Source organism: Oryzomonas rubra (assembly GCF_008369015.1).
GTDB lineage: Bacteria > Desulfobacterota > Desulfuromonadia > Geobacterales > Pseudopelobacteraceae > Oryzomonas > Oryzomonas japonica.
The window spans coordinates 573,924-626,131 of sequence record NZ_SRSD01000001.1; the positions used below are offsets into that span (position 1 = coordinate 573,924).

Genomic DNA, 52,208 nt, shown 5'->3' on the forward strand with positions numbered 1-52,208 from the left:
TTTCTTCGGAGCAGCAGCCTTAAGGTCTTTCAAAGGTTTGCCTGCGGAGAACTTGCCAACGGTCTTGGCCGGAATCTTGAGAGCCTTGCCGGTCTGGGGGTTCCGTCCGGTACGAGCTTTTCGCGTGACCGCACTGAAGGTACCGAAGCCGATCAAGGTGACTTTTTCGCCGCTCCTGAGTGCTGCGGTTGTAGCATCGATGAACCCCTTGAGGGCCTTTTCAGCCTGCGTCTTGGTGATTCCTGCCGCCTCTGCGATCTTTACTGCCAGCTCTGCCTTGGTCATTGTGCTCTCCTTTCGAGCTCTATGAATTAGCCTCCATTACGAAGGCATCTGTACATGAATCAGAGCATTGCTTCTTGTAGATCAGACTAGATTCTTGCGACGACCACTCTCAGGTTTACCTGCTACTTCTTGCTATTTTTCATACACATATCACAAACCCTTTGCAAATTGCCAATAAAAATGCGGCTTGGCGACGACCTACGCATATAATTTGCTGGTATACAATGGTGCAGGTAGTGTAAACACCGGGCACAGATCCCCGGAGCGCCCTGGCCGTATCGAGCGAACATATTGATTTTGCTATTGACTTTGCCATGGAATTGTAGTAATTCTTCCAAGAAACAAAGAAGGATCGCTACCAATAGGGTTAGCTTACCAAGCTAGCCCTTTTTCATTGTACCGGCCGCAAACCGCCTGGGCGTCTCCTTACCGGACGCTTCTTGAAAGGATTCGCACCCGTGCGCATCACCCTTGTCTCGCTTCATCCCGCCCCTTCCCCCCAGGCGATTCCCCTGGCCAACGCCTTTTTAAAAGGCTTTGCGGCCGAAACAGGCGCAGAAATACGCTTGGAGGACTTTTTTGTCGGCGACGACGCCCTCGCGTGTGCCCACAACCTGGCGGAACGGCAGCCTGCAGCCATCGGTTTTTCCCTGTATGTGTGGAACCGAGCCGCCTGCCTGGCAATCGCGGCCGAGGTGCGCCGCCGCATGCCCCGGGTGCTGCTCTTCGCCGGCGGGCCGGAGGTGACCGCCGACCCGCACGGTGTGCTTGACGGGTCTTCCCTGGACCTGGTCATCGTGGGTGAAGGGGAAAAACCTTTTGCGACCCTCTGCACGCGACTGGCCGGCAACGCCCCCCTGGAGGGCATCCCCGGCATACTGCTGCCAGGGGCGGCGACGCCCTTTACCCCCGCCGCCCCCTTGGCCGATCTGGACGTCATCCCCTCCCCTTACCTGGAGGGCTTTCTGGATTACGGCCGTTATCCGGGCATCCTGTGGCAGCTTTCCCGTGGATGCGGCTTTACCTGCGATTTTTGTTTCGACTCCCGGGGCCAGCACGGCGTACGGCGTTTTTCCCTGGAGCGGATCGAATCCGAACTGCGCCATTTTGCCAAGGGCGGGGTATCCCAGGTCTTTGTGCTCGATTCCACGTTCAACCAGGACTTGAAAAGGGCCAAGGCCATCCTGAGGCTGATCAAAAGGATCGCGCCCGGCATCCACTTCCACTTCGAAGTCCGCAGCGAGTTCATCGACCGGGAACTGGCCAACCTCTTCTCCCAAATCACCTGTTCGCTGCAGATCGGCCTGCAAAGCGCCGACAGCCATGTCCTGCGGGGGGTTGGGCGTTCCTTTCGGCCCGACGACTTTGTCGCACGGATCAGCCTGCTCAACGAAAGCGGCGCCACCTTCGGCTTCGACCTCATCTACGGCCTGCCCGGCGACACCCTGGCGGGTTTCCGCCGCAGCCTGGACTTTGCCCTGGCGCTCTACCCCAACCACCTGGACATCTTCCCCCTGGCGGTGCTGCCCGGCACCCCCCTCGCCGAACGGAGCGCCGCCATCGGCCTCAACCACCTGCCCCAGCCGCCCTACACCCTGCTCTCCTCCCCCACGATCTCGGCCGGCGACATGACCGTGGCGCGGCGCCTGGCAACGGCCTGCGACATCTTCTACACCCGGGGCAAGGCCGTGGCCTGGTTCAATGAGGCCGTCAAAGCCCTCAAAACATCCCCCAGCGATTTTCTGAACCTGTTTTCCCAATGGCTGCTGACCGTGCAAGATGCGCAGATCAGTGAAAGCGATCTGGACGACCAGACGGTCTGGCAACTCCAACGGGACTTTCTGGGCAGCGCATTCGGCAAACCGGGCCTGAAACGGCTTCTGCCCGTGGTTCTCGACCTGGTGGATTACCACTACCACTATGCCGCCGCACTCCTGACCCCGCCGGAACAACCGCCGGGACGAAACAAGGACAAGGGCCGCCTCCTCCACATACCACTGCGGCTGGCAGGGTCGGTCCGCCTGGTGGAATTTCGCTACGAAATCCTGGAGATACTGGATGCCGGCGTGCCGGACATCCGACGCCTGGCCGACACCCTGGTCCCGGTCGGCTCCTTTGCCGCCATCTATCCGGGCCGCGACGGGGTCTGCACCGAGTCCCTGGCCGAGCCCTATTTCCGCCTTCTGGAGCGCCTGAACGGCACGGACCCGGCAGGGCGCATCGCTGCCGACCTGGAGCTTGAGGCCGACGAGGCAACGCATTTTCTTCTGTTTGCCCTGACCGAGGGGATCGTGCTGCGGAGCTGATGCCATGCCCCTCGCGCACCACGGCCGGGCAAACGCACGTCCGAGCCGGTTTGGAGGCCTCCGGCAGGGAATAAGCGTCCCATGAGCGAAAGAGGTTGCATTTTGACGGTCGTTTTAGTATATCTTTCATTTCCTTTTTGGAAATTCAGGGATTTCCGCGCGTAGAGCCCGGTATAGTCCCTTTCGGCTGAGAGGCAGACAAATTATTATGCTCGACAAGATCAAAATCTTTTCCGGCAATTCCAACCCCACCCTTGCCCTGAAAATTTGCGAGGCCCTCAAGATGCCGTTGGGGGCGGCCCGTGTCCGCAGATTTTCGGACGGCGAGGTCATGGTTGAAATCAACGAAAACGTTCGTGGCCGTGATGTCTATGTCATCCAGTCCACCTGTGCCCCGACCAACGACAACCTGATGGAACTGCTGGTCATGACCGACGCCCTCAAACGGGCCTCCGCCGCGACCATCACCGCCGTGGTCCCCTATTACGGATACGCCCGCCAGGATCGCAAGGCCGCGCCCCGTACCCCGATCACCGCCAAGCTGGTGGCCGACCTGATCACCACGGCCGGTATCGACCGGGTGGTAACGGTAGACCTGCACGCCGGCCAGATCCAGGGGTTCTTCGATATCCCGGTGGACAACCTCTATGCGGCACCCGTCATCCTCAATCACCTGAAAGGCCGCTTCGACGGCCAGCCGATCGTGATGGTAACCCCGGATGCGGGCGGCACCGAACGCGCCCGGGCTTTTGCCAAACGGCTGGAATGCTCACTGGCGGTGATCGATAAACGCCGCACCGGCCCCAACGTCGCCGAGGTCATGCACCTGATCGGCGATGTGCGCGGCAAGATCGCCATCATTCTGGACGACATGATCGACACCGCCGGCACACTGACCCAGGCGGCCAAGGCGCTCAAGGAGAACGGCGCCACTGCCGTCTATGCCTGCGCCACCCATGGCGTGCTCTCCGGTCCGGCCATCGAACGTATCAACAATTCGGAGATCTCCGAGGTCGTGTTGACCGACACCCTCCCCCTGGGAGACAAGGAAAACATGACAACGAAGATCACGATGCTGTCCGTGTCGGGGCTTCTGGCGGAGGCCATCCGCCGCATCCACGAGGATGAATCCGTCAGCTCGCTTTTTGTTTAGGAACATATTTTTATAATTGTACAGGGTGGGGTCCGCCCCATCACTACACGTGGAGGAACACTGTATGCAACAGAAACTGATGAACATCGAACTGAGATCGAAGACCGGCAAGGGCGTCAGCCGCCAGTTGAGAATTGCCGATATGGTCCCCGGCGTCGTGTACGGCAAGGGAATGGATCCTGTTGCGGTAAGCATCAAATATCGCGATCTTCAGGATGCCCTTGCAGGCGAAGGCGGCCAGAACAACCTGATCACCCTGGTGGGAGGCGGCAGCCTGGACCAGAGTATGGCCATCATTGCCGATATGCAGCGTGATGCGCTCAGAGGCACCTATCGCCACGTTGACCTCCACCGCATCAACATGAACGAAAAACTGCGCGTTACGGTCCCGGTCATCCTGAAGGGCACCGCCGCAGGGGTCAAGGAAGGCGGCCTGCTGGACCTGGCCCATCACGAACTGCACGTGGAATGTCTGCCGGGCAATATCCCCGACACCATCGAGATCGACATCACCAACCTGCAACTCAACCACTCGATCCACATCGGCGAGATTCCTCTCCCGGATGGGGTCAAACTGCTCGAAACCCCCAAGACCCCCGTGGTCAGCGTCCTCGGCAGGACCAAGGAAGAAGCGGAAGAAGATGCCGCAGCGGCTGCTGCCCCCGCCGAACCTGCCGCGTAACCGGATCAGTTTTATTCCATGAAGACTTTACTCATAGCGGGGCTGGGTAATCCCGGCCCCATGTACCAATGGACCCGCCACAATGCGGGTTTCCTTTTTTTGGATCGCCTGGCTCACCGGGAAAACCTCTCCATAACCCGCAAGTCCTTTTCCGGACTGGCGGGCGAATGGAGCCGCGGCGACGACCGCCTGATCCTGCTCAAGCCGCAGACCTTCATGAACCTCTCAGGAAAGTCGGTCATGCAAGCGCTCCAGTTTTACAAACTCCCCCTGTCGAACCTGGTCGTGATCCATGACGAGCTCGACCTGCCGTTCGGAACAGCACGCTTCAAGCAAGGTGGCGGGCATGGCGGGCATAACGGCCTGCGTTCCATTATGGAACAACTCGGCAAGGGGGATTTCATCAGGCTGCGTATCGGCATCGGCAAACCGGTCCACGGGGATACGAGCAATTACGTTCTGGGGAACATCCCTCCGGACCAGATGGAGACCTTTCCCAAGATACTGGACGGCGGCCGGGACATGCTGGAGATGATGCTGGACGAGGGATTGCCCAAGGCCATGAGCATGTTCAACAATCGCAACTTCCTGGAAGGCTGAAATCACAACAGAACCTGCCACGGAGACACAGAGGTTCACAGAGAGAAGCACAAAAAGTGTTAATCGTTGCTTTTCGTTTGTAATAACTCTGGTTTTGGTTTTCTCTGAGTCTCCGTGTCTCTGTGGCAGAATCGACTTTTGAATAGTACTTTATTGAGGATGAAATCATGGGTTTTAACTGCGGTATCGTCGGGCTGCCCAACGTGGGCAAGTCCACCATCTTCAACGCACTGACCTCGGCCGGCGCCGAATCGGCCAACTACCCCTTCTGCACCATCGACCCCAACGTGGGGATCGTACAGGTGCCCGACCCGCGTATGGATCAGCTCTCGGCCATTGTCAAACCGCAGAAGATCCAGCCCACCACCATCGAGTTCGTGGACATCGCCGGCCTGGTCAAGGGGGCCAGTTCGGGAGAGGGACTTGGCAACCAGTTCCTGGGCCATATCCGCAGCGTGGACGCCATCGTCCATGTGGTGCGCTGTTTTGACGACGATAATGTGGTGCATGTGAGCGGCCGCGTCTCGCCGGCCGACGACATCGAAGTGATCAACACCGAACTGGCCCTGGCCGATCTGGACACGGTGGACAAGAAGATCCTGCGGGCCGACAAAATGGCGCGCAGCGGCGACAAGAAGGCCAAGGACGAGGTCGCCTTCTACCAGCGGGTCCGGGCTTTGCTGGAACAGGTCAAAAGGCTCCGCGGCGTGGCGGAAAACGAGGATGAGCGGCTCTGGCTGCGGGACCTGCACCTCTTGACCGACAAACCGGTCCTGTATGTGGCTAACGTGGCCGAGGACGACCTGGGCGGCGAGCACCCCTTTGTGGCTCAGGTACGGGAGATTGCCACGGCGGAAGGCGCCGGGGCGGTGGTGATCTGCGGCAAGCTCGAAGCCGAGATATCGGAGCTGGAGGGCGAGGAAAAACAGGCGTTCCTCCACGACATGGGGCTGGCGGAAGCGGGCCTGGACCGCCTGATCCGCAGCGGCTACGAACTGCTGGGGCTGATCACCTATTTCACCGCCGGCGTCAAGGAAGTGCGGGCCTGGACCATCGTCAACGGCACCAAGGCTCCCCAAGCTGCCGGTGTGATCCATTCCGACTTTGAAAAGGGTTTTATCCGGGCCGAGGTGATCGCCTATGCCGACTTCATCTCGTGCAACGGCGAGGCCGGGGCCAAGGAAAAGGGGCTCATGCGCCTGGAAGGCAAGGAGTACGTGGTAAAGGACGGGGATGTGATGCATTTCCGCTTCAACGTTTAAGGGGTTGTTGAAAAACAGCCATCTCGCCGCCGTCCTCGAAAGCCCTTTTGTGACTGAGGCCTTTGGCCTCACCCTTCGGGCGCCTTCGCGGTCCAATTTCACGAGTGAAATTGTGCGGTGTAGCGCTGCTACGCCTCCGCAGGGCCTTCTGCGGGTGCGACGATCTGACTATTTTTGAACAACCCGGGGGGTTCAATAGCCTGTTAAAAGGTTTAGTTGAGGTTGCTACGATGACACACGACACCCGGATACTCCTGATTGACGACGACGACTCGGGGCGCGAGGCCCTGGAACTGCTCCTTAAATCGGTCGGGTACAGCATTGCCTCGGCAGCCACCGGTGAAGCGGCCCTCGAACTCATGGCCCAGGAGCCGTTCAAACTTATCGTCTCCGACCTGTTCCTGCCGGACAAAAGCGGGTTCGACATCCTGCAGAGCGCCCGCACCATCTCCCCTTCCACCGAGGTCATCGTCATCACCGGTCATGCCTCCGCCGAAACAGCGGTGCGGGCCATGAAGGAAGGTGCCTGCGACTACATAACCAAACCGGTCAATTTCGACGAACTGAAACTGGTCATCGGCAAAGCCCTGGAGAAGCAGCAACTCCTCTCCGAAAATATCTACCTGCGCAAGCAACTCCAGAAGCGTTTCGAGTTCAGCAACATCATCGGCAGTTCCCCGGCAATGACCCTGGTCTTCGAACGGATGACCCGCATCGTCAAGACCGACTCGACCGTATTGATCAGCGGGGAATCGGGCACCGGCAAGGAGCTGGTGGCCCGGGCCCTCCATTACAACGGCAACCGCCGGGACAAACCGTTCATTGCCGTCAACTGCAGCGCCATACCGGAGACCCTGCTGGAGAGCGAACTGTTCGGTCATGTGCGCGGCGCCTTCACCGGCGCCATCAAGGACAAGGCCGGAAAATTCGAGGCAGCCAATCACGGGACCATCTTCCTGGACGAGATCGGGACCATGCCCCAGCACCTGCAAACCAAGCTGCTGCGCGTCATCCAGGAGCAGGAACTGGAACGGGTCGGTTCAAACAAACCGGTCAAACTGGACGTGCGGATCATCTCGGCCACCAACCTGGACCTGGAGCAGCAGGTCCGCCAGAACAAGTTTCGCGAAGACCTCTTCTACCGCCTCAATGTCATCCCCCTGCACCTCCCTCCCCTGCGGGAACGCCAGTCCGACATCATGGCGCTGGTGGAACATTTCCTGGCAAAATGCTGCCGGGTGATGTCGCGCACGCCCATGACCATCAACAAGCACGCCCTGGAGGCGTTGGAAGAGTATGCCTGGCCGGGCAACGTGCGGGAGCTGGAAAACATGGTGGAACGGCTGGTGGCCCTGACGGAGGGGGACGTTATCCGCTATGAAGACCTCCCCACAGGGATCAGCGGCCAGAGGATGGCATCGGGCGGACCGTACATCGAACTGACCGGTCAGGGGATCAACATGGTCGATTCCCTGACCACCATCGAAAAATCATTGATCTCGCAAGCCCTGGCCATGGCCGGGGGGGTGAAGGCAAAGGCAGCCACACTGCTCGGCATCAACCGGACAACCCTGGTCGAAAAGATGAAACGCCTCAGCATGTAGGGCTGCGGATCATCGCTGTCGGCAAACAACAGCGTACCGACGTTACGGTAACAGTATCGCCCGGCTATATGCGTTTTCCTTTCGGGACGATGTGTTTCAGTTTTTTTGAGCCATCATAATACGTTTGCTTGATGACCCCCCGCTTCTCTTTGAGATCCTTCTTAGAGGCTTCCTCCTCTATCAGGATTTCGGCTTCCCTTGTCAGCCCCTCGATTTTTTTCTCCTCTTTTTCATCAGTCTGAACTGTCATTTAGAACACCTCCTTGATTGACGTCCCTGCTATTTTCCGTCTGGATATGGTTAAAGGTATCTCTCGCCATTGCAATGTCAAGGCGGTGCTGAACGTTATCACGTCTCTTCAGCGGATCATGGGCAGGGGCGACGATGCGGGCCACACCAGCAGAATGCCGGATATGCGGCTTTGTTTTCACCGGGCGCGAACGGCTGCCACCGCCATCCACGTGCCCGACCTGCTGCAAGCTCCGCCATGCGCATCAGATGCCGATGCCAGCTATGGCGGCACCGCATTCGGGACAGGCCCCATTGCGAATCCTGTTGGTGCCTATGGAAAAACCGTAACGCTCGATCAGCAGTGTTGAACAGGAGGGGCACCGGGTGTTCTCACCGCCTTCGCCGGGCACGTTGCCTTCGTAAACATAGCGCAGCCCGGCGGCGCGGCCGATCTTCCGCGCCTTTCTCAAGGTATCCACGGGCGTTCGCGGACGGTCGGTCAACTGGTAGGTGGGGTAGAACTGGGTCACATGCCAAGGGGTGTCGACCCCAAGGTTGTCAACGATGAACGCTGCTATGCCCTTCAACTCGGCGTCAGAGTCGTTGAGCCCCGGGATAATCAGGGTGGTGAGTTCAATCCAGATCCCCTGGTTGCGATGCTCGATGATCGAGTCGAGGACTTCGGAGAGACGGGCATGGACAACGTCGCGGTAAAAACTTTCGGAGAAGCCCTTCAGGTCGATATTGACGGCATCCAGGTATGGCGTGATCATCGCCAGCGCCTCTTTGCTGATGTAGCCATTGGTGACGAAAATATTGCGCAGCCCTGCCTCCTTGGCGAGGCGGGCGGTGTCGTAGGCGAACTCGAAGAAGATGGTCGGCTCGGTATAGGTGTAGGAGATAGAACGGCAGTCGTTATTCCTGGCGCTCTGAACGATCTCCTGAGGGGTCAGCTCCACGCCCGGGATCGGTGCATCCCGCTCCACCTGGGAAATGGAGTAGTTCTGGCAGTGGCGGCAGCGGAAGTTGCACCCCACCGTTGCAATGGAATACGACCTGCTTCCCGGCATGACATGGAAGAGCGGTTTTTTTTCGATTGGATCAACATGCTCGGCGCAGAGTTTACCGTAGACCAAGCTGTACAGGGTACCACCCCGGTTTTCCCGGACCATGCAGATGCCCCGCGCCCCATCGGCGATCAGGCATCGGAAGCGGCAAAGGCCGCAGCGCACCCGGCTGTCTTCTTCCCGTTCATAAAACAGCGCTTCCTTCATGGTCTCCTCCTGTGCGTCCGGTGCCATTGCCATATTAAGTTGCTCTGGCTGAACGCTGACGGCAGATATCGCTCGTGCTGCAGCCCTGCCGTGCGTGATGATCTCCATGCAATCCACGTGGCCACGGGCGTTCTGCCCGGCACGTACGACTTGTTTTAACTATACTGCAAGAACACTGACACGCAATTGATCACGCAACGCAAGGCCTTCGGCATCATTATCATAAAATCAGTGCCCAATAATAGGTGCAATCCTGGAGTATTGACGCGTTTTCCAACGTATTTTGTGAATAGCCGCACACGCAGGAATTTAATTGTCTAGACTTGTGAGAACATACTTGCTATTTTGATAGATTGTTAAATTTCAACCTGTTTTCACGGAATTGCGAATCTGCGGCATCAGCGGATTACGCTGCATTTTGGTAGGAACGTAATGGTCTGCCGAAAATTATCACCCGGAATCACCTGAAAAATACCATTGGTCCTGTGATGCGACACCTTCCGTTCACGATAGGCCGTATCATGGAGCCCCAGGAGTTCAAGATGAAACGCAAAGCACTGGCCCTCCTCTCTGGCGGGCTTGATTCCACCCTTGCCGTCAAGCTGATGCTCGACCTGGGCATTGACGTGGAGGCCCTCAACTTTACCTCCCCCTTCTGCACCTGCACCGGCAAGAACGCCGGTTGCAAATCCGAGGCGGTCCGGGTGGCCGAGGAATTCCAGATCCCCATCAAGGTCATGAACAAGGGGCTCGACTACCTGGAGGTGGTCCGCAACCCGCGCCACGGTTACGGCAAGGGGATCAACCCCTGCATCGATTGCCGCATCTACCTGTTGCGCAAGGCCAAGGAATACATGACTGAGAGCGGTGCCGACTTCGTCTTCACCGGCGAGGTGCTCGGACAGAGGCCCATGAGCCAGCGCCGCGACGCCATGCGGGTGATCGAGCGGGAAAGCGGCCTGGAAGACCTGCTGCTGCGTCCGTTGTCGGCCCATTTCCTCCCTCCGACCCTCCCCGAACGGGAGGGCTGGATCGACCGGGAAAAACTCCTCGCCATCAGGGGGCGTTCCCGCAAGGATCAGATTCAGCTCGCCGACGAGATGGACGTGAGGAACTACCCCTGCCCCGCCGGCGGTTGCCTGTTGACCGAGCTTTCCTTCGTCCCCAAGGTCCAGGATATCTTCGACCACAGCGACGAACTCAACCTCCGGGATTGCCGTCTGCTCAAGATCGGCCGCCACTTCCGCATCGGGGCACGCACCAAGGTCATCATCGGACGCAACGAGGCGGATAACAATCTCCTGGAGAACGTGATGCAGACGGGCGAGACGGCCATTACCTGGATGGACGGCAATACGCCCGCAGGGGTCATCATCGGCGACCAGGACCCCGCCGGCATTGGGCTGGCAGCGCGCATCCTTTTGCGCTACACCAAGGCCGAGCAGACCGCCGCCTGCCGGGTCAAGGTCCGCTGCAACGGTGCCGAAGAAATCATCACCGTTGCGAACGACCTGAACGAGACAGCCGTCACCCCGTACCTGATAGCATAATCCCGGGACTCCACTACGGCCAAGCTACCATACTCCACAAGGGAGCATACCCATGAGCATCGTCAGGAAGTCACTCGCTATTCTCATCGTCCTTGCCGCAGCCAGTCAACTGGTCCCCTACGGGAAGGACCATACAAATCCGCCGGTGGTCAATGAACCGGCCTGGGACAGCCCCGCTACGCACAACCTCGTAAAACAGGCCTGTTTCGACTGCCACAGCAACGAAACCGTCTGGCCCTGGTATTCACGGATTGCCCCGGCCTCGTGGCTGGTTTATTACGATGTGGTCGAAGCGCGTAGGCACCTGAACTTTTCCCAGTGGCAGGGGGGCAAGGGAGAGAAACCCGATAGGGCAACCAGAGAGGTGGAGTCAGGGGACATGCCCCCGTTCCAGTACCGCATCGCCCACCCCCATGCCCGGCTGGACGACGCCTCGCGGAAGGCTTTGCTTCAAGGCTTGGCGGCGACCATGAAAGGGACGGCCAAACCCTGACTCTCAGCAACTATGTGACCCCAGAATAAACAAAAAACGCGCCCGGCAAACATGCCGGACGCGTTTTTTTATTCCCGTAATTCCCCAGCACTACCCCAGGCGCAACTCGTCCAGGGACAGCCGGTAGCCGGGCAGGAACTTTTCCAGAAAATAGCGCACCTCGGGCAGCGGGCTATTGGAGAGGGCCTCCAGATGCTCGGCCCCGGCCCGCCGGAATTCGAGATTGCCGGATTTATCCTCTTCGATGCACTTGGCCAAGGCGGCGATCTTGTCGGCAGCCTTGACCAGAACACGGTACTCCTCATCGCCTTCGAAAAAGAAGAGCGGCTCGTATTCCTTGGCCAGTTCGGGCGGCAGCATGGCCAGGAGCTTGCGGCGCGCCCGGTCTTCCAACTGGTGGAAAGAACGCTTGAAATTGGGGTTGAAGTGCTTGACCGGCGTGGGCATATCGCCGGTGAAGATCTCGCTGGCATCGTGGAAGATACCGAAGAGCGCGGCCCGGGACGGGTCCAGGACGCCGCCGAAATAGGTCTTGCGGATCATGGCCAGGGCATGGGCGATCACCGCCACATCCAGACTGTGCTCCTGGATATTCTCCGGCACGGTGTTGCGCATCAGGCCCCAACGGCTGATGTAGCGCATACGCGCCAGAAAGGCGAAGAAATCGTAGGTGCCGTCCTGCTTCTCTGCCTGCTGCATCTCTTAGCCCCGCTCGTACGGCTCGAAGAGCCGCTTGTATTCATCCAGCGCAAAACGGTCGGTCATGCCGGCGATATAATCGCAGACCACCCGTTCCAGGCCGAAACGATCGAACCGCGCCCGGTATTTGGGGGGCAGCAGGTTCGGAAAACGGATATAGGTCTCGAACAGCCGGGTGATGAAGATCTCCGACTTGACCCGCATCTTATCGACCTTGTAATGGCGGTAGAGGTGTTCGAACAGGAATCGCTTCAGCTCCATGTTCTGCACCGTGATACCGTCGCTGAAATGCACCAGAGGACGATTGACCCGCCGCAGGTCGTCCAGCGAAGCGATGGCGTACCGCTCCAGGTTGGCAACGACGGTGGCGCAGATATCGCCGATCAACAGGCCGATCAGGGCGCTGATGGTCTGGTACATCAGACGTTTGGTGTCGATAGCCGGGTATTTCCGACGGATCCCGTCGCTGGCTTGACGCCAGATATCCACATGTTCCAGCATCTCCAGGGTGATGTACCCGGACTTGAGGCCGTCGTCGATATCGTGGTTATTGTAGGCGATCTCGTCGGCATAGTTGATGATCTGGGCTTCCAGGGAGGGAACGACGCCGGGCAGGAACCCGGCCATGATCTCCGACGGGGCATCGTAGGGGCTGGAATGCTTGATGATCCCCTCACGCAGTTCCCAAGTCAGGTTCAGGCCGTTGAATTCGGGATAACGCTCCTCCAACTCATCCACCGTGCGGAAGGATTGCAGGTTATGTTCGAAGCCGCCGTGCCCGGCCATGAGCCGGTTCAGCACCTCCTCGCCGGTGTGCCCGAAGGGGGTATGCCCCAGGTCGTGGGCCAGGGCCAGCGCCTCGGTTAATTCCTCGTTCAGGTGCAGGCGGCGCGCGATGGCCCGGCCGATCTGGGACACCTCCAGGGAATGGGTCAGGCGGGTGCGGTAATAGTCCCCTTCGTGGTTGACGAACACCTGGGTCTTGTACTCCAGGCGCCGGAAGGCGGCGCAATGGATGATACGGTCCCGGTCCCGCTCGAAGGCCGGACGGTCGTCGCGAAACTCCTCGACATGCTTCCGGCCGCGCGACTGGGCGCTGGTACAGGCATAGCCGGCCAGATCGGTACGTTCGGTGGATACGAACATGGGGCTACCTCGTGGAAACGCCCCTGGGAACCCGGGGGCGTTTTGGTCACGGTAAAAACCATGACAATTAATGTCAAATTTGAAAAAAAAGGGGTTAGGCAAATTGCCTAACCCCTTGTTATTTTGGTGGAGCTGAACAGGATCGAACTGTCGACCTCTTGAATGCCATTCAAGCGCTCTCCCAACTGAGCTACAGCCCCAAAATAAAACATATTCAACTAGTTACGACCGCTACCCTTCCCCATCATTCCCTGATTGTGCGAAAATTGTGCGAATTGGTGTACTGCGGCAGTCCTATGATCATCTTGGTGGCGCCCCAAGATCGTCTGCATTAAATACAATAAAACGGCGCCCCCGTCAACATTTTTTTTGTGGGGGGCGCCGCTAAGAACACTTGAGTATGGGTATGATTAGATCTGGATCAGTTTGTCGACTTTTGCTGAGGCGCCGATCATCTGTTCGTCGCAGATATGCCCATAGCGTAGCGTACACCTGAGCGTTGTGTGCCCCAGGAATTTGGCAACGACCTGAAGCGGCTCAGTCCGGGCCACAAAGCTCGCAAAGGTGTGCCTCAGATCATGAAAGCGCACGCCGGAGGCGCTGGTAATGCCGGCGACATGCAGGGCATGTGCGAATGATTTTCGCACACTCGTTATCCGCTTACCCCGCCACGCAATCAGGTAATCATCGAGCGATACGCCCGCCTTACTCTGTTCCAGCAAATATCGGTACAGCGTGTCCGGAATTGGCAGGTCAAGCGGCTTTTTCGTCTTGTGGATGGTGATCGATATCATCTTATCCGAAACGTAGTGTATGTCTCTCCAACGCAGGTTCAGAACATCATATTGCCTGAGGCCGGTGTAGATGGCCACCAGCGCCGCGCCGAACAGGTGTTCACCAATATCCTTGCAGGCCACCAGCAGGGCTGTACACTGTTCCGGCGTCAGATATACTTTACGCTGGTATTGGGTCTCGTCAAACCGTTGAAATTTTCGCAGCACGGTCCTGGTATGCTCGCTAACCATCCTTTCGTCGCTACCAAACGATAACATGTGACTCAATGCCGACAGATACCTGTTGATTGTACTGCCTTTATCGCCTTTGGCCTCATGTTTCTGGACAAACCGCTCCAACTCAGTCTTGGTGATTTGGTTGGGTGTTCTACCGGCAAAATGCGATACGAGACCAGCTACCAGGTATCGCTTGCTATTCCAGCAGGCATCGTTCTCACAATGCTTTGAGAACGCTTTTGCCAGATCCTCGAACTTAACCCTCTTGGTTGGCAACGAGATATTACCCTGATTATCAGGATTACACAGGGCAGCCAACCGCTTCGACTGAAACTTCTTGGCACCCTTGACGGTGGTACAGTGAGCGCTTTCACGATATTCTCGCCCCTCGTACGTATAACGAATCCAGTATATGTCGCCTCGCTTAAAGATGCCCTTAACCTTGTCAGCCTGTTTGCGTCCCACAATACAACCTCCTATCAGTAGCGCGCCGGGCGTTTAGCTTTTCTTTCGATGTAAGTATCGAGATCCTTTTGGGCGAACAGTACCCGTTTGCCAATACGGCGGTGTGTGATTTCGTTGTTGTTGACCAGCCCCCACAACGTGCGGGGGCTGATACCCAAGTATTTGGCGGCAGCAGTTGTGCTATTAAGGCCATTGTCCACGCCAGTCGGAGTCTTATGCAGGTCAGCTGTCTCACGGATCTTTGCGACGACCCGATCCGCTACCATATCCGCGAACCTCTCAACCAGCATCAACACAAACCGCATGAAAGCGGCCAGGTTATTGCTCTGAATAACTGACTTGGATTCCATCTTGTAGCCCCCCAGCAGGATGTGTATACCCGGGTGCCGATCGCTAAATCGGCGTCAATTGATATGGGCATTAAAGCATATTCCCCAGGGGATATGGCGACATGTCAACTCAATAAAATCATACTGTTACAAAACGCGTCGGATTTTTTTGCATCATAAAGGGTATGATTTTAAAGAGGCGACACATGCCTTGATGGCACTTGGTGTTAGCGGTGGGATAAGTGCAGATTTTTCGAGTAGCCAGGTGTTTGGACGGCGGCAATGTGGTCACAACTGCACCCTTATAAGAAACTGCGTTTCTTATGGTCGCGTTTGGTTGCTGAATCACCACAAACTGCTGCTATTTGTTGATTTTGGACCGGAAACGGTCACAATTGCGCCCCCATAATGTCTTCGACATATAGCTGTCACTTTGAGCTCAGAACGGGAGCTCGTATTCGCGTGCCATCTCAAAAATCATGAGCCTGTAATGGCGAGCAGCGGATCTGATCGCCAGGGCATCGTCCCTGCTGAATACCCTGGCCAGCCGGTCCATCTCCAGTTGCTTGATTTTCAGGAGCAGAATTCTATCGGCGTCTGCCAGACCCGACCCTCTCAGCATATCGTATCGGTACAATGACATTCCATGATGAGATAATGCGACCGCATGGCTGGCGCCGTCCCTAATATCGATAAATTCGCGCACCAGGGCTATCCCATCTCCTCGGCGGTCTATGATCCACCATCCTTTGATGCCGTATGGCCGCCAACGGCGAATGAGATCATTTACTGCAAACGTCGCCCGATACTCGACTGCCAAATCCAGTTGTGTGAACCTGTGATACAGTGCCTCTGTGTCTGGCCAACCGGCCAACTCCTCGAGTGCGTTTATACCTATTTTTTCATGGTCGATTGTCCAGAATGCTTTCATATTGGCCCGTAATTCAGCTATCGCGGGCACATCATAGAACCGGAGCACCTTTTCGACTGGGTAGAACACAGCTACAATGTGTGATCTGCTTTTGAGCCAAGGCAACCTCCGCCTGCGATAGCTGACAATCGCTGCTTGCCCCTCGCCACTTGAGGTTACAACATCATGCCAGGCTAATTGAATTCCAAGCCACGGGCGCTCAGGCATGGTTGAGCGCCGATTCGTTGTTATGTGCCGTACTGTAGGCATCGCAGAACTGCCGGCAGCGTGTCGGCAGATTACGGGCCTGCGCCTTCATCATATTTAAAAGCCCCTGCTTTCTTTTCTCGATTAACAGGCACATGACAAAGAACGTTATGATACCTGTGGTGTCGACGGCGATGCCGAGCAAAGGCAGCCAAACGTACAGGGCGGTGCTCAGGACGATGACAGATGTTGTGGCATTGCGAATCCGCTGTTGAATCTGTTGCTGCTGTTCCACCAGGCCGGCTACCGCTTGCAAGGCTATATCATCAATCAGAACAAGGTAATCCTTGGCATTCGACTCAAATGCGGCCTGTTCGTTATGTTTGAACTTGTTGTCCATCAGCCGTTCGATCCAATCGAGTCGAGGATGCTGCACATTGATTTTAATATTCAGCGGATGCCACGAGATCACGGTTGCCCGTTGTCCTGGCACCTCCGCTGATGTCAGATCAAGCGTGATTTTTGCTGCATCAACATCCTGCCTGCGTCGCTTGATGATAGTTCCAAGTCGGTGGCTATTCATGGCTGCGTATCCCGTGGATTCGCACATGACGTACGGCCGCCACCGAATACAAAATCAGTACGGCAGATCCGATCGTTGTGGCGGCAGCATGTTGGTGGCCAAGTGACAGCCAATGAAGCGGTAGCATTGAAAACTCCGCTACCCAGCGGACCAAGTCATTATTCCGGTCAAGTAGCCCAACCATCAGTCCCCCCTTTCTATACCTGGTGCTATCGCTGCCTTGCGATACTGTATATAATATACACTAAATAGTGTATAATTTGAAAATAAAAAATCCTTTTGCTGCTGAAGATTAAAACAACGAGTCTATTGCTGATGCATTAATGAAAAGATACGTCGAGGCGAGGCGGCGCAGTGCCATTGCTTTTGAGCAATTTTCTCGGGTGGCCACCTTTTCGAGTGTGGCGACATCGTCATTGGTCAGATAGAGGTTGCAGCGCTCTGGGCGTGGGGTGTCGTCTTCGGCAACGAGTGGGATATCACAGCACTTGCGGATTGCCTGGCGCCCAATAGTAGAAACGGACAAACCGGCCTCTTGAAGGCGAGAGACCTGATCAGCCTGGGCCGTGGTCAGGTAAAGGTAAAAGCGGCTTTGTGGGTGCCTAAGTGATTTTTTCATACTATGATAGTATCCGTCACAGTGGACATCGAAGCAGATGGCCCGAGAGTCGCAGACCCTCAAAATAATCGGCGACCCGCTCCGCAAGTGGTGAGTGGCGCACCAACAATCCCATCTCAATATTCCTGTATTGCGCTGCATCGGTAAAGTTGGCAGAGGTTATCAGCGCTGCTCTGTGATCAACTACAACGCATTTGGCATGTAGGCTTGCCCTGTGCTCAGAAGACTCCGACAGCGCACGTGGGTCATAATACAACTCAGGAAGTTCTGGCCAGGGCCAGTGTTTTTGGTGAAAATCGAGAGCATACCGGTTCACCACCTCTGAATCCAGCGAGGTATCTCCGAAACGACGAGCAATATTCAGGCAGAACGTTACCTTGAGCTCAGGATTCTCCCTCATCCGTAACGCCAGCGGCTCGAACAGGCGCTCGCCGTTATACACGGCATATCCCACCAGAAGAACCTCTTTGCGAGCTTCCTGCACCAGCATCTGCATAGCTGCGGCTGTATCGCCGGTTGGCACGCCTGGGACGTCAGGCCCTGATAATACAGGTTCGAACAATCTGGCGAGGTCTGGTGCACGCTCACGTTCGTTGGTAATTGCGTCCAATAGCAGTGCGCATTGCGGCGCTCCCATGCCATTCGATACGAGCGTCTCGAGGCATGAAAGCACATCTACATCGCATCCGCACAACAACTGGTTGATGCTGGCCGCCGTCAAACCCATTGCAAGCTGGCCATCCCGAAAAGACGTGGCCAGAGCCCGCAGGTTGGCAGTAGAAAGCGCATGGAGCGCGTCAAGATTGAGTCTCATGTGAAGAACTCCGCACCCAAAGCTTCAACAGTGGCAACCAGCAAGGCGCGGTCGAGAAACTCGTTTCGCTGTTCGCAAGAAGTTTCCGATACCAGCATGCATCCATGGCAAGCGCTGCCGAGGAGAGGTTGAAGGTCATGCCGTGATGGTTCATGGTACGCGCACACCGGATCATTGGAACAGAGCAGCCCCATGTCAAGTGCACGGCGCATGTGACGCCGTATATCGCGGGCGGCCATGATCAAGCCACCGAGAGTCCCCTCGGAGTCGGTCGAGCCGGTATATATCAGAATGCCGTAATGGCCTGGCATGCTATAGATGCGTTCCCGCAATGACGATGCGGGATAGCCACATTCCAGGGAAATAGCGGTCATCAAGAGATGTGACAGGGAGTGGAGCAGATAATAGGGTAAACCGGGAAATTCGCGGTTGCTGCCAACATGTTCAGCCTTCCATGCGGCAAAACCGGCAGCAAGCTTTTCGCCGCGCGCCTTGACGGCAGGTTTATCAAGCCAGGTAGAAACGGCATCGGGATTGATTTGAATGAAAACACCCTCTCCACGATTCTCAATGGCTGGAAGCCAGGAAATACCGAGTGCCAGGGGGGCAGGCTCCACGTTCAACGACAGCTCGCCCTGGATATCCGGTCCGGCGGCCTCGAACCTGGTAAAACCGACCTGCGCCACTACCTCGCGCAACCGGTGGACAAGCACCACCCTTTGAATAACACCCATCCATGGGGCATTCCATGCAGCCTTCGGTAATGAACGCGCAAAGAAAATTCCTTCCGGCACATCCATGCCCATCTCATCTTTGGCTTCTGTCAACGCCTCAAACTCAACTTCCTTGATCGGTCGATCCTGCCCCGCACTGCCGGATCGCACGCGCCCGATGGCCGCATAAACGTCTTCATCGGCGATCCCTTCCAGACGCAGAGCCACGGTCGGCTTTTTACGATACCGGGCTAAATCATCCATAGACTCGACATCAGAAAGGAAGTCGTCCCACAGCACGCGTACTACATCATCGATAGGGCTATGTTTATCAGGTATGGAGATAACCGACATCAGCTGGGGGAAATAGGCGTTGCTTGCGCTTCGGATCAGGAGCCGATTGGGCAACCCGCAGCTCTCTTTGCTTCCTTGCCCAAGCCAAGGACGCGATCCATTGCAGTTACCAAGGGCATGTAGTTCGAGACGTGCCGCTTGGCTCATGGCGCGCTCTTCTCCGCAGTCGCAGGTAATCCAGACTTCAGCAAGATCGCCGGTGGTACCCCGCTCTTCCATCCAGAGATTGCGTGTACAGTTTACCCCGGTTCCATGCACGAACGCCTTCCAGTCTATATCGCCGACATGCCCTTTTGGGCAGGCCCTTACGAAGCGCACCGGCACAACAGAATGCCGCTTTTTGTCATCATCACGATAATAATTCCCGTCGATACTGTTGAGATGTACCAGGCGCCGGCGGCGGAAGTTGAATGGTGCCGGAGTAAACTCAGTATGCTGAACGATGAACCATTCGGGAAAGCGCCAAGCTACAACATCGGGATGAAAACCATGGGGTGCTTCCGAAGCCGGCGGGGGCAGAAGCAAAGTCAGATTGGGTGCCTTGACGATCTTCTTGAGCTTCTCCAGCAGCCGGGGCTCGTGGATCTCAATGTTGGGTATTGTATTCCGGTCATAGCTCCAAAACTCGAGACCGGCAATTATTGCAGATGTATCCGGCAGGTCGACCATGGCGCCAGGCCCGAAGGTGGTGACTAATTGGCTTGCGCGAAGCTGTCCGGAACTCATGGCTTGTTCCTCCAGTCGTTAAGATTACGGACGGTAATGTCCACGCTCGGTTCGACATCACGCATGGAGCGGTTTGCACGGAACTTACGCTGTTCTGGCCGCAGTGTTGGAAGATCAGGATTCAGCGGATCATACAGCAAGCGCCGGGCGGCACCCGCCTCCAGCTGATACTGCAGCTTTGTGCCTGTTTGCTGATATACATCAGCAATGGTAAACCAGGCATCCAGCAGGTCCCGACAACGGTGCAGGACTTGGTCTTTCAGACGCTGAGACTCGACAGCACCCAGCCGTGCGTCATGATTGGCCGCCCGCTCGGCGAATCGTTCGGCCCACTTCTCAAGTGTGCTTCGCTGTGTGAGTATCTGGCCTGCTCCCAACGGTGGCACCATAACTGGAGCGCCTTGGCGGCAGAGCGCGACAAGCGCTGCAGCAAGAGCCCGGTCAAGTGCCCGCGGAGAAAACGGCGTCACGCTGGTAGCCTCGACGGAGCGGTAAAATGTGGCGTGATAGGTGCCAAAGCGCTCGTAATGTGATCGGTCACGAGGCTTATGCACGTTCAGAAGGGTGATGACCAGGCCCGGCAACTCCGGGTTCCTGCCGACACGACTAGTGGTCTGGATGTACTCGGCACTGGTCTTTGGCTGTCCCAGAACGACCATTAATCCCAGGCGAAGGATGTCGAGGCCCACCGAAATCATGTTGGTCGCCAGTGCGACATCGACTCGATCTTTCTGCCAGAATGGCACAGAGAGGCGGCGTTTTGTTGAGGCGATATCATTAGTGGAGACCCGAGAGGTCAGCTCGAGAACATCGTAATGAATATCGCGGTTGACGAAAAGATCATCAACCGGGTCACGTCGTTTCCTGCGGGAATACTGAGCCACCCGTGTCCGTACCTCGTCCTCGATGATGCGCCGACTGCCGCCCAGTTCTCTCAGGCTGTTGAAGTAGCCCAGCAAGGTCATGTACGGGTCGGCCGGGTTAATGCGCTTGCCATGCCCACCCTCACGCTCATAGGCGGTCTGGGCCGCCGAAAGGACCGCGAGCGCAACACGCAGGAGAACAACCTTGAGACTGCGTCCCTGTGCGGCAACACCGATGTACATACGGGCCGGGGTTACGGTGGCAGATTCAGTGAAAGCAAAGAACGAATCGCGACGGTCAGGCCCCGGTGGCGGAAACACCGAGACATGGCTTCGTTCAAACAGGGCGCGTATTTGGGGTTGAGCTCTCCGCACGGTGGCGGTACTTGCGATTATTTTGGGCCGAATTGTCTTGTCATCTATCTGCCGACTGGCCAATGCATCGATGGCGGTTTCATAGACACCGGCAATGGTTCCCAACGGCCCGCTGATGAGGTGAAGCTCGTCCTGGATAATCAGGTCCGGCGGCGGTAAGTGACCTCCCAGCGAGCTACCGGTATCAGGAGGTTCGCAGGGGCCGTAGAAGCCGTTCTTGTCATATCGGTCAACCAGACCGAACAGTGTGCCGGCTTGCCCAGTCCAAGGAAGTGCGGCAAACTTGTCAACCGTGGCGATGATGAAGGCCGGCAGTCGACGATAAATCGGCTCATCGACCCCAACAATCGGTAAGGTTCGCTGGCCGCTGAAGTCACACAGATGGTTGACGCAATGCACGCGCAGGTTGAGAGGCCGCGTTTCGTCAGGAACCAAACGGAAGGAGGTGCCTTCGAACTTGGTTCCGCACCAAGGACATTCTTCAATTGGGATTGGTGCAGGACTCTTGCTACTGTTGGTCAGGAAACGGCGAGTCTTGGTGTAGGCCGTCTTGTCGTAACCGGCGCCATTGTCGCCACGGGATCCCATTCGATTGGGAGTTGCAGCCGAGCCGACCCACAGACCGATCTCGAAAGGCCACTCACCAAGATGCTGCAGGTCTTTCTCGCGTTCGAGCTCCAACGCACACATCAGGGCCGCCGCCCGGCCTAGCTGGTCAAGGGTGAGCAGGCGCAGGGTGTAGCGCATCAGTACGCTCATACCAGCCGAACGGATGCCGGGATGCCGCAGACGACGCAACACCATGGTAAATGCTGCCAACCCCAGGTATGCCTCGGTCTTGCCGCCGCCGGTCGGAAAGAAGAGCAGATCCACGACCTCACGGTCATGGTGCAAGGGATCGGAAATCCCCTTCAGGGTCATCAGGATGAATGCCAGCTGAAACGGCCGCCAGGCAGGTGGCTTGAGTGCTGCCGGGTCCTTCTTTTCGCGGGCAGCATCGCGATGACGTGCAGCGGCGGCCATTGCTCGGTTAGCTATGCGGAAGGCCTTGATGATGTCAGGGTCGTCCAACAGGGTTATACCGGCTTCGATACGTTGCGCGGCGATCTTGGCATTGCTGAAGAGCGCTGCGGCGGTTGTTGACTGAGGCGAGGAGAACCCTGCTGTTTTGCCCTGGTTGGCTGTAATCCAGGATTGATATTGTGTGACGAGAGGCATCAGCTTGGCGGCGGCATCGGCGCCATCCACAAGCGCACCCAACGTCTCCATGCCCAACTCCACATCTGGTATGGATGATGGCGCAACCCGCTCGACAGAAGCGTCAGGAATCCATATGGTCCTGACCGTTCGACAACTGCCATGTTCATTAGTCAAAAGCGTTGCCGACACCCCGTGCCCGACGGCATATTCGACAACATCGCGGTACTGCAGGTCAGCCACCTGCTCGTCCCACTCATCACCTGCCGTTCCACTCTGGCCCCCACGTGGATCGGAGCGGGGTACAAAGGGTTCAGGCGAAATAAGCGTCAGTATGGTCTGAAAGGCAAACGCCCGGTATCCGTGTTTTTCCTTTGGGATGCGCTCGTTCACGAGGAATGCCGACGCCGACCTGGTGCCGATAGGCAGATGGTGTGCGCCCGCTCCCTGCGCCGCAACGTCGCGCGAAGTGACGAGTATTTTGAGGCCTCCGCTGTTGGGGACGTCGAATTTCAGGGGGGGCTGTCCAGCCTGTGGCATTGCCAGTTGCACCGACTCCTCACGTGGGATACGCCGATATCCCTTGAGACGCTTCGCTGTCGTAGTATTAGGAGTGTTCGGCGGCGCAGACTCGGCGACCTCTGTTGGGATGGCCTCTGTCTCCTCTTCGGATGGTTCCTCATCTGCAGCACCTTCAAAGGTGTAATCGCCCCAGGAAACCTTGGCCTCAAGCGTGCCGACACCAGGCGCGACCAGCACGGTCAGCCCCATGGACGACGGCAGGAAGCTCTTACGCGCCGATGACTTTTCAGGTGTCCCGGCATCATCTAGCTCGCCGGCTTCGCCTGCGGCATCGATTTCTTCAACTGAAGTCGGATCGCAACGTTGTTCCTCAGGGGCATTTTTCGGCACCAGGAAGCCTGTCAGGTACCAGCGTGATGGGGGCTCGGGCAGGAGCTCGGCCGCAAAGGCGTGATCATTGTCAGGGCCTACAAGGTCGAGGCACAGAGCGTGTATGATTTCGGAGCGTATTTGTTCGGATGTTGAAGGCATTGCGACTTCTCTCCCTTTTCAATGAACCTGTTCAAGAAAAAAGCTTCGGTTCACATAATAAAAACTTCTTCTTGGGGACGTATTCAGTAAAAAGTTGCATTGTGAAAATCAGGTTGCCTCTATTATCCCCGCCACAAAACGCGATTCAAGCTGATTGTAAAGAAAATGAACCTGATTCTTTGCTCTAGTTACACCGACATAGAACAGTCGTCTTGCTTCCTGAAGTTGTTCCTCATCTCTTAAAGCATATCCATTTGGAAACTCTCCTTCTTCGAGCCCAACCATGATTACTGCTTGGAATTCCAGCCCTTTCGAACTATGCAAAGTTATGAGGTTGATCTGATCCGGACTCTTTCCTTGGTCTCCGAATATTTGCACCGTAAAGTCGGCAAGCCGCCCCCTAGCGACGCACTCCCTGGAAAGATTATCTATAATATCTCTTTCATCAGCTAGCGTTACCTCTTGAGCAATCATCTCATCCAGAAACGCTACGCGAATTGCTGTCAGCCATTCTTCCAGTCTAAGATTGCCATTGCGAAGACCAAATAAAGCGCTTATTACTGCTTTTTTTGCATGGATACGGTCAGTTTCATTAATTAATGATCGACGAAACAATCGCCACGCACTCATCAAATCTGACAATCTCACACTTCCAGTCTGCCAACCATCTGCACACCATTTCGCAACTTCCACTAGCCAACCTGAAAGCCGTGATTTTGGGATGGGAGAGCCATTGTCTAGACGAAAATAATTTAGACCAATAGCATCAGCTGCCCCTGCAATTGCATCACCTTCGTTTTTTGTCCGGTAAAGGAAAGCAATGACTCCTGGTCGCCAATCCGGATTAGCATTCAACAAAGGAGCAACGATTTCTTGCAAAGCATACTCAGCCTGTCCTCGAACGTTGACTCCTGTTTCATGGGGTGTAATCAATCCTTCACGGGCATCGTGAGCACGGTATTCAGGGGGATCGTTCAGCAAGGTCCTGGATGCTTCAATGATCCTGTTTGCACAGCGATAGTTCAAATGGAGCCGAATTGATTCGACATTCCGCATCTCGGCAAGCGCTCGCAGTAACCTTGGCTGTGCGCCTGTAAAGCCATAGATAGATTGGTCTGGGTCTCCAACTGCGATTATTCGTACCCCGGCATGTAACAGCAGCGCCATCACCATTCGATGTAATGGCAGCCCAAGATCTTGATACTCGTCAATTACAATTATCGGATACTTTGCTTTTATGGCAGCCCGCACCCAAGAATGTTGTTCAACTAGCGTGAGGCCGGCTAGTACCAAAGCATCAAAATCTAAAACACCAGATGCTAATAGCTCTCTTTCATAAGCTTCTACAATGGCAGTGTGACGTGGTTCGCCCCAATTTCGCCATTCATCGCTTTCTTTATCTGGTATTACTCGCCGTAACTTTTCACATGGAGTTTTTACGAAACGGGGGTTTAAAACATTTCCGGCAACCCGTCTCACCGCTCGCGCGAATAGCTCGTCAATAACAGACTGCCTTGCCATTACCAAAGGGTCAGGAACATTCATACCTGCAAGCCGCGAATATGGAAGAACCAGTTCAGTCAGGCAAAATGAATGCACCGTTGATATCAATGCGCGTGAAGAATCATGAATACCTATATTTCCTAATCTAGACCGCAGTTCGGCGACACAGGCGTTACTGTAGGTTATACAGGCTATTCGGCGGGGTGGTTTGACTTCTTCTGCCAATAATCTTGCAATTTTTATGGTGATAGTCTTGGTCTTCCCGCTCCCTGGGCCAGCGAGGATAACGCAACTCCCACGAGACTCATAAGCTGCCCACTGTTCAGCATTGCCTCGAAGGTCTTCAGCCGCCGCGATATAGAGAGGTGTGGTCATGCAATTTTAGCCTTCAAATATTCAAGCGCTGACTTGATGTATGGTGGACATACATCTTTCTTCTTGGCCAAAAGAACCGATGCTAGGCGTTGCGCTACCCGACCCTTGCCTACTGAATCAATATCTTTAAGGAATTGGGTCGGATCTAAACTGTCAGGTTTTATCGACAATGCTTTGAACCTAGCTTTCATTTTTTCGTTTGTCGTTAACCCAGCCATTGCCTCCGCAAACTCATCTTTCGCACCAGCCTGAAAGAGATCCACCTCAAAGGTAAAATTGTTAAGAAATACTCCGAATTCCGGGGCTTGTTCAAACACTTGCGCAAAATCGAGTTCGTCATAGGTCACCTCATCCATTAACTGAGGCATAATCACATTAACAACACGATTTTCACCGTAACAAGTGCCAACTCCTTTATCATCAGGGTCAGCATCCTGCTGGCTCGCGGGGCTATCCTTTGGGTCAAAATCAGTCAGAATAACGAACGGCATATCAAGCCCTTTCGGTCCTAAAAGCTGGGCGTAAGGGGCGAAGTTCGTGCCGGCGATTGAGCATACAGTTATACCCAACGTATCCAAATCAATCGGAGGATCAATTAACCTTGCCAGAGCTGGCAACAAGAACTTCTCTGCATCACCCTCAACCAGAATGATACCTTTTGCGAAAAAGATCTCACCACGGGTAACGTCGACGTATCTTTCTAAATCTTCGATTTCCTCTTTCGACAGCTCGATCTTGACAAGCGATCGACCAATAGTGTGTCCCTCGCCCTGACAATGACGAAGAACGACCATGTTGGACAATGGAGCCACACTCGCCACATTTGAGGAATGTGTGGTCAACAAGATACTACGTGATTGTCGCGGATGTTCTTGCTCATCCCGTGAGCGCAAATAATTCCGGTAGATGAGCCTTTGAAGATGTGGATGTAAATGGGCCTCAGGCTCCTCGATAGCCAGCAGTGTATGCTGTCTCTCACCTTCATCTACCAAGTATTGATGCTCCAGATGCTTCAATGCCAGATACAGAACATTTGCAGAGCCAAGACTTGCTTCCGATATGCTGCGAATTCCTCCATCTATCATCAACTGCAGAGCACGTAACAGGCGTTCTGGAGCGGTTGGAGCAAATCCCAGAGCGGTTTCAATCGCATGTTTGTCGCCCACCATGGAAACAAGTTGAGTGTTTACTTCGTCAACGACATCTGACAATTCTTGCAGTTCAGCAATTTTTATTGTTGTAGTGTGTATTTCTGCCGCAATCTCAGCCATCTTGTCTGCGTTCAAAGATTTTGCAGCCCGGTCTAATAGTGGCCGCAATGGTGATTTGGACCAGCGAGCAAGGTCAGATTCAGCGTCTCGCAAAGCAGGGAACAGGTCCATTGGCATCCAGCGGCGCAGGTCATAACCAACAGTATTGTCTTCCCGATTTGCCCCGAAAACCACAAACTCATAATCTGCATCGCTCCGTGGAGCGGCTCCCAACTCAGATTTTGGCCGATAGAGATATGTGATTTTGGCAACCATCGGATCAGGTGAAATCAAGTGGTCTGCAAGCACGGCCAACAGTCCTTCGTTCTCAGAGAAATTACTAAACTCAATCGAGATTTCGATTACGTCCTCTGCTCTTAACGGTCGGCCAAGCCCATCCCAGAAGTCCTCTTTCCGCAGACGTCGCATTGAGTCCGGCAGTGAAGGGTCGAGGATCAATCGTAATGCAAACAGGAGATTTGTCTTGCCGACCTTGTTTTCGCCGAGAATGACGGCATTCTCACCAAGGCTGATATCCAGCTCTTTGAAGTTACGGAAGTTCTTAATCTGTATTCGGCTAAGGTGCATGGGCTGAATCCTTTTTCGTTTTATTGTTGTAATCTATCAAAATCACTCCCCATTACCCGGGTGGATTTTATCCATTCTTGCGTCACTCTACCCACACTAACCGCTTGTCATGTTTTCCATGATCTTTATGGCTTACATCATTATAAATCTCGCCTCAAAAGCCTTGCATCCGCAGGCGCTCCTCCCAACGTACCCCGTAACCAGGGTTCTTTGAGAAACTCGTCGGGGGGGCGAGTAGTGGTCGTGATGATGTATTGAAAGAGCGGCTGCCCCCCTACTCCTTCCAGATCTTTTACCACATGGAAAAGCTCGTGATAGATGCTGAGACCCAGGTCGGCTTCTCGTGGACTGTCGTGAATCAGGAACGGCGGCAGATGCGTCCGTCCTTCAATGCTCAAGCATAGCAAGGCAAGATCAAATACGATCACCTTCAGGGATGCGATGGCCGGTGTGGACCGTTCACCCCCCAGCTTAACCGACAGCCGTAGCCCATTGCCGTCCAGGCTCACTGTTCCATCTGCCCCACGTCCGGCCATTTGGCGAATTAAAGCGTCGAAAATGTCTGAAAGCCTATTGAACACATTGGCTTGAGCTTTACGAAATGCCCCCAAGCGCCCCTTTTTCTCTTCAATTTGGCCGGATAAACTGTCCGATTCGCTTTGCAGTTGTTCCAGTCTCTCAACCAATTTTTCAAGATCATTGATATCGTCCAGCATTCTACGAGCAGAATACCATGTATCCGTTCGGGCCTCCCTAGCCTGCTCAATCGCCACGAGTTGATTTTTGAGTTCCTCGGATGTTTTTTCGGCGCCAGGAAGTTCATCTTCTATCACAAGCTTCCGAGCCTTTAAGGCAAGAAACCTCTGCTGCTCGTCTTTGATATCCTTTTCGAGTTTTGCCAAGCGGGTACGAATTTCTTCAAGGCTCGGCAGTTTATGGGACAATTTACATCCCTCTGCAAGCACACGATCAATGGGAACTTCGCATATCGGACATTGTGGATTTTCAGCTTTATGAACGACAAAGGACATTCCCGGGCGCTCTCCATTCAGCTCGGAAATCAACCGCTCGATTTCTGGTAATTTAGCATTTATCATTGCAAGTTCAGTCGAGTGTTCCACGACGGCTTTCTCTGCTGCTTCGCTTGCCGCACGAATCTTCCCCACATTCGCTACATCGACACCAGGCTTTATTTTTGTCGCCCTGACTAGCACTTCCTTTGCCGATTGGCGTATGAAATCTATGCCTAAGAGGCCAGGTGGCACTTGTTCTGGGCGTATCCCCAACTGCGCCACGAGCTGTGTCTTCGTTCTCCTGACCTGCCATCTCCTGTGTCCGATCTCTTTATCGGAATCCTTCAGGCGCGTTTCGTTTTGGCCAATCTCTTCCCGCAGCCGGCATTCTTCAGGGGTAATCGCACGGATGAGGGCACGAAGGACTTCAAGCGTTTTCTGATACGAAAGCGAACGTGCCGGTGAACCGGATTCGGAATCCGACGACCGCCATTCCAGTGCCTTGTCAAAGCGACATTCCTGATCTCTTGTTAACGAGGCTAAGGCAGTCTGCCATCCATGAAAAGAACGGTCTCCGGGAATCAGTGAGGCAACATCAGCCGACACGATGCCAGATTCCATAGCTGCCATGAAAGGTTCAATACCTGTAGGCTCACAGTTCCCATTTATAATCTCTTCGAGATCTCCATTGGGGATACCGTAGTGCTTTCGCCCCATCCCAAGCGGCCGAAGAATTGCCCAAAGAGTCCCATCCACCATAACTTCGGCACCAACCGCACCCTTTGGGAATGCAATGCCGATACTCTCCCGCTGTTCTTCCGGGGCAAACCGGTCCTCGCCGAGGCAATATCGTATCAGGCGACAGAACAGGGTCTTACCGCTGCCATGCCCCATTGTGCTGGCGCGGGTACGTCTTCCTGCTGCCTCCTCAACAGGGTCAGGCGACCAAACAATATTAAGTCCGGGCCTAAGCTCAATCTGGCGGATAACATTTCCCGGCTCGCGCCACAGTACGAGCCGCTTAACCCATAGACGAGGTTCTGTCATCCCTGGCTGAGGCGTTATACGCAGGTCGGACGTCGACAAAAGTTCAGGCTGCCTTGGCATCAATCCACCTCATAAATTCGTCAGGGAGTTGTCGTATAATCTCATCGCTGCTTCGCCTGCTCAAGGCGCCCAAAACCATCTGGACACGCCCCTCGGGCCAACCTGACGTATCAATGAGATCCAGGCCGGTCCCTGGCGCCCATGTGCCGGCAGCAAGATCATCAATAAGCAGGCCGCTACTACGTAAATGCTGCACCGCACTTCCCCAGGCACGATCAGCACGAGGGACGAGAGACACCACGCCATCGGCTCGGGGAGCAGCTTCCGGCCCAATCAGGCGCCTCCAGGTCATGACCTCGTCAGCGGTAAGAGATGGTGTGAGCAGGCGGGGTTCTGCGGTAAGGAGTGCAACAAGGCGCACATGACGTGAAGGGGTTGGCCCTCCGACCGCTTTCAGAACCGCTGTCAGAATTGCCCCGACTTCGTTGCTATTATCCGTAATGGGCCGTGCCCAGGCACCGTCCGGGAGAAGCGCGGGGTCGAAGATGGGCGGTGGTGTCTCCACAGACACTTGTGGGACGGTAGGAGTCAGGTCGAACAGGCTCCCATGCATATCGTCGGACTTGGGTCTACGAACACGTCTGGCGACCTTTGCAGGCTTTTCGACTACTTCGACTTTTTCTTCTTCTGCTCTTTGCTGATTAAGATTCAGCAGACGGGCGAGGACTTCATCGCGCACGGAGTCAGGCCAGCGATAGCGCCATGGTTTCTTTCTCCTGCGGTTCCCTTCCTTCTCATCATCTTCGTCTTCGTAATCAAGAAGGAATTCGCAGTTGATGGGGATGTCTTCCCATCCGTAGGCGATGAGCACTGCCCTGTCCATGGCGGCATGTAGTTCGCGCAGACGGAGGATATCAGCGTCGGTTTCTTCCGGGTCGTGGAAACGGCTGTAGGTCTTGGTTAATCCCTCGTTGTTACGGACCATCAGAGTGGCTCGGAATTTGTAGTAGTCGGACCCGACCAGTTCTAGGGTGGAGTTAGATTCGAAGCCGAGTGGGAAAGGGAAGGTTTCGAAACAATCGGATGGAGTGTATCGCTGCCTATCTTCAAGAGAGGAACTGAAGAACCTAGTCCAAATGTCATGAGGGCGCGACTGGAGAGTAGCAAATGCGGAATAGTTTTCAAGTGTGAAGACATTGTGTGGGCCTGATATAATTGTAGTCGTTGGAATAAAAACAAAATTCACATAACTTGAGGTAAATGGGTGCATCAATACTTGGTTTAAAGTAGAGATAACTCGCGTTAACTCGCCTCTTTTTTCAGCAAACTGCCACCAATATTTTCTATACGCTTCTCGATTGTCCTTTATCCGGACCGGCTTTACCTTTTCCTCGACAATTTCGATTAAATCTGGCCATTGTCGAGCATCTTCCTCTGACATATCACCAAAAGAAATTATGTAACGGTGATGGAGATGCTTTGGATGGTTTAATATTTCATCTCCTCCAATGTACGGAAAAATTCTGTCAGAGTTGTTTACGTCTTTGGCTATGAGATCGTTCATGAGTGCAATAGGGTTGGCGACACCACTTCTATCTGTATCATCAAAGGTAAAACCCATGCCAAGTGGGATTGGTCCTTGGAAACTTTTGCTTTTGTTTGCCTTTAGGGCAGATGGCGTATCATGACCACCATCGTGGAAGAGATAGGCTGTGATATTGCGAACTGTTTTGCCATCTAATTCGTACGGCCCTGAAAGTGCTCCCTTTACAACATTCAATACACTGACCACGACCGCCGCCTGACCAGGCCACTTAACCCGCTTGCGGGCTTCATATATCGTACCGCCGTGAGTACAGAGCCACCGCAAACCGGAAGCGCGGGTGTCACCCTGACCGATAGTGTTAGTGGCGATCAGTCCGAAGGTGCCGTCTTCTCGCAACACATCGAAAGCCCGGCGGAAAAAATGGGCTACCAGGTCGGCGTTGCCATGAGATTCGGGGTGCTGAACTTTTAACCAGTCAATGTAACCGGCTCGGTTACCGTTGATGAGGGTGTTTTTACCAGCAAAAGGCGGATTTCCTACGATGGCATCAAAACCAGGATTCTCCCGGTCAAACACCTCGGGAAACTCGATCTCCCAGTGAAACGGCGTAACCGGTCGTTCTCCGCCGCGCAGACTCTTACGGACATCATCAAGCTCCAGAAAAACCAACGGATTATTGAAACCCTCATTGAACTTGCCCAGATATATATCCCGAAGGCTCTGTCGTCCCTTCTCCTTTTCGGCCCCGAAGAAAGCGGCAACGACCAGATTCCCTGCCTCCCGCACCATATTAAGCGACTCATCTGCCTGATCCAGCTTCTGTCGTTTCAGATCCGACGAGACAAAATCATCATCTGCCTCCAGCAACTCCCTCCTAATTGTCAGCGCCAACTTAATTCGCTGCTCAACTTTATCCTGCCCGAGCATCCGCATTGGCGTCTCCCGCCAGTGAAAGTCCACAATCTGCCGACGGGTAAGACCGACGACAGAATCGCCACAACGCAGGGCATGGTCGAGGAAGGTGAAGGGATGATCCTTGGCCAGGGTGACCAGCCAGAGCGACAACTTGGCCAGATCGGCGGCCATGGGGTTGCGATCTACGCCGTAGAGACAACGCTGAGCAATAAGGCGACGAGCGTAGAGTACCTCGTCCTCGTCGGGCGGGATGTTGGGAAGGCGGTTGTGGGTATGCCATGCCTTGACCAGCTCATCCCCCAACTGGCGGCAGGTCTCCACCAGAAAGGCACCGGAGCCGACGGCAATGTCGCACACCTTCAGCGCCAGAATCTGCTCCGGGTTGGGCCTGTTCCCCAGCCGCTCCAGTATCGGCCGCAGTGTGGTGCGGACAATCGGCTCGGTCAGGGAACGTGGGGTGTAATGAGAGCCGCTGCGCCGCCGTTCGTCGGACGGCTGCAGCACCATGCCACCCTGCGGGACGAGATGCGGGGTGGCATTGCGGGCAATCTTGCGTTCCAGTGCCGCCAGCAAACCGTCGAGGTCGTTAGCTGCTTCCAACGCCTTGGCCGCCTCGCCGCTAAACTTCTGGTCGCTACGCTCGGCCAACCACTTTACCCGATCTGTGTGTTTTACCTCCTGCAACTCTGCTAGGTTGATTGCCACTGGCGCGCCATGACGTTTGGCCGGCTTGAGGGCGATGGCCGGCCCACGGACCACTTCGAGGCGGAACCCCATCATGGTCTCGTAGACGCTGCCGATTTGCTCCACATCCAGCGTCCGGTACGAGAGGCGTTCACCATCCAGGAGCAACAGATTGTGCAGCACCCGGTAGATAACGCCGTCGGATACCAGTGGCAGGTGTGGTTCAGCCGTGGTTTTGCCCTCTAGGAAAGGGAAACGTTTCGGATCGAACAGGTAACCGTGGCGAGGCGGCATGGCCAGGTGCTTATGATGGCTGCCGGAATGGACGGCGCGGAACAGCGCCACCAACTGAGCCCAAGCGCCGTAGCGGAGATTCATAGTGTCAGGATAGCGCTCGGCGTCTGTTCGCAGTTTTTCAAACAGACCGTGGACAGAATAGTTCTGGACATACAGGCTTGATCCGGGCATAAGCCCCCGGTCTTCAGCGAAGAGCAGGAAGACCAAACGCATTAATACGTTCAGCAGGCCGGCATAGATATCATCTGGCTTCGTTGCCAGTACATCATGCAGCAATTCGCCCTTGGTAGTTTCGTCGGCCGCCTGGAAACCGCGTACCAGTTCGTAGAGGGCGTCCAGAACCTGTTCGGCCAGGGCGGTGGATACACTGCTCTGGTATTCGCGACTCTTGGCGAGGATTGCCGGCAGGCGGGACTCGATCGGACCGGTCAGAAGTCGAGAGCGCTTCAGCAGCATATCAAAGGCCGCCAGGATCGGCCGACCGGCAATCTCGGCCATGGCAGCTACCGGAAAGGTTATACTGCCAGCATTCTCGCCCCTGGGAGCGTACATCAGACGCAGGTGGGTACCGTTGGTCAAGAGTCCGATGGGCACCTTGGTTTCACGCATCAGACGTTCGAAACGGCGTGCAGGTGAAGCGTGCCAGCCTGTCCCGTGAACCGTCAGCTGAGCATCCAGGTCGGTGCCGGTCGCCAGGTTCTGTACGAGAAGTAGCCAAGGGTGCTCGGTATCTTTTGACCGTGGGTCGGCAAAGGCGAATGATGGGGCCAGGGTCTCGCCGAACTCGGCCAATGGCACGGTCAGGCTGTCAGGCAGCGGGTGCCCCGACGTCAGGCCGTAGATGCTGTCTTCCGGCCAGCCAAGGAACTCCCGTGCGAACAAGACAAAATCAGCAATGGCTGAGGCACTGACATCCTCAGATAGGGCAATCTCGTCAACATACTGTTGGAACTGCTCTTGAAGTGGCAGGGTGTCGCGGGGCAGGATGACCTGCAAATCCACCAGGGCTGCCGGCGAGACGACCAGTCCATCAGGCTGGAGGTAGCCGAGCCAGGCTTGATGGTCGCGTATGGCGGGATCAATTGCCATACTTACACGACCGAACCTTTCATCTCTTCTTGAGGAATAGGCTGAGTTTCTATTCTCATCCGCATAGTTTCAAGGGGGATTAGCATATCGTTCTGTTCAATATACACGCACTGGAAGACATTACCTGTATGTGAACGTCGTTTTGGTTCAAATACCGTTGAAATTTTGGTGTAGGCTTCATTTACGCTTGCAGCGTTGTCGCCTAAAGCCGGTATGGAGCAGTTACAACCGGTTAAGACAGCATTTTTCCCTGGTCGAAGGATAAGAAACAGTTCAGTTTCAAGGGCGAACTGTACAAATTGGTGGGATTCCCCTTTTGCAGTTCGACGTCCAATTCGGAACTTTTCCAGTTCCTTTTCAATCGGGTCATTATTAACCCTTGCCCAAAGTAAATTGCCTGTATTGAGAAAAGGGGCCACATGCTCTGTGGTATGGAAGACCCTGTCTTTCTCATCTTCAAGAGAAAAAACTGAATAGAGGACAAGTTCACCCCTTGATTCATTTTTCATCTTTGGAAGTGGCTGACCATCCGCCTGCATTACCTGGCCGTTAACAATCTTCACTTGTAATCGCACGCTTCGAGCAAATTGATCGGGAATAATCATTTTAGGTCCTTTTATCCTGTTACCGGCCAAAGATAGGCAAGTCCGACCGGCTCAACCCGGAATGACGATGTCTGATAGAACTCCATGATGCGGGCCGGTTCCTTGCGAAGGTCAACCTCGACGTGCGCCAGCCAGCGCTGCCAATATTTACGATTTGATTCCATCTGGCGCTTCTCGTCATCATTAAAAGCGAGCGTCAACTGATCCGGCAGGGTCTTACCGAACTCCGCCTCGACCCGGCGCTTCTGCTCTTCGAGTATCTTGCGCATACCATCCGATTCCAACCGGCCGCGCTCGGATAGCCTTACCTCGGCCTCCTTCCGTGCCTCTTCGCCGCGCTTTTCGAGGTGTGGAAGGAGTTCGTCGATATCGCGATCGATGGCGCCTTTCAATCGCTGCATGACCGGATCGGGGATATGTCTTCCCCCTGATGGGTCAAAGGACTGTTCAAGTATCTCGAGAGTCTTGGACTCGGCGTCCCGGCCATATGGACTCAGGCGACTGCTGCGACGTTCCGGCTCGACCCAGCGTGCTGTTACGGTCAGGATTTCCTCGTGCAGGCGTACAGCGCCTTTGCCATACAATGAAAGGCGGCCGAGGAGCACGACACGCGGTATAGCGTCGCTGCTCTGGGCCAGGCAGGCCCTCGACAGGTCGTGGTGCACGAATCCTTGGGAGAGAAAGCGTCCCAACAGGCGCTGGACGACGCGGTGCTCAAGGTGCAATTGAACGATATCGTCATCAATCCCTTCGGGGGCATCGAACACCACTGGCCGGACAGGAGAGTCCTTTCGCCACTGAAACGTTCGCTTGCCATCTTCCGGCAGGGCTCGGAGAGTATCTATCGTCGTAGCCCAGGTGGGGTCCGCGCCATGCCGGGTGTCAAGGTTCGGGAAGACGTATCGTGCGGGAGTCCCGGGCGGTGTAGGCACAGGATTGAGCGGTTCGCTTCCGAGCAGTTCGAGCGAACAAGAAAGGGCATCTCGAAAATGCGCCATGTCGAGGCCAAGCCATTTGCGGGCGTCGTTGATGCGGTTGCGAAGCTGGTCTATTTGCTTTTGCAGAGCCTCTTGCCGCTCGCGTGTCGCCTCCAGTTCCTCCTCAGTAACAGCCTGCTTGTCGGCGTCTAACGCCGCCCCTTCGATTTCTGCTTCCAACAGCGCTGCATTCCTGTGACTGATGCCTCCCTTGAGAGTATTGGTAAGGCGCCCCTCAAGAACCTGTGCCAGACTGCCGAGCTCGGTGCGGATGGTTTCGGTCTTGCGAACCAGAGCACGGAGAACGCGATCCTCGGGTCTTTGGGCATAGACGAAGTAGTGGCAGTATACCTCAGGGCTGGGTTGCAGCTTGCGGTCGATGCGACCATTACGCTGCTCAAGCCTGCTGGGGTTCCAGGGGACATCAAAGTGAAAGATGTTGTGACAGTGTGCCTGCAGGTTGAGACCCTCGCGGGCAGCATCGGTTGCAACCAGGATGCGTAGTGGATGTTCGGATGGAGGCAGGTTGAAGGCACGTTTAATTGCCTCTCGCTTATCTGGCGGCGTCGGACCATGAAAAACCTCGATGCGATATTCTGCCAGATGGGTGTCGGCGATAGCGGCACGCAGCATATCAATCAGGTAGCGCTTGGTGTCGTCATACTCGGTGAAGATGAGCAGACGCAACTCGTTCCAGGGTGCATCCTCCTGAGGGGGCAACTCACCGGGCAAGGCGGCACCGGGGCACATCTTGTCCCGAATCCACTCAATCAGGTAACGGATGCGGGCGTCAGCCTGGGAACGCCCCTGCCCGGCTACAGATTCCATCCTGGCAAGTAAATCCCTCTCGCGTGCAAGATCGGCGGCCGCGTTGTCGCCAACAGTCGCTGCGGTGGCCGCAACCATAGCGTCATCAAGTAATGTTTGCTGTTCGTCCTCACTGAGCATGGAGCAATCGTCGTCAGAGGAAAAGCCTTCCGTCAGGAGGTTGGCATCAACTGCCTTCAATCTGGCTGGAGTTTCTCGAGTTACCCCATCGGCCGACCAGATGCGTTCCATGGTGCGGCGATGCACCGCCAGGGTGCGTGCAAAGGCTTCAACCGATGAAAGCAGTCGCTGTTGGAGCCCAGAGATGAGCAGCGCAGCCTCAGCCTGCTTGCGTTTCGTTGCCCCTGCCATGCGTTGCTGGCGAACCTGCCGATATTCGTCGAGCAATCGAGACAGCGCAAGCTCTGGGGCATCTTCGGGCAGATCCCTGATATCGACCTGTCGGACGACCCGCTTAGGGAAGCCGCCGGCAATTCCGCGGATATCCTCCTTGAGCCTGCGGATCATGACGGCATCGAGGTTGCTTTTCAGTACCTTCACGCCACGGGTAAAGCGGTGCTTGTCAAGGATTTCCAGCAATGCGCTGAAGCTGTTGGAATGGCCATTGTGCGGGGTGGCAGAGAGAAAAAGCCGGTGTTCGAATCGATCGGCGACGTCGCGGATGGCGCGGGTGAACTTGGAGTCGATGGCATAACGGGCACCGGAAGCGGGCGCTGCGTGGTGCGCCTCATCAAAGATGAGCAGGGAGCCGGGGCGGAGATTGTCCAGCCAGTCCCGCAGGGGAGCGCAGTAGGCCTCGTCGATGAGCAACTTGTGCGACACCAGGAAGCGCGGAAAGGTTGTCCAGGGATTGACGCCATAACCACGTTCCTGCCGTACCCGCTCGATATAGGCACGATCAAGGACCTCGAAGGTCAGACCGAATCGGTTTTCGAGCTCATCCTTCCACTGTAGGAGCATGGAAGGCGGACAGGCAACGACGATATCCCGCACACGGCGGCGAAGGAGAAGTTCGCTGGCGATGAGGCCGGCTTCGATTGTCTTGCCGAGGCCGACGTCATCAGCAATGAAGAGGTTGACGCGAGGGAGCAGGAGGGCTTTGCGCAGTGGCTCGAGCTGATAGGCATCAATGCGGATGCCGGCACGGAACGGGGCCTGGAATAGTTTGGGGTCGGTGGCAGTAACACAGTTCCAGCGCAGGGTGTGGACAAACGCACTAAAGAAACGCGGATCGTCGAATCCCTTGCGACCGATGCTCTGCCAAGCCTCCTTGCCAAGGATCTTGGTATCCAGCTCCAAACCCCAGACAACATCGAGTTTGTCCCCTTGTGCATCGTCGTCAAGACAGGCCAGGCTGACAACCGTCTCGCTGACGGCGCCATTTGCCGGCTCAACCGACTCGACAAGCCACGTGCGCGTTCGTACCCTGACAATCTGGCCAGAGACAGGTATTCCGCAACTGATACCCTGTGGTTCTACAGAACCCACCTGCCCCCTCCTCAATTTATATTCAAATCCAATAAAATCAGGAATTCGCCAAATCCAACAATTAGCAGATTTAGTGGTGATTGTCAGTACTAAACTAATTGGACGCGAGCCAGGCTGTCACTATTAAGCGTTGGTGCTTTATTACTATCATAGTATTCCGAAGCGGCGACGTTCGATTATAGATGTGATGGTCTATTGCCAGCTACCGAATCGCACAGTGTCGAATGACAATGGCCAGGATGGCACAATCAATCTACCCGGGGGCAGATGTAGGACCTTAAATAATGTTAATAGCCATCCTTAATTCTCTTGCGGCAGGTCCGATATGCAAGGACATAATGTGATCGTGCCAGAAGTGCGACTGTCAACGGCTTGCAAGACCAACTATCCTGCCGCTATTCTGGCATTGATGACAGTGGATGTTGGTGCGACACCATAACATGCATATTATGCATATCATGATTAGGAGATGCTTATGGAATTTGTTGAAAAACTGGAAACGGAGCATGTTCTTGCTGCGTTGCAATCGCTTGGGTGGATGCCTGGTAAGAGGCCGCCGACCTACGTTGACGTGCGGCTAAAGTGTAAGGAGCTTTTTGGCAACGGCGGAGACGGCAACAGGCTTAAGGAATTAAGGGGGCAGGCCATTGCCATGGAGAGCGGTGTTCCTCTGGCCAAAACTGATGACGATCCGGCTCCACATCGGTTGCCTGAGGATCTCCAGCGTGAGATGAAAGCACTGGCTCGCGCCATTGACGACCGTTTGATTTTGTTCGACAGTGCCGCAGCAACATACCTTGATCGACACCGAGCCGCTGCTGACGCCGATGCCAGCGCACGCATTAACGTAATCCGCCGTGAAGCCGCAGAGCGAGCTGAAGCCTACGATGAGGAAATATCGGCAGCCTTGTCAGCTATCCAGGACCGCGATGCAACAATCGAGAAGCTTGAGGCAAAACTGTCTTCGGCACAGGTAGACACGGCACACGCTGAGGGCAGGGCGTCTGTCCTTGCTGATCAGGTGATGGCGCAGGCATCCCGGCTCACTGTTCTGGAGCAAGAGTGTGACATAATGCGCGCTGAGCGGGAAAAACTTATCGCACGTATAGAGGCGCTCGAGAAGGCTGAGCTGAAGGCCTCAAAGAATGCCAAAACCAAAGTGCAAAAATCGGCGAAGCCAAACAACAAACCCGATAGCGCTGATAAGGATACTCAAACGACAGTTTTACAGGTTGTTAGGCCCACTACTGAGGGGGGTGCATGATGCCGGGGGGGATGATTCAGATGGTTTTTTCTGGCGAAGCCAGTGTCGTTAGCGCGTTACACGATCATGTCCAGTCAAAGATGCCACGGGGTCCACATGGTGCGGTCAAATACCAGACACGCCTAAAGGAAAATGCTGATGGTGTCACGGCCCGTATGAGTGTCGAAGTCCCGCTGGAGTTTTTTGACGAATTCCTGGGAGATGGGTGGCGGCCGACCGGAACCGTACCCCTAGACAGTGCAACTTGCAACGAACCTGATGGCAAACCGATTGGCCGTTATTTAACCGATTATCTTGGCAGCAAGTGACTAAACACTGGCAGTGCCTTTAACGCCTGCCTTGAGCAGCTTCTGGCCGTCACCGCGCAAGGAGCCATCTGGCCCCACATGACGATATAAGGTTTGGCGCGTTACTCCCAGTTCTTTACACAGATCGCCTACAATAGTCCCTGGCTTGCCCATTGAAGCTGCAGCAAGGCGCACCTTTGCCGGCGTCATCTTGAATGGCGCACCCCCTTTGCGCCCGCGTGCCCTGGCAGCTGCCAGGCCGGCGCGAGTACGCTCACGCAGCTGCTCTTTTTCAAATTCTGCCAACGCCGCAAATATCGCAAATACCAACTTGCCAGCCGGGCTAGTCGTATCGATCGGCACGCCGGTTAACACCTTAATGCCGATGCCGCGTTCATCGAGGTCGCGGACGGTCGCAATCAGGTGAGCCAAGCTCCTGCCCAGCCGGTCCAACCTCCAGATAACAAGCACATCCTCCTTTCGACACGCTTTCAGGGCTGCCTCGAGTCCAGGCCTCGAGTCGATACCCCCCGAAGTCTGGTCCTGATATATGTGCTCCGGATTAACGCCGGCGGCAATCAGTGCATCGTGCTGGAGATCTGTAGTCTGGCTGCCATCGCTTTTACTGACCCGCATATATCCTATCAGCATTTACCCTCCTCCTTGTCACAAAAACGATCGATTGCGTGACAACCCATATCAGCTCGCATAGGGCATGATTAAGCGTCACTTAATAAGTATTATAATCTATGTCATCATAACCTGTAAAGATACGTTGTGTTACATGGGTGTGCATGAGGAGGGATGGCTTGTGTTGAGTTGGGACCGCACCAGCGACAATTAGCATCAATACAATGTAATACTACAAACCCGTTAGCGAGAAACTCAGCTCGTTCACAAGAAACTTAGGTCGATTGGCTCTCAAACACATTACGATCCCAGAAATAGAAAACCCCGCCTGAAAAGACGGGGTTTGTCAATGATCTGCCATAAGCCTTATGCCTTCTTCCGGTAAAATACCAGACCTGCCATTCCGATACCAAGCAGCAGTATGGTGGATGGCTCAGGAACCGGTGCATTATCAACCGGCGGCGCTATTTGGGAAAAGGCAAAATCGCCAATACTCAGATAATCAGGTACGCTAAAGTCAAGGTCACCCAATGTAAAAGACAACAACTCTGATGACCCGGCGAAGTTGGTTATATCAGCACTGAAGGTATCGCCGGCTATCAAACGGTCACGTATTGACTGGTCAGTGGTGTTGATTAGAGCATCTGAACCGAGAGTAGCACTGACAATATGCCCATCAAAAGTCCCTGCATCACCAAAACCAGCCTTCATATAAAACGACATAATCAACTTGTTTCCGGCACCGGCCAGTTGATCGGCAACCATCGCCTGGGATAGGGTAAAGGCCCAGTACGGTTCTGCCAAATCCGTATATTTGATGGTGGCAATATTGCCGTTTAGGCTGAAGTGGGGGTCAGATGCCAAATTGGCGGCATCTACGTTAACACCGTCACTTAACTGCCCACTCCACCCAGCAAATCCACTATTGAAGTTGGGTACAGCGAGAGCCTGATCAGCGAAGCAACAAGAAAGAACTACCACCAATGAAATGACAAGATTTTTAAAACTACTCATGATTAGTCCGCCCTCCTCAAAAAATAATTCAATCAAAAAATGGTGATCTTGTAGTAAACAAAGCTTTGTTATGCAATTTATGTACCTTTGATAATGAGCAAATTATTCAGGATGTTGCGTTGCGTGTGTAAGCATTTTCAATTCATTCCTTCGAATTGTAAAATATTCTGACATTTTATTTGCCCAATATGCTTTATTCATCCAAACCATGCAGTAAATTACTCGAATTGGTCTACCCGCACTCCGTAGGTGAGCGGCACTCGAACCATGTTGAAGTTCACTCTCTGATTGCTTAGGCTTGAACCGGCAGCCAGTGCACTTCCAGCAGGGACAATCTCGAAATAGGTCTCAGTTCCAGCAGTTCCGCTTGGTTTCAGGCCCATAGTCTGCAAGGTCTTGATCGGGATGCTCGGATTGCTGATTACCAACCGGAGTGCGCCATTTAGTGCAGCCGTCCCAGTATTCTTGATTGAAATATTAACGTAGTAACAGTTGTTAACACTGTCATAAAGGGTGCCGGATTTCGTCAGTGTTACGGACGGCGTGATGTCGCTCCACTTCTGCGGCGCATAGATGATGTTTCGCTGAACGCTTGTGCTATTCATCGCCTCATCGGTTGCTGTGACGGTGATTGCATAGGTTTTTGCAGTTGTAAATGTTATGGGCTGTTCAAAAGCACCATTGACGACCGGCGGGTTGAAAGTCTGGCCGTCAACAGTGACAGTCACTGTGACGGCGGTAAACGCATCAGCAACGGCACCTTTCAGGTCGATGCTGTTCTGACTGGTCGTAATATCCTGTGCTGGTTCAGTGATCGACAGAGTTGGATTTTGGTTGTCGTAAACTACCGTCCGTTTGGCCGTGGTGCTGTTTGTGGCCAGGTCAGTGGCGGTGACCAATATGGTGTTGGCACCTGCAACCAGGTTGGCTGTGTAGGCGAACTTGTTGGCGGTAATTGCGGCCAGGTCTGGAGAATTGTTGTTGACTTTGACCGCCACTGAGGCGGTTTTGTCGATGGTGCCTGTGACGTCGATGTATGGCTTATTCGTCTTCATGTTGTCCGCAGGCAGAATGATGGTCAAAAGCGGCGCATTGGGATCGTAATTGATGGCCCTGGTGTCGCTCGTCTGGTTGCCGGCGTTATCCAAAGCGATGGTGGTGACAGTGTTGGCTCCTGCAACAAGGCCAACCGGATGACTGAAGCTGCCACCGGCATCGACTGGCACATCCATGCCATTGACTGTAAGTTGTTTTATGCCGTTCCCGACATCGGCTACCGTCCCGGACAGGTTGAGTGTTGGGTTGTTGGTGTAGGCACCATTCGGAAGAGTCGAGACGGCAAGTACCGGGGCTGCTGTGTCAAGCGTTATGGATGCACTATAGGGCTGGGTGTTTGTATTGCCCACGCCATCCTTGAACCAGGCATGAACCGTCTTCTGGCCGTCGCCATTCGGCAATTGCCAGAGGAGGGATTGAGCGTAGGACTGCCAAGCCGTGCAGGTTTCAGTATTGCTGATGCACATCTGGGGAACTCCACTCGGGTCAGTGGCACTGATTCCAAGCACAACCTGAAGCGCATTGGTGGCGGAAGCCCCGGAGTTAATGGTTACAGTACCGGTCGGCGGTGTCGTGTCAGGGCTTACCGGAGTGGCGCTAGCAGACACCCCGGCAGACTCATTGCCCGCTTGGTCATAGGCACAGAGGAGATAGTAAACCGTAACGCCATTGGCAAGCCCACTCTGTACTATCGCCGTGGCTGACCCTTCATAAACGACCGAGCCGTTTTCACACGAAGCGGGTACAGCAAGCACATCAGACACCAGCCGATAGTGGTCTATGCCGCTCAAGTTGTCGGTATAGCCCCAAGAGAGAGATACCTGCCCGTTGCCCGGCAATGCAGATAGAGAGCCATTTGTTGGTGGACTGGCGTCGAATAGAATATCCCTTGTTACTACCGTTTCGTTCCCGGCAAAATCCCGGGCGGTCACCACAATGTGGTTGATCCCGTATGTCATGTTGTCGATAGAGGTATTCCATGTGGTACCCGTCGGGTATGCGACCGCTCCCACCGAGGCGGTTGAAGAGGTGATAGAGATTACAGCGTCAGCTTCGCGGGTGCCGCTGATTGTCTGGCTTGCCAGTCTTGTCGGTGAAGTTACATCCGCTGACAACAGCGGCTTGGTGGTGTCGTAAATAATGTTACGAAGAACGGTTGTCTTGTTGCCAGCCGCATCAGTGGCAATTACGGTAATGGTGTAGGTCTTCTCAGTTGTAAAATTCAGTTGCTGGCTAAAGGTGCCATTGACGACCTGCGGCTGGAATGTCTGTCCATCCACTGTGATGGCTACGGTTGTTTCTGTCAGGGTGTCGGTTACCGTCCCTTTCAAAAGCCAGCCAGCCAGGTTGGTGCTGATGTCCTGGATCGGGTCGATGATGGCGAGGGAAGGCTGCTGGTTGTCGAACATTACCGTTCTCTTGGCAGTACCACTGTTCCCGGCCAAGTCGGTGGCTGTTACCTCGATAGTGTTGGCGCCGGGGACCAGGGTTGTAGTGGAAGAGAACGCCATGCCATTCATGAGGGCATTCTGCGGAGAGCCTGAATTGACCTTCACGGTGACCAGCGCATTCTTGTCGACTGAACCCTTGATCTCGACATTTTGTGATGCGACTGCACTGTTATCTGCCGGAGATGTGATGATGATTACTGGTGCGGTTGTGTCATAGGTGATGGTGCGTGAGTTGGTAGTCTGGTTTCCGGCGTTGTCCGTTGCTATGACGGTGACGGTATTGGCGCCGGAAACAAGTGTTACTGCTTGGCTGTAGGTGCCATCAGGGTTAACTGTCACAACTATGTCATTGATGGTGAACTGCTTCAAACCGCTTCCTGAATCAGTAACCGCACCGGAAAGGTTGAGTATTGCGTTGTTGGTGTAGGCACCATTCGGAAGAGTCGAGACGGAAAGAACTGGAGCCGCTGTATCAAGCGTTATAGATGCGATATAGGGCTGAGAGTTTGAGTTGCCCACGCTATCCTTAAACCAAGCACGAACCGTCTTCAGGCCGTCACCATTAGTCAATAGCCATGGGAGAGATTGAGCAAAGGGCTGCCAAGCGGTGCAGGTTCCAGTATTGCTAATGCACATCTGTGTAACACCGCTCGGGTCATTTGCCGCTAGTGCAAGGGTAACTGAGGTGGATTTAGTGTAATTGTCGGCAGCTTGAATTACAATGGAGCCAGTTGGTGCTGCGAGATCTGGCAGCGATACAGTGAAAGTCACTCCAGTCGCAGGAACTTCTATATTACCTGCATTGTCGGTCGCTCTCGACATAACTGTATAGGTACCGCTCGATGGAACGTTCCAGAGGTATTGCCAACTTATTGTCCCGTTTGCTAAAATCCAAGTGGAGCCGCCATCTAATGACACTTCGATAGTATTTACACCGCTTCCAGTTCCATCATCAGCAGTTCCAGAAATAAGAATATTATTCCCTGATATACTGGTATTGCTAATAGGATTTGTAATTGACGAAATTGGCTTAGCAGTGTCTCCTGTAGTGACCGCATTTGTAATTTGAACGTAACCAAATTGCAAATTTGAAACTTTAACTTTAACTTGATTTTTTGAGAATGCATCAAGCCTAAGCGTCAAAGTATGTTTTCCATTACCATATTCTCCAAGAGCTATCTTCTTTGTTATGACTAAACCATTTGAATTATTATTTCCATCAACGAATACCTTTTTAACACCATCTAGATAAACATTAAGAAGACCATCTGTGTTTGAATTAAATACATAATCAAAATTTAAAGCATTTATTTTATCACTTATTTCAAATGATATATTAATCCAAGCAGGTGATCCAGTGGTAATATTATATACTCCCTCTTCAGAATAATCTATTGTACCTGTTTTACTTATTGTATTGTCATTGTTGTTATAAGTAGGGATTATAGTCTTGAAAATAGCTTTAGGGCTCAGATTATTGTAAATTTCAGAGGTTGTGCCACAAAATATAGTAGGTGAAGCCAAATCGCACCCCCACCCCCTTGGATACCACCTATCGCTAGAAACCATATTATGACTAGGCAATACCATTTGTCCTGATTCAGGCACAAGGTTAAAACCATATGTTATAGAATTTGACAACAAGCCTATATCGTACGACTGCGAATCAGGTAACCGGTTACTTACACTGTAATCATACCAAAGATAAGGCCAATCATGACGCCTATAAACATCTGCATCATTTTTAGTAGGATCTAGACCAGTTACGTCAAAATTGAAGGCATATTTGAGATCAACATTTGTTGTATCTAAGCCAGAAAGAACCAGTATTCTTTTGTCAACATATTGCTCGGCCCAATTGGCCATGTTTCCATATGAACTGCTGTCAGGATTCATATCATAAGCATCTAAGAAAGTATTAACTATCACAGCGCTACTCATGTATTTTATCTTCAAATCTTCAGTTGCTTTATTTATTACATTCGATCCTGCGCTATGTGCAATGAAATGTATGTACTTATAATCATAACCAAGACTACCCAATCCTGCTATTTGTGAAGCTAATTTTTCTCCAACTGCATATCCATTCACAAATGCATAGGTCCAGATTGGTGCTTCAGGTGGACTTGATTCTTTGCTCCAATCGTAGCTTAAAACTTCCCAGTTATTGTTAAAGCATCCGTAAGAAACTCCATTATCATAAACATTTATAATACCAAGTTTACTACAAACATCAGTAACCATATTTTTTAACCAATCATCATGAGCATTATCATTATATCCATGAGTTATTAGTACCAGATTTTTACCAGTACCAATATCAGATTTTGGTGTAAGTTCACTATATTGAGGACTGTTAGGCTTATCATAATCTATAGTTGCAGTCGGCTGTCCATCAACAACAATAATATCCTTGTTGGAAACACTATTTCCGCTAGAATCTTTAAGCACCCATTGATAGCTTCCAGCAGTCAAATCAGGAATGAGATAGTTCCCCCAGGCATTGACCGTATCCTGACTAATTAGCACTCCACTTTGGGAAAGTTCAACTTTCATTCCTTCAGAGGTGTTAGGCGGCATGAAAATCTCCCCGCCGATAGCAGGTACTAGGTGGGTGTTGGTGGCTACAATGAGTGGGTCAAGCGTAACCCCCATATAGTCCTGATGTTTCAGGGTAGAAGTGAATTCGACAAAGTAACCATCTTTGCTAGTAGACAACAACCAGTACCCCTCAGCCGTGCCGCCCGGCTGGATATCTTCGAAATTGATATCCAGCACACCATTTTGCAGCGTGTTGTCATTGGGGGTAGCCGACGAACCTAGCAGAGTGAAACTGATAGGGATATTGTTCAAGTTTTCAACAATTTTGGGCTGGGCTGATGAAATAACGAGATTGTGAGCAGGGCCGTAGCCGTTATTCGTCACAATGACCTTAATCTTCACCGGCTTGCCCGCCATGGTTATATACGGGAGCTTGTAGTCGATGGCAAGTTTCGGCATCGGCTTTACGGTTACCGTAACTGGCTGGGTAGTATAGCTGTAACTCCCACCGGAGAAGTTATAGTTGAGAGTTGCGGAAATAGAATACGTCTGGCCGTCAGCAGTGGTACCCCCAGCGCTGCTTTTCGGTATCAGCTGCCAAGTTATCCCAACAGGCCCGGACACACTGCTCCCAGCACCAGACGCAATCCCCGAGTTTTGCAATATCAATACTTGGAACAGCTCACTTGCATCGTTTCCGTTGGCATCTTTGATGCTGATATTCGCACTAAAATTATCAAGCGGTGTTACGGAGGGCGTAATACTGAGCGTGGAGTTGAAGGCTTCACGCTCCAGAGAAAGCTTCTGATCTATCTGCAACTTCACCGAACCATGATCGTTGAAGGTTGGAACGGTTCCACCGACCCATCCGCCACCTGGTGTGGAATCAACAATATTAACACCAGTATCACTCTTGGTTATGATTGATATGGGAATTAAATAGGAGTCCTTTGTCGGATTTCTGTCAGTCCACACAGCTCCAAAACCTATAAAGTTTGGTTTGCCTTTGAAGTTGCTACGGTCGCTACTGCATCTAGCTGTTAGATCTGAAGTTAGGTCGTCAATGTCGAAGGTTGCGACATCACCCTTTGAATGTAATGTTGTTGGCGTAAAGCTTCCATTCCAGATTGCAGAATTGTCGGAAATGATGCTTCCAGCATCTGGGCCGCCGTTCACTTGGTTGACTGCCTTGAGAGTGTCGAGGGTCACCCCCATGTTCCGGTTGCTTTTGACACTCATGCGATAGGTATTTCCCTGATATTGGAGGTTACATGATTTGCCCCCGGTCTCGTCGTTGACATACGAAATACCTGGCAGGCTGAAATCTTGCGGTTTCCAATACAGCACAGGTACAGGCGTAGTTGTGGTGCTCTCGTATGCTTGACCATCAATTGAATAGGTGTATTTTGCTGTCGCAACAATATTTCCAAGGTTGCGGTTATCCAGCTTCGGACTGGTTCCGTAGATGATCGCCTTGTATGACACCTGCACACTCTGGCCTGGCGCCAAATCTCCGAGAGTGATGTTCTGCGTTCCCAAAGCGGTGCCGTCGTCAAAAACCACCTTTAATTCGTTGGCGGTGGCATCAAGAGAAGAAGAATCCAGGGTGAGGCCACGTACCGGAGCGTTGTTGCTGGTGTTCTGGATGGTAAAAACCCCTTGAGATGTCTCTTCCGGGAAAAAGGAGAGGTCAACCCGATAGGGAGAGACATAGAGCGTCGGCTTGATAAGGTCGGTCACATAGGTAATATTCAGATTGACGTTGTACTGGTCCTGAATAGTCGTCTGGACTACAGAAAAGTCCACGTTGACAAGGTTGGTAACCATAATGACACCGATGGTCTGGGTGGTTGAACCGGGTTCTACGGTTATGGTTCCATCTTTTTGGTCATGGCGGTCCGCACTGACTACGTAGCGGTAGTCACCTGCTGGGACGTCGTTGAAAAGAATGTATCCCTGTTGGTCTGTTGTCCCCTTGATGACGTTGTTGTACTCCTGTTTCCCTGTTGGGGTAACATTTACATAAAATGCTTTGCTGATGAGATTTACTGCTGCACCAGAGACAACGGAGCCTGTATCGTCATGAACCTTGTAGGCAACCTGCCCTACGGTTGCGGTGGTAATTTCAACAGTCATGTAAATGGGTTTTGTAATACCATTGTAGTTCAGATCGAGTTGAACCACGTAAGTTCCCAAGGTGGTCCCCTCGGGCGGGTTCACCACAATTTGACAAGACTTCGCCTCTTGCGGACCGAACTGCCCGAATGTACCATTCGGAATCGATACCCAGCCATATAGGGCTGTATCATGAACGGTAAGGGTACTGTTCTGCATGGAGGCATAGCCTTGATTCGTTATTGTGATGGTTTTGGTTACTGGGCTGCCGATTCTCACTCCGGCCATAATTGGGTCTGGGCTTGCGACGGGGAGACCTACCGCGTCATGCAGTTGTGCAGTAATACTAGCGGATTCATTACTCCCTTCAGATGACGTGATATTAAGAGTGAATACGGCAGGGACTGTCGGAGGGGGTCCAGGATCTGCGATGATAAGCACTGGAATCACAACTGATGCCCCTGCCGCGAGGCTTGTCGGGAGACTTGACGTATCGATGAAACCCTTCACAGGATCGGACAAATCATTGTCTGCGAGGGCATATTGAAGATTTGTCATCCCCGTTGAGCCGATATTGGTGAGGTTGATATTAACTGTTCTGGGAGAATTCATGGACATGTCAATGTTAACAATTGCTGGATCTAGAAGCATACCTATGATGCTGAAAGAGGCTGAACTTGACTTCTCGAGGCCCTGATACACAGCATGAGCTCTGACGGTATAGCTCCCTGCTTCGGTCGCCATTGGCTGGAATGAATAGCTAAAGGTTCCTGATGCTTTAGTGTAGGCGGTAAAAATACGAATGTACCCCCTGCTTTCAATTTCAATCGTCACCGGAATGTTTACCAATGGTGTAGAGTCACTGGCGACTACCAATCCTGTTATTGACACATTTTGGCCACGCTGATGCACGTTCCCAGTCACACTCACAGACACGCTGTAGCCGTTAACCGTAGCGGACGCTACCATATTTGTGTTTTTCTCTTCATTCCCGGCCGTATCTACTGCCCGCAGACCGAAATGGTAGGTACCTGCATTCGGAACTGCTATCGTGAAGTTATTGGTGGGGAATGGGATTACAGCTATCGGAGTTGCATAGCTGATTACACCACTACCGTTGTCCCAGTATAGCCGATATTCAAGCATATCCGCTGATGAGGAGTTCGACCAATCCAGCTTTACACCTGTCGATACTGTCGTGGCTGCAAACGAGGTTGCAGCCACGGGAGGAATAGTGTCAACAGTGAAGGTCATTGTAGCTGTCGCGCTGGTCGTACCAGTACTGTCGATACCGTAAGCGGTCACGGTGTTTTGTCCCTGTGTTAGTCCGGAGATTGTTGCTTTCCAGCTGGTTGCAGAAGTAATGGTAAGGTTTTCTACTACTGCTGCACCGCAGGAAACCTTCATTTGCACTGCACGCGGAAGTTTTGAGCCAATGATGGTTACTAAAGTTGCGGGAACAACTGCGGGAATTGGATTTATGGTGGGCGCGGTGAAATCACCGTTGGCGACGGTAACGGCAACTGTACTCTCGCTTCCGACATTGCCGCTGACATCGGTACCACGTGCCTTGAGAGTGAAAGTACCGACAGTTGGAAGCGCCCAGTTGTAACTCCAGCTGTTGCTGCCGTACCACGAATGCCAGACTTCCTGCCAACTAGCTCCATTATCGAGTGAAAGTTCCACGAGTGCGGCGCCATATCCGATATCTGAAACAGTGCCCGTTACCGTGAAATAATCGCCTGAAAGAATCCTATTTTGAGTAGGGGCGATGATGGTGGTTGTCGGCGCAATGGTATCACGAGTGCCAACTATAAATTGCGAAGCAGTTGTTGCAGCCCCTGCACTGGTTGAAACGGTAATTGGTCCTGTAGTAGCCCCGGTCGGCACTATCGCAATGAGTTGGGTTTCGGTTGCGTTTATTACGGTCGCCACTACCCCATTAAATTTTACCGTGTTGTTAGTTGCAATGTTATCAAAATTAGAGCCGCTTATGGCAACGTGGGTTCCAACAACTGCATTAATGGGGGCGAAACTGTTTATGGATGGCTCAAGGACCGATTGTCCTGAACTTACTGTGTAGTAATAGGTTGTTGCATCAGCTCCATTTCCGGCAAGGTCTTGGGTGCCATTAACTTTTAGATAGATGCTATCTCCTGATGTCAGTGTGAAGCTTCCGTTTGTTGCGTAACCAGGAGAGAATGAGAAGGTTGTCAAATCCGCGTTCGAACTAATTATCCCCGGAATATTCAAATTTGTCGTGGAGTCAAACAAAAACAGAGTGTTGGGATTGATCGAAATAGGATCCATCGGCTTACTAAATTGAACGGTAAATGTAGGACCGTTTCTTGATATTGAAGTACCGGACAGCGGGGTCACCGCCAAGATTGTCGGCTTAGTGGTATCGGGTCCAACTGAGGTTGTGAATTGCGCTGCAAAAGGAATAAACAAATTTCCTTCCAAGTCGGTAACACCATTGATAGCGAATGCGACCTGAGTGTTCACTGGCAATGGCACCTGCGGAGTGATGGTTACTATGGCACCGGTGCTGTCGAAACTGATGCTCGTCGGCACCACCGCCTGTGACCCGTAGATGATCCGGATAGTAGAGCTATTTACCGAGATCGTGTTGACCGGCTTATTGAAGGTCACCACGACGATCCCGTTGATGCCGACGCCGGTCGAGCCGTTGGGCGGCGCCACCGACACGACGGTCGGGCTGCTGGTGTCGCTGGCGCTGCCTACGGTAAAGGAGTAGTTCACGCCCGGCGCCGCCAGCCCGTTGGTGCCGGTTATGGTCCCGCCAAAAACGTTCATCTGGTAACGATACGTACGAGCACTGCCATTACAGCTGGCAGTCAGCGGTCCCTGTGGTTGGAATTGGACAACATTATTGCCGTCTCCCACGTTTCCGCCTGATACCAGCGATACGGTTCCCGCTACGACCTGACCAGTGCAGTTATCGTAAAGACGTACGCTTGTAGCGTTCACCGTGGCCGCTGCCAGCGGCTGGTCGAACTCAAACTGCGGAATCACGTTCAGTGCAACATTGGTGGCGCCGTTATACGGGTTGGCCGCCAGCAGCCGCGGCGCAGTGGACGCGGGATTCCCCTGGACCGTGAACTGGCCGCTGAAGGACTGGAGCGCATTGCCGTAGATGTCCTGCGCCGTGGCATCCAGGAACGCCTGGATCACGGTGCCATAGGCAAGGGGGCTGCTCGGGGTAAATTCGATGGCTTGGTTGTTGCCGCTCAACTGGACCGTCCCCGCAACCAGGATGCCGTTCTGGACGATGTGCAGCGCATTCTGCACCGTGGCCGGGTTGAGCGGGTTGCCGCTGGTAAACAGGGTGATCACACTGTTCGGCGGCACATTGGTAGCGTCGTTGCCAGGACGCATGGTTACAACCTGGGGTGTACTACTTGAGATGTCAGCGGCGGTGGTGAACTGGCTTTGGAAATTCGTAAGGCTATTGCCATTAACATCCAGGATATCAGTATTCGCAATAACAGTTATCACTGTGCTTGGCGGTAAATAGGTAGATAGCGTAACCGTCCGGTTGTCGGATGAAATAGACGGATTAACCGTTAGCTTGGCTCCCGCTGCGAGGACCTGAATTGAATTTGAATTGACAGTAGTTGGGTTCAGAGAGTTTGAAAACGTAAGGATAACTTTCACGTTTCGAGGAATGCCTGTGGCACTATTCAAAGGAGTTACAGATGTCAATGATAGTGGAGGTGCATCATCCGCTGTTTGATACCTGCTTTGGAAGTTAACGAGGCTGTTGCCGGAGAGATCCTTGATATCCGAGGTGGCGACGATGGTGATCGTTGACCCTGCCGGGGCGGTTGGGGTGAAGGTGACGGTCCGGTTGTCGGCGGAGAAGCTGATACTGCCGGTCCCGATGCTGGTGGCACCGGCAAAGACCTGCACCGAGGTGCTGGTCACCGTGCTGGGATTGACGGACTCCGAGAAGGTAAGCGCGATGGTCGCGTTGCGGCCAACTCCCGTGGCATTGTTTGCCGGCGTTACCGAGGTCACCGTCGGTACTGTTGTATCCGCCACGTTGGCGGTCGTGAAGGTCGTGTTCGAATACGAGTTGGTGTTCCCCGCCAGATCTTTCACCGTATAATACGTATATA

Annotated in this window: 32 protein-coding genes and 1 tRNA gene (1 of these 33 only partly in view); 10 read left to right on the plus strand and 23 right to left on the minus strand. The window is 53.7% G+C overall.

Translation table 11 applies throughout. The annotated features are described in order from the left end of the window. Positions 1-312: the 5' portion of an HU family DNA-binding protein gene (locus ET418_RS02665; protein WP_274596124.1), read on the minus strand. Its footprint begins 45 nt before the window's first position; only the first 312 of its 357 coding nucleotides appear in the window; its start codon is at positions 310-312; the stop codon falls past the left edge of the window. Between the two features lie 431 nt (positions 313-743). Here ET418_RS02665 and ET418_RS02670 point away from each other — a divergent pair, with 431 nt between their 5' ends. The 6 genes from ET418_RS02670 (at position 744) to ET418_RS02695 (ending at position 7,892) form a co-directional block, all read left to right on the plus strand. After that, positions 744-2,591: a B12-binding domain-containing radical SAM protein gene (locus ET418_RS02670; protein WP_149306081.1), complete on the plus strand. Its 1,848-nt coding sequence runs from the start codon at positions 744-746 to the stop codon at positions 2,589-2,591. 208 nt (positions 2,592-2,799) lie between these two features. Continuing rightward, positions 2,800-3,744, plus strand: coding sequence for a ribose-phosphate pyrophosphokinase (locus ET418_RS02675; protein ID WP_149306021.1), 945 nt, complete (start codon positions 2,800-2,802; stop codon positions 3,742-3,744). Between the two features lie 64 nt (positions 3,745-3,808). Beyond that, positions 3,809-4,426, plus strand: a complete 618-nt coding sequence (locus ET418_RS02680; RefSeq protein ID WP_149306022.1) for a 50S ribosomal protein L25 — start codon at positions 3,809-3,811, stop codon at positions 4,424-4,426. 18 nt (positions 4,427-4,444) lie between these two features. Then, positions 4,445-5,026 carry an aminoacyl-tRNA hydrolase gene (gene pth, locus ET418_RS02685; protein WP_149306023.1) on the plus strand — a complete coding sequence of 194 codons (582 nt, stop codon included), beginning with the start codon at positions 4,445-4,447 and terminating at the stop codon, positions 5,024-5,026. 167 nt (positions 5,027-5,193) lie between these two features. Continuing rightward, on the plus strand, positions 5,194-6,288 hold the full coding sequence (gene ychF / locus ET418_RS02690; RefSeq protein ID WP_149306024.1) for a redox-regulated ATPase YchF: 1,095 nt from the start codon (positions 5,194-5,196) through the stop codon (positions 6,286-6,288). Between the two features lie 230 nt (positions 6,289-6,518). Continuing rightward, positions 6,519-7,892, plus strand: coding sequence for a sigma-54-dependent transcriptional regulator (locus ET418_RS02695; protein ID WP_149306025.1), 1,374 nt, complete (start codon positions 6,519-6,521; stop codon positions 7,890-7,892). A gap of 64 nt (positions 7,893-7,956) precedes the next feature. Here the strand turns inward: ET418_RS02695 and ET418_RS02700 are convergent, their stop codons facing one another. Both ET418_RS02700 and amrS read right to left on the minus strand, forming a co-directional pair. Continuing rightward, on the minus strand, positions 7,957-8,142 hold the full coding sequence (locus tag ET418_RS02700) for a hypothetical protein (RefSeq protein WP_149306026.1): 186 nt from the start codon (positions 8,140-8,142) through the stop codon (positions 7,957-7,959). Positions 8,143-8,386: 244 nt separating this feature from the next. Further along, positions 8,387-9,397 (minus strand): AmmeMemoRadiSam system radical SAM enzyme, encoded by a 1,011-nt coding sequence (amrS, locus tag ET418_RS02705; RefSeq protein ID WP_149306027.1) that lies wholly within the window; start codon positions 9,395-9,397, stop codon positions 8,387-8,389. Positions 9,398-9,939: 542 nt separating this feature from the next. Here amrS and ET418_RS02710 point away from each other — a divergent pair. Together ET418_RS02710 and ET418_RS02715 are read left to right on the plus strand one after the other, a co-directional pair. Beyond that, positions 9,940-10,947 (plus strand): hypothetical protein, encoded by a 1,008-nt coding sequence (locus tag ET418_RS02710; RefSeq protein ID WP_149306028.1) that lies wholly within the window; start codon positions 9,940-9,942, stop codon positions 10,945-10,947. 52 nt (positions 10,948-10,999) lie between these two features. Beyond that, entirely contained in the window at positions 11,000-11,440 is a 441-nt protein-coding gene (locus ET418_RS02715) for a heme-binding domain-containing protein (protein WP_149306029.1), read from the plus strand. A gap of 90 nt (positions 11,441-11,530) precedes the next feature. On the opposite strand, the gene yfbR is transcribed toward ET418_RS02715, so the two are convergent. The 17 genes from yfbR to drmD all read right to left on the minus strand — a co-directional run bounded on the left by yfbR (position 11,531) and on the right by drmD (position 37,708). Next, on the minus strand, positions 11,531-12,139 hold the full coding sequence (gene yfbR / locus ET418_RS02720; protein WP_149306030.1) for a 5'-deoxynucleotidase: 609 nt from the start codon (positions 12,137-12,139) through the stop codon (positions 11,531-11,533). A 3-nt stretch (positions 12,140-12,142) separates the two neighbouring features. Further along, positions 12,143-13,285 carry a deoxyguanosinetriphosphate triphosphohydrolase gene (locus ET418_RS02725; protein ID WP_149306031.1) on the minus strand — a complete coding sequence of 381 codons (1,143 nt, stop codon included), beginning with the start codon at positions 13,283-13,285 and terminating at the stop codon, positions 12,143-12,145. A gap of 124 nt (positions 13,286-13,409) precedes the next feature. Beyond that, positions 13,410-13,485, minus strand: a tRNA-Ala gene (locus ET418_RS02730). Between the two features lie 210 nt (positions 13,486-13,695). Next, on the minus strand, positions 13,696-14,760 hold the full coding sequence (locus ET418_RS02735) for a tyrosine-type recombinase/integrase (RefSeq protein ID WP_149306032.1): 1,065 nt from the start codon (positions 14,758-14,760) through the stop codon (positions 13,696-13,698). Between the two features lie 14 nt (positions 14,761-14,774). Continuing rightward, entirely contained in the window at positions 14,775-15,110 is a 336-nt protein-coding gene (locus ET418_RS02740; protein WP_149306033.1) for a helix-turn-helix domain-containing protein, read from the minus strand. 418 nt (positions 15,111-15,528) lie between these two features. Beyond that, positions 15,529-16,227: a hypothetical protein gene (locus ET418_RS02745; protein WP_149306034.1), complete on the minus strand. Its 699-nt coding sequence runs from the start codon at positions 16,225-16,227 to the stop codon at positions 15,529-15,531. Beyond that, positions 16,220-16,789, minus strand: a complete 570-nt coding sequence (locus tag ET418_RS02750) for a hypothetical protein (RefSeq protein ID WP_149306035.1) — start codon at positions 16,787-16,789, stop codon at positions 16,220-16,222. The genes ET418_RS02745 and ET418_RS02750 overlap by 8 nt, the downstream gene beginning before the upstream one ends. Before the next feature lie 292 nt (positions 16,790-17,081). Next, positions 17,082-17,408, minus strand: coding sequence for a hypothetical protein (locus ET418_RS02755; protein WP_149306036.1), 327 nt, complete (start codon positions 17,406-17,408; stop codon positions 17,082-17,084). A gap of 16 nt (positions 17,409-17,424) precedes the next feature. After that, positions 17,425-18,222 carry a DISARM system phospholipase D-like protein DrmC gene (gene drmC, locus ET418_RS02760; RefSeq protein WP_149306037.1) on the minus strand — a complete coding sequence of 266 codons (798 nt, stop codon included), beginning with the start codon at positions 18,220-18,222 and terminating at the stop codon, positions 17,425-17,427. Continuing rightward, positions 18,219-20,015 carry a DUF1998 domain-containing protein gene (gene drmB, locus ET418_RS02765; protein WP_149306038.1) on the minus strand — a complete coding sequence of 599 codons (1,797 nt, stop codon included), beginning with the start codon at positions 20,013-20,015 and terminating at the stop codon, positions 18,219-18,221. Before drmB ends, drmC begins: the two co-directional genes overlap by 4 nt. Further along, positions 20,012-23,503, minus strand: a complete 3,492-nt coding sequence (gene drmA / locus ET418_RS02770) for a DISARM system helicase DrmA (protein WP_149306039.1) — start codon at positions 23,501-23,503, stop codon at positions 20,012-20,014. Before drmA ends, drmB begins: the two co-directional genes overlap by 4 nt. Positions 23,504-23,611: 108 nt before the next feature. Beyond that, positions 23,612-25,381, minus strand: coding sequence for an ATP-dependent helicase (locus tag ET418_RS02775; protein ID WP_149306040.1), 1,770 nt, complete (start codon positions 25,379-25,381; stop codon positions 23,612-23,614). After that, on the minus strand, positions 25,378-27,219 hold the full coding sequence (locus ET418_RS02780; protein WP_149306041.1) for an ATP-dependent nuclease: 1,842 nt from the start codon (positions 27,217-27,219) through the stop codon (positions 25,378-25,380). The genes ET418_RS02775 and ET418_RS02780 overlap by 4 nt, the downstream gene beginning before the upstream one ends. Positions 27,220-27,359: 140 nt before the next feature. Continuing rightward, complete coding sequence (locus ET418_RS02785) at positions 27,360-29,339, minus strand: chromosome segregation protein SMC (protein ID WP_149306042.1); 1,980 nt, start codon at positions 29,337-29,339, stop codon at positions 27,360-27,362. Then, the gene (locus ET418_RS02790; protein ID WP_149306043.1) at positions 29,323-33,810 is read right to left on the minus strand and encodes an Eco57I restriction-modification methylase domain-containing protein; all 4,488 of its coding nucleotides are present in this window, start codon (positions 33,808-33,810) and stop codon (positions 29,323-29,325) included. Before ET418_RS02790 ends, ET418_RS02785 begins: the two co-directional genes overlap by 17 nt. Before the next feature lie 2 nt (positions 33,811-33,812). Continuing rightward, positions 33,813-34,415 (minus strand): hypothetical protein, encoded by a 603-nt coding sequence (locus ET418_RS02795; RefSeq protein ID WP_149306044.1) that lies wholly within the window; start codon positions 34,413-34,415, stop codon positions 33,813-33,815. Between the two features lie 11 nt (positions 34,416-34,426). Next, positions 34,427-37,708 carry a DISARM system SNF2-like helicase DrmD gene (drmD, locus tag ET418_RS02800; RefSeq protein WP_218043353.1) on the minus strand — a complete coding sequence of 1,094 codons (3,282 nt, stop codon included), beginning with the start codon at positions 37,706-37,708 and terminating at the stop codon, positions 34,427-34,429. 475 nt (positions 37,709-38,183) lie between these two features. Between drmD and ET418_RS02805 the strand changes: the two genes are divergently transcribed. Both ET418_RS02805 and ET418_RS02810 read left to right on the plus strand, forming a co-directional pair. Beyond that, positions 38,184-38,972, plus strand: coding sequence for a hypothetical protein (locus ET418_RS02805; protein WP_149306045.1), 789 nt, complete (start codon positions 38,184-38,186; stop codon positions 38,970-38,972). Then, entirely contained in the window at positions 38,969-39,280 is a 312-nt protein-coding gene (locus ET418_RS02810) for a hypothetical protein (RefSeq protein WP_149306046.1), read from the plus strand. The genes ET418_RS02805 and ET418_RS02810 overlap by 4 nt, the downstream gene beginning before the upstream one ends. Here ET418_RS02810 and ET418_RS02815 read toward each other — a convergent pair whose 3' ends face one another. The 3 genes from ET418_RS02815 to ET418_RS02825 form a co-directional block, all read right to left on the minus strand. Further along, on the minus strand, positions 39,281-39,910 hold the full coding sequence (locus ET418_RS02815; RefSeq protein WP_149306047.1) for a recombinase family protein: 630 nt from the start codon (positions 39,908-39,910) through the stop codon (positions 39,281-39,283). A gap of 345 nt (positions 39,911-40,255) precedes the next feature. After that, the gene (locus ET418_RS18360; protein ID WP_246152910.1) at positions 40,256-40,903 is read right to left on the minus strand and encodes a PEP-CTERM sorting domain-containing protein; all 648 of its coding nucleotides are present in this window, start codon (positions 40,901-40,903) and stop codon (positions 40,256-40,258) included. 218 nt (positions 40,904-41,121) lie between these two features. Beyond that, positions 41,122-52,191: an Ig-like domain-containing protein gene (locus ET418_RS02825; protein WP_218043354.1), complete on the minus strand. Its 11,070-nt coding sequence runs from the start codon at positions 52,189-52,191 to the stop codon at positions 41,122-41,124. Positions 52,192-52,208 lie beyond the last annotated feature (17 nt).

Excerpts from the sequence above, each read along its gene's own strand:
- ET418_RS02675 (WP_149306021.1), top strand. The coding sequence starts at position 2,800 with ATGCTCGACAAGATCAAAATCTTTTCCGGCAATTCCAACCCCACCCTT.
- ET418_RS02680 (WP_149306022.1), top strand. The coding sequence starts at position 3,809 with ATGCAACAGAAACTGATGAACATCGAACTGAGATCGAAGACCGGCAAG.
- pth (WP_149306023.1), top strand. The coding sequence starts at position 4,445 with ATGAAGACTTTACTCATAGCGGGGCTGGGTAATCCCGGCCCCATGTAC.
- ychF (WP_149306024.1), top strand. The coding sequence starts at position 5,194 with ATGGGTTTTAACTGCGGTATCGTCGGGCTGCCCAACGTGGGCAAGTCC.
- ET418_RS02695 (WP_149306025.1), top strand. The coding sequence starts at position 6,519 with ATGACACACGACACCCGGATACTCCTGATTGACGACGACGACTCGGGG.
- ET418_RS02700 (WP_149306026.1), bottom strand. The coding sequence starts at position 8,142 with ATGACAGTTCAGACTGATGAAAAAGAGGAGAAAAAAATCGAGGGGCTG.
- amrS (WP_149306027.1), bottom strand. The coding sequence starts at position 9,397 with ATGAAGGAAGCGCTGTTTTATGAACGGGAAGAAGACAGCCGGGTGCGC.
- ET418_RS02710 (WP_149306028.1), top strand. The coding sequence starts at position 9,940 with ATGAAACGCAAAGCACTGGCCCTCCTCTCTGGCGGGCTTGATTCCACC.
- ET418_RS02715 (WP_149306029.1), top strand. The coding sequence starts at position 11,000 with ATGAGCATCGTCAGGAAGTCACTCGCTATTCTCATCGTCCTTGCCGCA.
- yfbR (WP_149306030.1), bottom strand. The coding sequence starts at position 12,139 with ATGCAGCAGGCAGAGAAGCAGGACGGCACCTACGATTTCTTCGCCTTT.
- ET418_RS02725 (WP_149306031.1), bottom strand. The coding sequence starts at position 13,285 with ATGTTCGTATCCACCGAACGTACCGATCTGGCCGGCTATGCCTGTACC.
- ET418_RS02740 (WP_149306033.1), bottom strand. The coding sequence starts at position 15,110 with ATGGAATCCAAGTCAGTTATTCAGAGCAATAACCTGGCCGCTTTCATG.
- ET418_RS02745 (WP_149306034.1), bottom strand. The coding sequence starts at position 16,227 with ATGCCTGAGCGCCCGTGGCTTGGAATTCAATTAGCCTGGCATGATGTT.
- ET418_RS02750 (WP_149306035.1), bottom strand. The coding sequence starts at position 16,789 with ATGAATAGCCACCGACTTGGAACTATCATCAAGCGACGCAGGCAGGAT.
- ET418_RS02755 (WP_149306036.1), bottom strand. The coding sequence starts at position 17,408 with ATGAAAAAATCACTTAGGCACCCACAAAGCCGCTTTTACCTTTACCTG.
- drmC (WP_149306037.1), bottom strand. The coding sequence starts at position 18,222 with ATGAGACTCAATCTTGACGCGCTCCATGCGCTTTCTACTGCCAACCTG.
- drmB (WP_149306038.1), bottom strand. The coding sequence starts at position 20,015 with ATGAGTTCCGGACAGCTTCGCGCAAGCCAATTAGTCACCACCTTCGGG.
- drmA (WP_149306039.1), bottom strand. The coding sequence starts at position 23,503 with ATGCCTTCAACATCCGAACAAATACGCTCCGAAATCATACACGCTCTG.
- ET418_RS02775 (WP_149306040.1), bottom strand. The coding sequence starts at position 25,381 with ATGACCACACCTCTCTATATCGCGGCGGCTGAAGACCTTCGAGGCAAT.
- ET418_RS02780 (WP_149306041.1), bottom strand. The coding sequence starts at position 27,219 with ATGCACCTTAGCCGAATACAGATTAAGAACTTCCGTAACTTCAAAGAG.
- ET418_RS02785 (WP_149306042.1), bottom strand. The coding sequence starts at position 29,339 with ATGCCAAGGCAGCCTGAACTTTTGTCGACGTCCGACCTGCGTATAACG.
- ET418_RS02790 (WP_149306043.1), bottom strand. The coding sequence starts at position 33,810 with ATGGCAATTGATCCCGCCATACGCGACCATCAAGCCTGGCTCGGCTAC.
- ET418_RS02795 (WP_149306044.1), bottom strand. The coding sequence starts at position 34,415 with ATGATTATTCCCGATCAATTTGCTCGAAGCGTGCGATTACAAGTGAAG.
- ET418_RS02805 (WP_149306045.1), top strand. The coding sequence starts at position 38,184 with ATGGAATTTGTTGAAAAACTGGAAACGGAGCATGTTCTTGCTGCGTTG.
- ET418_RS02810 (WP_149306046.1), top strand. The coding sequence starts at position 38,969 with ATGATGCCGGGGGGGATGATTCAGATGGTTTTTTCTGGCGAAGCCAGT.
- ET418_RS02815 (WP_149306047.1), bottom strand. The coding sequence starts at position 39,910 with ATGCTGATAGGATATATGCGGGTCAGTAAAAGCGATGGCAGCCAGACT.
- ET418_RS18360 (WP_246152910.1), bottom strand. The coding sequence starts at position 40,903 with ATGAGTAGTTTTAAAAATCTTGTCATTTCATTGGTGGTAGTTCTTTCT.